Genomic DNA, 57,671 nt, shown 5'->3' on the forward strand with positions numbered 1-57,671 from the left:
CCTCTTGCCGGCCTGCCGCGTTCCCTCGATGTCGTTCAGTGCCTCGTCGTCGTTGTCGTACTCGTTGTCCTTGAGGTACTGCAACGTGTCAGTGGCGTAGGCCGTGTCGATCGACGAGCCCACGGCTTCCATGACCAGGGGAACCGCGGTGACAGCGACAAGGCCTGCGGCCGGCCCGAGCACCACGGCAGATCCGACGCCCACAACGGCCGCCACACCCGAGCTGACCCCCGTCTTGCGCCACTCGGCCTGCTGCTCCAGTTCGAGATTGCGCTGGTCCTCGTCGTCCTTGAAGTCCTGAGCGATCTGGTTGATGCGCGATTCGTCGAGGATCCCGTGCATCTTGGTGGCATTGTGCGCGAACTCGAGCCCTTCGGCTCGGTCTCCGCTCATCGCCTTGAGCCCACTCGCTTCGAAGACCTGCTGCGCTGCGGACATGCTCCTGTAGGCGCCCTCGTCCCCGGCCACGGCCGTCATGAATCGCAGACTCTCGACCTGGCCGAAATCCGTGTGATCCTTTCCGTCACTGCTCAGCCGGAACAACTTGTCGCGATCCGTGTTCTCACCGCTGCCGCCGATCCGTAGGTGGAGTAGTTGAGGTCGTCGATATAGGCCGCGCCCATGTTGCCGAGGCTGTCGATCATCGATTCGTGACGCTTCCTCAGCTCCGAGTCCGTCCCGTAGGCTCGAGCACCGAAACACTCCCTTACACCTGAGGCAAAGGAAGCCCGTCCCATGCTGCGCATCGCCGTCCCCAACAAGGGTTCTCTCTCCGGACCTGCGATGGCAATGCTCCATGAGGCGGGCTACCGGCAGCGCAAGGAGTCCAAGGAACTCGTCGTCGTCGACCCGGACAACGAGGTGGAGTTCTTCTACCTCCGCCCGAAGGACATCGCGATCTACGTGGCGTCCGGCCGGCTCGACATCGGCATCACCGGCCGCGACCTGCTCCTGGACTCCGGCGCCAACGCCGAGAGATCCTGCCGCTGAACTTCGGCCGGTCCACCTTCCGTTACGCCACCCGCCCGGGCACCGCGAACGGCCCCGAGGACTTCCAGGGGATGACGATCGCCACCTCCTACGAGGGCATCGTCGCCAAGCACCTCGCCGAGCAGGGCGTCGACGCCTCCGTCGTGCACCTCGACGGCGCCGTCGAGACCGCGATCCAGCTGGGCGTCGCCCAGATCATCGCGGACGTCGTCGAGACCGGCACCAGCCTGCGCAACGCGGGCCTGGAGGTCATCGGCGAGCCGATCCTCACCTCCGAGGCCACCGTCATCCGCCGCACCGGCGCACCGACCGACGACCCGAAGGTCCAGCAGTTCCTGCGCCGCCTCCAGGGCGTCCTGGTCGCCCGCTCGTACGTGATGATGGACTACGACTGCCGCGCCGAGCACCTGGAGCAGGCCGTCGCCCTCACCCCCGGCCTGGAGTCGCCCACCGTCTCGCCGCTGCACAACGAGGGCTGGGTCGCGGTCCGCGCCATGGTCCCCGCCAAGGAGGCGCAGAAGGTCATGGACGACCTGTACGAGCTGGGCGCCCGTGCCATCCTCACCACGGCCATCCACGCCTGCCGCCTCTGACCCCGACCGCCGGCGGGCGTCCGACAGGGGTGCCCGCAGGAACCGCGCAAGGAACCCGCATGTCCGAGTCCACCGCATCCGCCCTCCCGGTCACCTTCCGGCCCGCCCGCACCCGGATCGTGCTGCTGACCGTCGGGGTGGCGATGTTCGTCGTCATCACCACCGTCGGGATGATGCTGGAGAAGCTCGGACCGGGGGAGCGGGCCAGCTTCGTCTTCACCGCCGCGCTCTTCCTGGGCGTCCTGGTGCTGCTGAGCCGCCCCAAGGTCGTCGCCGACGCGCAGGGCGTCACGGTCGTCAACATCACCCGGACGCGCCGACTCGCGTGGGCCGAGATCCTCAAGGTCAACCTGCGCCCCGGCGACCCCTGGGTCTTCCTCGACCTGAGCGACGGCACCAGCATGCCCGCCCTCGGCATCCAGCCCGGGATCGCCAAGGAGTCGGCGATCCGCGACGCCCGCGCGCTGCGCGCCCTCGCCGACAGCCACGGGAGCGGCAGCGAGACGTCCTGACACCCGGTCGCGTCCCCCATACGGGGCCGACCCCCTGCCCCCGGCGGCACGGGCGTGACTACTCTTGAGGCGGCGGTGCCGAGCGGCACCGCCGCCTCGCACGTGCAGGGCCGCCCGCCGGCGGCCCGCGGGGCAGCCCTTCGACCCGAGGAGTGACTCCCTCCGGCAATGGACGGATCGTCCGGTAGTACCTGCGCCGCCCCCTCACCCGAGGCGGCGGCATGATCGTCTCGCTCCTGCTGCTCGCCGCAGCCTTCCTGCTGATCCTCGCCAACGGCTTCTTCGTGGCGGCCGAGTTCGGCCTCGTCACCGTGGAACGTCCCGAGGCCGAACGGGCCGCGGCCGAAGGCGACCGGCGGGCCCGCACCGTCGTCAAGGCGCTGCGCGAGCTGTCCTTCCAGCTCTCCGGCACCCAGCTCGGCATCACCATCACCTCGCTCGTCACCGGCATGCTCGCCGAGCCCGCGCTCGCCCGGCTGCTCGACGGGCCGCTCAGCGCGACCGGGCTCCCCGCGGGGGCCGTCTCCGGCATCGCGGTGGTCGTCGGCATGCTGCTGGCCTCCGCCGTCCAGATGGTGGTCGGCGAGCTCGTCCCCAAGAACTGGGCGGTCTCCCGGCCGCTCCAGGTGGCCCGCTTCGTCGCCGGACCGCAGCACGTCTTCTCCTCGCTGTTCCGGCCGGTGATCGCCCTGCTCAACCGGGTCGCCAACCGGCTGGTCCGGCTGTTCGGCGTGGAACCCACCGACGAGCTCGACTCGGTCCGCACCCCCGGGGAGCTGGTCTCCCTCGCCCGGCACTCGGCCCTGGCCGGCGCCCTCGAACAGGACACCGCCGACCTCTTCGTGCGGACCCTGTCGCTCGGCGGGCTCACCGCCGAACAGGTGATGACCCCGCGGGTGAAGATGAGCGCCCTGCAGTCGGACGCCACCGCGGCCGACGTCCTCAACCTCACCCGGGCCACCGGCCTGTCCCGCTTCCCCGTCTACCGCGAGCGGATCGACGAGATCGTCGGCATGGTCCACCTCAAGGACGCCCTCGCCGTCGTCCCGCACGAGCGGCACCGGGTCCCCGTGGGCCGGATCGCCGTCCCGCCGCTGCTCGTCCCCGAGTCGCTGCCCGCCCAGGCGCTCCTGGAGCGGCTGCGCCGCGAGCAGCCGATCGCGGTCGTCGTCGACGAGTACGGCGGCACCGCCGGGGTGGTCACCCTGGAGGACATCGTCGAGGAGCTCGTCGGCGAGGTGCGCGACGAGCACGACACCGCCGCCGACGAACGGCCCGAACTGGCCGCCGTCCCCTCGGAGGACGGCCAGCCGGCCTGGGAGGCCGACGGCTCCTGCCGGGTGCACACCCTGCACCGGATAGGACTCGACGTGCCCGACGGGCCGTACGAGACGGTCGCCGGGCTCGTCGCCGATCTCCTCGGGCGGATCCCCGCCCCGGGCGACCGGGCCGAACTCCCCGGCTGGCGGCTCTCGGTGCGCCAGGTGGACCGCTACCGCGCCGAACGGGTGCGCATCACGCGCACCGCCCCGGTGCCCGTCGGCGCGGAGGCGTCCCGATGAGCCTGCTCCCGCTGCTGTTCGCCGTGCTCCTCGTCCTGGCCAACGGCTTCTTCGTCGGTGCCGAGTTCGCCCTCGTCTCCGTGCGCCGCAGCCAGATCGAGCCGCTCGGCGGCTCCCGAGCCCGCCAGGTCCTGTACGGCCTGGAGAACCTGCCGCAGATGATGGCCGCCGCCCAGTTCGGCATCACCGTCTGCTCGCTCACCCTGGGCGCGGTCGCCGAGCCGACCGTGGCCCGGCTGCTCGAACCGGTCTTCCACGCGGTGGGCGTGCCGGAGGGCCTGATCCACCCCCTCGGGTACGTGTTCGCGCTCGCCGCGGTGGTCTTCCTCCACCTCGTCATCGGCGAGATGGTCCCGAAGAACCTGGCGATGGCCGATCCCGAGCGGACCGCGCTGTGGCTGGGCCCCGGGCTGGTCGGCTTCGCCCGGCTCTGCCGCCCGGTGACCAGCGCCCTCGGCGCCTGCGCCCGGCTCGTCCTCAAGGCCTTCCACGTGGAGCCGAAGGACGAGGTGGAGGCGGTCTTCACCCGGGCGCAGCTCGGCCGGCTGGTCGAGGACGCCGGCCAGGCCGGGCTGCTCGACCCGGCCGAGCAGGAGCGCCTGGAGGACGCCCTGGAGCTGGGCACCCGCCCCGTCACCGACGTCCTGATCCCCTCGGCCTCGCTGGTGACGGTCTCCCCGTCGGTGACCCCGCGCGAGATCGAGGAGCTGACCGTCCGCACCGGCTACTCCCGCTTCCCGGTGTCCGGGGGCCGGGGCACCTTCATGGGCTTCGTGCACGTGAAGGACGTCCTGGACCTGGAGGACCGGGAACGCGCGGTGCCGCAGCAGGTCTGGCGGCCGATGGCCACGCTGCGGGCCGAGCTCCCGCTGGACGACGCGCTCACCGTGATGCGCCGGGCCGCCACGCACCTGGCGCAGGTGGCGGACGCCTCCGGCCGGGTGCTGGGGCTCGTCGCGCTGGAGGACGTCCTGGAGATGCTGGTGGGCGAGGTCCGGGACCCGGCCCACCGGGTGGCCCCGGCGCCCCGGCCGGAGCGCCGGCCCGAGGCGCTCGTGGGGGCGGTGCCCGGACGGACCGCCCGGGCCTGATCCGGAGGGCCGGGCCTGATCCCGGAGGGCCGGGCCTAGATCCCCGGAGGCTCCTGCGGGCCGCGGTCGACCGGACCGCGGCCCGACAGGACCTCGCCGTAGGCCTGCATCAGGTCCGGGAGGCGCAGGGTGGCCAGGTCCTCGCGGGTCGGCGTGGCCGGATAGCCGGAGAGCCGCAGGTCCCGGTAGGCGCAGGACTTCTCGTACAGGGTGCGCAGGAAGCGTCCGTTGCCGAGCTCGTCGATCCAGCCCTGGTCGACGACGTGCGCGCTGATCGAGCGGAGCTCGTCCAGGGCCTCGTCGTCCCAGCCGTCCCCGTTGGCGGCGGCCAGGACCTCGCCGATGGCGGTGAGCTCCAGCGGGCGGTACGAGGGGAAGTCCACCCGGGTGGTGAACCGCGAGGACAGCCCGGGGTTGGCGGCGAGCAGCCGGTCCATGCCCTCGGGGTAGCCGGCGAGGATCACCACGAGGTGGTCGCGGTTGTCCTCGGCGCGCTTGAGGAGCACCTGGAGGGCCTCGTCGCCGTAGGCGTCGCCCTTGCTGTAGCCGGAGTTGGAGAGCGAGTAGGCCTCGTCCACGAAGAGCACCCCGCCGACCGCCGAGTCGATCAGCTCGTTGGCCTTGACCGCGGTCTGCCCCAGGAACTCGCCGACCAGGTCGGCCCGTTGGGCCTCCACGAGGTGGTCGCCGCCGAGCAGCCCGAGTGCGTAGAAGACCCGGCCGAGGATGCGGGCGACGGTGGTCTTCCCGGTGCCGGAGGGGCCGGAGAAGACGAAGTGACGTTTCGGGGGCTGGACCGGCAGGCCCTGGCCGGCCCGCAGCCGGGCCATCTCCAGCTGTGCCGAGAGGGCCTTCACCTGGCGCTTGACGGGTTCCATCCCGACCATGCGCTCCAGCTCGGACAGGGCCTCGGCGAGCAGCGCCGGGTCGGTGGGGCTGGCCGGGAAGCGGGGCGGCACGGGCTGCGGCGGGACGGCCGCCTTCTGTCGGACGAAGTCCGGCGGCTCCGGGGGCGCGGGCGGCGCGGGCGGCGGCACGGCACCCGGTTTGAGCAGCAGACCGTCCCCGCCCAGGGTCTCCGGATCCGCCTGTACGGAGTCCACGGCGTCCATCGCGTCCTGGCCGAGTCCGCCCAGCGCGACCGGGGCGAGCCCGGCCGGGTCGTCCGGCCCGTCGAAGCCGTCGTACTCGGCGATGGCCGTGAGACGCGCGGCCGTGTCCATGAAGGCGGGGTCGATCCGGTGCACCGCGCGGTACAGCGGCAGCGCGGCGGCGGTCCGGCCGGTGCCCTCGTGGGCCCGGGCCAGCCAGTAGCGCAGCTCCTTGCGCTGCGGCTGCTCGCTGCGGCAGCGCATGAGGGCCGCCGACAGCAGCGGTTCGGCCTGCCCGTACATCTCCATCCGCACCCGGGCCATGCCTCCGAACAGCCCCGCCTCGATGCCGAGCAGCGGGTCGTCGACCAGCGGCTCGGTGTGCCGCACCAGCTGCTCCCAGTCCTTGACCAGGTACGAGCGGCAGGCGTGCAGGAAGCGGACCTGCGGGTCGGTGTCGACCGGCGGCAGCCCGGCGAGCGCCCGGTCGAGCTCGGGCACGTGCCGGCCGTCGAGCCAGTGCGAGGCGTGCGCGAGCAGCAGGTCCCGCGGGCTCTCCAGCACCGGCTGCACCCACCAGCCCAGCCAGTACCAGGAGTTGAGGGTCCTGCGGTGCCGCGTCCGCTGCTCGCCGAACCGCTCGCGGTTGCGGTACATCCGCAGCAGGGCGGTGGTGGTGTCGACCCGCAGCGCGTGCAGGCCGAGCCAGCCGTCGGCCATGCCGGGATCGATGCGCACCGCCGTACGGAACTCCTCCTCGGCCTGCGGATAGGCGCCCATCGTGTAGGCGTCGACGCCGCGCAGCCAGGCGAGCTCGGCGGGGGCGTGCGCGCCCTGTGTGCCGAAGTCCATCGGGTCCCCCACAACCGTCATCACGTGGACGGGAATTGACCGCACCGAGGGGCATCGTACCTGCGCAGGGGGTGCGTGATGGGGGAGAAGGAGCCGATCCACCGGGATCCGACGCGATCCGTCGGCAGCTCAGCGGTGGTGACCCAGGGTAAGGGGAAGGGCAGAACGAAGCCCCCGATCACGGGGGAACAACCGGGGGCTTCGCGTCTGCGGCGACTTCGGAAAGCCGCACATTCAGAACGTAAGACCTGTACGCCCCTTGGGTCAAGCGGAGTTGGGGCACTTGCGGAAGTGGACTTCCGCCCACTCAGTTCGCAGCCAAGGGGTCATCACGGTGGGTGATGATCTGGTTCGGACTCGCTGTCACAGAGGGCCCTGCGAGCCACTCGTAACCCTCCTCGCGCTCCCGCACCAGGGTGTCGGCGAAGGGCCGGGAGGGGTCCTCGGCGAAGTGGCGAGTCTCCGCCACGGTCCAGCCGTCCCAGAAGGCGGAGAGCCCCGGACCGTCGCGGTGCCGGCCGCGCACCCAGGAGTCCTCGGGGCCGCGCTCCATCCACAGCAGCCGCGCCAGGAACGGCCGCAGCGCCCGCCGCCCGGCCCCCACGCCCTCCACGAGCACCACCGGCTCCGGCGCCAGGGCGCGGGCCGGACCGAAGGCGCGCAGATGCCAGTCGTACGGGCGGTAGCGCGCCTCCTCTCCGCGGGCGAGCGGCTCGACCACCTCGGCGAGCATCCGGCCGGTCCACTCGAAGAGCTCCTCGTGGGTGGCGAGGTCGTCGAGGTGGAGCACGGGCGCGGAGCCCAGCGCCGCCGAGAGGCGGGCGGCCAGCGTGGACTTGCCGGAGCCGGCGTGCCCGTCCACCGCGACGAGCCGCACCGGTCCGCACGAGGGCGGCAGCCGGCGCAGCGCGGCGGCCGCGTGGTCGAGGTCGGTCATGGCCCCAGGGTAGGCGAGCCCGCAGGTCAGCGCGGCGAGGGGCGCCAGTGGTAGAGACCAATATTGCTCGGGCGGCACGCGTCGAATCGCTGGCCGAAGACGGACGCGAGCCGGGATAGTGGGCCCGCAGCCCCGTTCGTCCGCCTCGTTCTCGACTGGGGGACCCGCCCATGCCGTCCGTGCCACCGACTCCGTCCGTGCCGCCCCTGCCGCCCGTGCCCTCCGGATCCGCATCCGCCCCCACCCCGCGCAGGGCGGTCCTCGCCGCGGCCCTCGCGGCCGCCGCCGGCACGGCCGCGGCCGGTGCCGCGCCCGCCTCCGCGGCTCCCGCCACCGCCGCCCGGGCCGCCGGGCCCGCGTCGGGCGCCGACGACCGCGCCGACGCCCGGGGGCACGCCCCCGCGCCCGGACTCGTCGACAACCGCTTCTGGAACACGTACACCGACTGGCGCTGCGGCACCCTGGACGGCACCCGGGCCGTGTCCGGGCGCCGCCCCGGCCTGGTCATCGGTACCCCGGTGGGCCGCACCGACTACACCGACCCGCACACCGGCCGGACGAGCACCTGGGAACACGCGAGCTGGACCTCGCCCACCCACACCTCCACCGTGCCCGCCACCGAGGTCATCGCCTCCTGGAACGCCGACACCCCGGCCGGCACCTGGCTCCAGGTCGAGCTGCGCGGCACGTACGGCGACGGCACGGAGACGCCGTGGTTCGTGATGGGCCGCTGGGCGTCCGGGGACGCCGACGTCCGGCGCACCTCCGTCGACGGCCAGACCGACGGCAAGGCCTCCGTCTGGACCGACACCTTCTCCGTGGACGACCCGGCGAGCGGCCTCCGGCTCGTCTCGTACCGCCTGCGCCTCACCCTCTACCGGGCGCCCGGGACGAGCCTGACGCCCACGGTCCGGCGGCTCGGCGCGATGGCCTCGGACATCCCCGACCGCTTCACCGTGCCCGCCTCGGTGCCCGGCCTCGACCACGAGCTGACCGTCCCGCGCTACTCGCAGAACGTCCACGTCGGCCAGTACCCCGAGTACGACAACGGCGGCGAGGCCTGGTGCAGCCCCACCTCCTCGCAGATGATCGTCGAGTACTGGGGGCGCGGGCCCGCCCCCGAGGACCTCGCCTGGGTGAACCCGGACTACGCCGACCCCCAGGTCTGCCACGCCGCCCGCTTCACCTACGACTACCAGTACGAGGGCTGCGGCAACTGGCCCTTCAACGCCGCCTACGCCGCCGGCTACCGCGACATGAACGCGGTGGTGACCCGGCTGCGCTCGCTCACCGACCTGGAGACCCTGATCCGCGCGGGCATCCCGGCCATCACGTCCCAGTCCTTCCGCAAGGAGGAGCTCACCGGCGCCGGCTACGGCACCTCGGGCCACCTGATGACCGTGATCGGCTTCACCGCCGACGGCGACGTGATCGCCAACGACCCCGCGTCCCCGGACAACGAGGCCGTCCGGCGGGTCTACCCGCGGCGCGAGTGGGAGAACATCTGGCTGCGGACCAAGCGGTACGACGCGAACGGGAAGGTCAGAAGCGGTACCGGCGGGGTCTGCTACCTGTACTGGCCGGACCGGACGACGACGGCCCAGCGGCGCGCGCTGCGGGAGCTGGGACTGGTCTGAGAGGGCGAGGGGCCGCGGTCGTGCCGAGGCCCCGACGGCCCCGCTCCCGGCCCCTCCGCGCCCGCCGGAGGCCCGTTTCCGGATCGTGACCTCGCGGCCCGCTCTTGTCCAGAAAGCCTGTACGAACGAACCGGCTTGCGACTTACCGTTCGGTAGGAAGGGGGCGGGGGCCGTCGTACGACCCGTGCTCCGGGGACGTCCGGCGGTTCGGGGGGCTTTCGATGACTGTCCAGCGCGTGGTCCGCAGAAGGGCGGGGGTGACCGTCCTCCTGGCCGTGGTGCTCACCATGACCGGGCTGAGCTCGCCCGGACAACTGCGCGGCGCCGCGGCGTCGGTGCCGGACGCCGGGTCGGCGGTCACCGGGCCCGAGGGGCCTGAGGGCACATCGTTCAACCCGAACCAGATCAAGGACATCAAGGCGGCCGACCCCGGCTCCGGGGTGAACCTCATCGAGGCGCCGTCGGCCGCCCACAACGGCGACGCGCGGCTGTCGTACCCGCTGGAGGTGCCGAAGGGCCGCGCCGGCCTGGAGCCCAGTCTGGCCGTGACCTACAACTCCTCGGGGTCCGACGGGTGGCTCGGCGTCGGCTGGGACCTCGCCACCCCGGTGGTCTCCGTCGACACGCGGTGGGGCGTGCCGCGCTACGACGAGGGGCTGGAAACCGAGACCTACCTGCTCGACGGAGAGCAGCTGAACCCGGTGGCCCACCGGGGCGAGTTGAAGGCGCGCACGGCGGAGAAGGTGTTCCGCTCCCGGGTGGAGGGACGGTTCGAGCGGATCGTGCGCCACGGAGACAGCCCGTCGAACTACTGGTGGGAGGTCACCGACAAGCAGGGTGTCCGCACCGTCTTCGGCGGCACCGCCGACAGCACACTGGCCGACGGCAAGGGCCGCGTCGCCATCTGGGCGGCGCGGGAGAAACGCGACGGTCATGACAACGTCATGCGCTACCGCTACGCCAAGGTGGCCGACGGCGGCACCACGGGCGCCACGGTGGCCGGCAGTGAGCTGTACCCGCAGAAGATCACCTACACCGGCCGCGGCGACACCGACGGCAGGTACTCGGTGACGTTCGTCCGGGACCGCGAGCGCGGCGAGCCACGCAGGCCGGACGTGCGGATCGACGCCAAGTACGGGTTCAAGAAGGTCACCGCCGACCTGCTGCGGCGCGTCGAGGTCAAGCTGGACGAGCAGCTGATCCGCGCCTACGAGCTGAACTACCGGACCGGGGCGTTCGCCAAGACGCTGCTCCAGTCGGTGTCGCAGTTCGGCGAGGACAACCGGCTGTTCAACACGCACACGTTCGACTACTTCGACGACGTGCGCGACGCGTCGGGAAATTACAACGCCTTCGCCACCGCCGCGGGTTGGTCGGTGCCGGACGACGACCTCGGGGTGAACATCCGCGAGGGCGAGGCCAGCGCGATCTCGGCGAACACCTCGGCCGGTTTCGGCGCCCACCTGTTCGCCGGCTACAACATCCAGGGGCTCACGACCAAGGAGGGCTCCGTCGGGCTGAAGGTCGGGTTCAACGCCGGCCAGTCCGACGGCCTGTCGGCGCTGGCCGACGTGAACGGCGACAACCTGCCGGACAAGGTGTTCCGGAAGAACAACGAGGTCTTCTACCGGCCCAACCTCGCCAAGCCGGGCGGTGAGCCGAAGTTCGGCGACACGCCCGTCAAGCTCACCGGCCTGCCTGGGATCTCGACCGAGCGCACGCTGTCCGGCACCATCGGCGTCGAGTCGTACGTCCTCACCACCTCGGCCCAGCTGGACTTCGTGGGCACGACGACCACCTCGGACCGGTTCTTCAGCGACGTCAACGGCGACGGCATCACCGACCTGGTGAACAACGGCGGCGTGCTGTTCGGTTACCTGGACGAGAAGGGGCAGCCCGCCTACAGCGCGGACTCCACCCGCACCCCGGTCCCGGTCGGGGGTGGCGCGGTGACCGGTCAGATCGTGGGCGACCAGACCGCGCAGTTCAACCAGCAGGTGGACAACTCGCCGCTCCTCGACACCGTGCGCCGCTGGGTCGCGCCGTACGACGGCAACGTCCGCGTGGACGGCCGCGTACAGCTGACCCAGGACCCCTCGCCCGCGCGGGCGGCCTACACCAAGGCCGACGGCGTGCGGGTCACCGTCCAGCACAAGGACACCGAACTCTGGGCCCAGCGGATCGGCCCCGACGACCACACCGAGTTCACCCCGGGCAACGTGGCCTCGGTCCCGGTGAAGAAGGGTGACGCGCTCTACTTCCGCACCCAGTCCATCCTGGACGGCAAGTACGACACCGTGGCCTGGGACCCGCAGGTCACCTACACCGACCTGCCGGCCGGCACGGACGCGAACGGGCTGGCGAGCACCGTCTTCCGCGCGTCCGCCGACTTCACCTACGGCGGCAGGCCCTCCCTGGTGACCGTACCGGTGACCGGCACGCTGCGGCTTACCGGTGACGTGGTCAAGTCCAAGGCAACCTCGGACGACGTGACCGTCGTGATCGAGAAGGGCAACGGCGTCCACACCCCCACGGAGGTGTACCGCAAGGTCCTGCCCGCCGCGTCGACCGGCACCACGGCGATAGACCTCAGCATCCCGGTCAGCACGTTCGAGAAGATGTCGTGGAAGCTGAAGACCGACTCCCCGATCGACACCTCCGCGGTGAGCTGGGCCCCTAAGGCGCACTACACGGCCGCGCAGGGGGTCGAGTCGGTCGTCGACGCCGCCGGTCGGCCCACGCTGGTGATCGAGCCGCCGTATGACCTGAGCATGTTCCCCGCGGACACCCTCACCGCGCCGCAGCAGTCCTACAAGGCCACCAAGACGGGCCAGTTGAAGGTGCGGCCGAAGATCTCCCTCAACTTCGGGCTCAACGGTGACGCCAAGATCGCGTTCACCGTGAAGAAGCGCGGCGGGCAGCTGCTCGGCAAGCGGATTTTCCAGGCCAAGGACACCTACTTCGGCAGCACGAACCTCGACCTGACGGTACCGGTCACCGCCGGGGACGAGCTCTACATCGACTACTCCACGACGGACACCGGACTGCTCGGCACGCTCGTCGACCAGTCCGCTTCGGTCACCTACGACGTGACCTCGGGCTGGCCGACGTTCACCCCGGCGCCCAGCGCCATGCACGGCTCCGTCGGGCAGGGCGCCTTCGCCCAGCCCTACCGCGGCTGGGGCGTGATCGGCTACCAGGGCAACCGGGAGCGTGCCACCCAGCCGCTCAAGCAGGCCGAACTCACGCTGGACCAGAGCTTCAAGGACGCACTGCCCAAGGAGCCCAAGGAAGCGGACGTCGCCCCCTTCGCCGCGAACCCCCGGCTCACCATGCCGCGGCTCGCGGTGTTCGCCCCCGTTCCCGCCAAGGGCGGCTGGGCCGCCCAGGACCAGTCCTCCTGGATCACCGCCGCGATGGCGACCAGCTCCCGCCTCGGCGCGGACACCATCGACATCGTCACCGACGCCGACGTGGCAGGCGACCGCACGGTGATGCGCCGCGGAGTCACCGGCCAGGTGTCGGCCACCCTCGCGGCGGGCCCGTTCGGCGGCACCGTGGTCGGCGGCATCACGGCCGGCTCGGTCGACTACCTCGACCTCAACGGCGACGGCTACCCCGACGTCGTGGGCGCCAAGGAGATCCAGTACTCCGACATGAACGGCGCGCTCGGCGCCACGCGCGGCACCCTCGGCGGCAACGTCCGCGAGGCGGACAACGTCTCCGGCAACGTGTCGCTCTCCGCGGGCAGCGAGACCGCCACCGTCGCCAGCGCCCTCGGCATGGCCGCGCCCGACGCGGGCACCAGCGCCAACACCGCCACCACCGGCTCGGTCCAGCCGTCGCTCGGGATCGGCGGCAGCCTCGGCGGCGGCGAGTCCGACGTCCGCGTCGAGCTGATGGACATCAACGGGGACGGGCTGCCGGACAAGGTGTTCGCCAACGGCGACGTCCAGCTGAACCTCGGCTACTCCTTCGCCGCCCGCGAACCCTGGCCGGCCGGACCGATCAACGACGCGTCCACCCGCAACGCCGGCGTCAACCTCGGCTTCAACGTCGACCGCTACGGCTTCGCGGGCGGCGTCTCCGCCGAACTGGGAACCTCGTACACCAACGCGAGCATGATGGACGTCAACGGCGACGGCCTCACCGACCGCGTGTTCACCGACGGGGCCAACCCGATCAAGGTCGCGATCAACACCGGCACCGGCTTCACGGCGCCCACCCCGTTCCGCGGCGGCTTCCCCGAGATCGCCGTCGACAAGAACGCCAGTCTCAGCGGCGGGGTCTACTTCACCGTCGGCCTGCCCACCCCCGTCGGCGTCTTCGTCTTCAACCCCGGCGCCAACGTGTCCACCGGCATCAGCCGGGCCGAGACCGGGCTGCGCGACGTCAACGGCGACGGCCTCGCCGACCACGTCAGGTCGACCCGCGACGACGAGCTCCTCGTCGCCGCCAACAAGACCGGGCGCACCAACCTCCTCCGCACGGTGTCCCGCCCGATGGGTGCGCGGATCGACCTGGACTACACCCGCACAGGCAACACAGCCGAGATGCAGGAGAGCCGGTGGGTCCTGTCCCGCACCGCGGTGTTCGACGGGCTCGCGGGTGACGGCGCCGACACGCGCCTGACCACCTTCCGCTACGAGCAGGGCCGTTACGACCGGCTGGAGCGCGAGTTCCTCGGCTTCGGCCGCGTGGTGACCGAGGACCGCGACCCCGGGGCGGGCGACGCCGTCCGCCGCACGGTGACCGAGGAGTACCGCACCGACGGATACGCGGGCCGCGGCCTGCTCACCCGCTCGCTGACCGAGGACGGCGCCGGCCACCCGTACCGCGAGACCCTGAACACGTACCGGCTGCTCGACACCGACACGGACGGGGAGGCCGACCCGAAGAGCCGGACCGCCACCGTCTTCCCGCAGCTCGTCCGTATCGAGGAGAGACACTTCGAAGGTGGGGCCGGCGGGGGGAAGTCCACCTTCACCGAGCTCTCCTACGACGCCTACGGCAACGTCGTCCGCACCTTCGACGCGGGCGACGAGGGCACTGCGGACGACGTGGAGACCGTCTACGCCTACACCGGCTCGGACCCGCGGTGCCGTGACCGGCACCTCGTCGGCATCGCCGACGCGATCCGGCAGAAGGCCGCGGCCGGCGGCGCGCTGCTGCGCCACCGCGAGTCCACCGTGGACTGCGCGACCGGTGCCGTGCGCCAGTCGCGCGAGTACCTCGACGACGACACGGCGGCCGTCTCCGACCTCGCGTACCACCCGGACGGGAACCTGAAGTCGGTGACCGGCCCGGCCAACGCCCGCGGGCAGCGCTACACGCTGGAGTACGGCTACGACACGACCGTCGGCGTCCACATCGAGTCCGTCGAGGACAGCTTCGGCTACCGCTCTACCACGGCGTACAACCTCAAGTACGGCCTGCCGGAGCGGAACACCGACCAGAACGGGCAGCCGCTCCGGATGGCCTACGACAGCGTGGGTCGGCTCGAGCGGGTGACAGGGCCCTACGAGAAGGACGGCGACCGGGCCACGATTACCTTCGGCTACCACCCCGAGGCGACCGTCCCGTACGCCACGACCCAGCACCTCGACCGCGCCGCCTCGGGAGTGCGCGACGACACCATCGACACCGTCACCTTCAGCGACGGCCTCAAGCGCGTCCTGCAGACCAAGAAGGACGCCTCGGTGTCCGCCTCGCCGGGGGCCGCCCCCGCGCAGGTCATGACGGTCTCGGGCCGGCTCAGGTTCGACCACCTGGGCCGTGCCGTGGAGAAGTACTACCCGGTGACCGAGCCGAAGGGGGCAGCGAACACCGCGTTCAACGCCTCCTTCGATTCCGTGGCGCCCACCAAGGACACCTTCGACGTCCTGGACCGGTCGGTCAGGACCGTGCAACCGGACGGCGTCGCCACCAGCACCCGCTACGGCTTCGGCGGGGATCGGGCGGGCACGCCCCGCTTCGAGCGCACGGTGACCGACGGCAACGGCAAGGAGCGCCGCACCTACACCGACGTCCGGGGTGCGGTCACCGCGGTGAAGGAATTCAGCGGCTCCTCGGAGATCTGGACCAGCTACGCGTACGACCCCACGGGCCAGGTCACGACGATCACCGACGACAAGAACAACGTCACCCGCGCCGGCTACGACGGGCTGGGGCGCCGCGTCTCCTTCGAGAGCCCGGACGCCGGGCGCTCCGAGACCCGCTACGACCTCGCCGGGAACGTCACGTCGAAGACCACCGCGAACCTGCGGGCCGTGGGCGGGGCCGTCGAGTACGACTACGAGTACTCGCGGCTCAAGGCCGTCCGCTACCCGACGTTCCCGGCGAACGACGTCTCCTACGTGTACGGGGCCCCCGGCGCTCCGCACAACGCTGCCTCGCGCATCACCGAGGTCCACGACGCGGCGGGAACGGTGAAGCGCGCCTACGGGGCGCTGGGCGAGGTGGTCGAGGAGACCCGCACGATCACCGCGGTCCGCGACGCCCCCCGCACCTACACCACGGCGTGGCGCTACGACGCCTTCAACCGCGTGCTGGAGATGACCTATCCCGACGGCGAGGTCCTCACCTACGACTACGACTCGGGCGGCCAGGTCGCCCGGGCCACCGGGTCCAAGAACGGCACCGGCTATACCTACCTGGACCGGCTCGACTACGACAAGTTCGGCCAGAAGATCCTCCAGCAGACCGGCAACGGGGTGCGCACCACCTACACCTACGACGCGGAGGACCGCCGGCTCGCGGCGCTGAGGTCCGTGGCGCCGGGCGGGACCGCTTTCCAGAACCTGGGCTACACGTACGACAGGATCGGCAACGTCACCTCGCTGGTGAACGACGCGCCGCGGGGCGGGGACATCGGCGGCCCGAGCACCCAGACCTACGGGTACGACGACCAGTACCGGCTCACCTCCGCGTCCGGCCGGTACACGGACAAGAACGACGCGGTCAACACGTACACCCTGAGCCTGGCCTACGACTCGCTCCACAACACCACGAGCAAGACGCAGACCCACGAGGTCACCGGCGGCACCCCGGCCTTCCCGGCCGGAGGCGGTGGGGCCGGGCCGATCGAACCCGTCGAGGACCCGTCCAACACGGGCGACGTCCAGGACCGGACCACCTACGCCTACGCGTACACCTACGACGGCGCCCGACCGCATGCCCCGAGCAAGGTCGGTCCGGTCACCCATGCCTACGACGCCAACGGCAACCTGACCGGCACGGTCAACACGGCCGGCGCCGGCAAGCGTCGGCAGTACGTGTGGGACGAGGAGAACCGCCTGGTCTGCACCCAGGACACGGCGACCGGCACCCTCGCGCAGGACCCGAGCGGCTGCGCCGGCGCCACCGTCTCCTACGTCTACGACGACAAGGGCGACCGCCTCGTCAAGCGGAGCGAGGAGGGGCTCTCCCTCTACCCGAACCGCTACTACAGCGAGCGCGACACCACCGGCTACAAGCACGTCTTCGTCGGCGACGGACGCGTAGCCACCAAGGCCGTCGAGACCACCGGCCCCGAGGAGGCCCAGCAGTTCTTCCACGCCGACCACATCGGCTCCTCCGGCTACGTAACCGACCAGCGGGGCGTGGTCACCGAGCACCTGGAGTACTTCCCGTACGGGGAGACCTGGGTGGAGGAGCGGACCGGACAGGCGGACACGCCCTACCAGTTCACCGGCAAGGAGCTCGACGCCGAGACCGGGCTGTACTACTACGGAGCCCGCTACTACAACCCGCGGACCCAGCTGTGGGCGAGCACCGACCCGGCGCTGCCCGACTACCTCGACGGCGACATGGCGGGCGGCATCGCCGAGCCGCGCAACCTCGCCGCCTACACGTACGCCCACGGCAACCCGGTCAAGCTGGCCGACCCGACCGGCAAGTGGCCGAAGATGCCGTCCTGGAAGACGATCGGCCACACGACGCTCGACGTCGTCGGCATGGTGCCGGTCGTCGGCGAGGCGGCGGACCTGGCGAACGCCGGCTGGTACGCCGTCGAGGGCGACTACGTCAACGCGGGCCTCTCGGCGGCCTCAGCGATCCCCGGCGCGGGATACGCGGCGAACGCGGCCAAGTACAGCAACAAGGCGATCGACATGGCCCAGGCGGCCAAGACCGCCAACAACGCGGCCGACGCGTCGAAGACGGCCAAGGCGGCCGACACCCCGCCCGTGCCGAAGGCGGCGGACAGCCCTCCCGCCCCGAAACCGGCCGACAGCGGGGCGGGGGGCTGCGGCACCGGCAACAGCTTCACCCCGGACACCGAGGTCGTGATGGCCGACGGCACCCGGAAACCGATAGCCCAGGTGCGCGTCGGCGACGAGGTCACCGCGACCGACCCGGTGACCGGGGAGAGCGGACCGCGCACGGTCACGGCGCTCATTACCGGTGAGGGCGAGAAGCACCTGGTGGAGATCACCGTCACCCACCCCGACGGCGCCCCGGGCAAGGTCGTCGCGACGGCCGGCCACCCCTTCTGGGCGCCCGAACTGGGCAAGTGGGTCTACGCCAAGGAGATCCTCCCCGGGACCCTGCTGCGGACCGGCAACGGCTCCTCCACCCAGGTGACCGCCGTCCGCGCGTGGACCCAGCAGAAGCGGGTCCACAACCTCACGGTGGAGGATCTGCATACGTACTATGTGCGGGCGGGCGAGGCTTCGGTACTCGTTCACAATGCAACGCCTGGTCAGAAGTGCGATCTGACGCTCGGGGCCGGTCCGCACGCCCGAGAGGGTGTAGCCCTGGAGAACGGTGACATCGAGGCGCCTGGCGTGCGAGAAATGATCAACGAATCAGGGAACGCGCACGGCTGCCACACGTGCGGCACCAAAGTGCCTGGTACCAAGGCTGGTGATTGGATTCCCGATCACCAGCCACCGACCAGTCTCATCGATCTCGGAACTCCTCAGACGGCTTATCCGCACTGCCTGGAATGTGCCAGGATTCAGGGCGGGGTCGTTTCGCAACTGTCACAAGGAAAGAGCAACAAGGGATGGTAGCCGATAACCCCGTCGTCTCATTCCTGGCGAAGATCGAGCACGGATGCCTGATCTTGCGGGATGCGGGAAGTGACGACGACGTCAGCGACTGGGATCCGACGTCGAGCCACTGGTACAGCGCAGGCAGTTCGCTCATCTTCGGGGTGCAAGCCGCTGTCGACGGTCCTGTCGCGTGCGAGGTGTGGAAGTCGACTCCGCCTGTCTCGCTGCCTGTGAATCTCTTCGAGACCTCGCTCCTGTGCCCGTCGGGGTGGCTCGTCCTGCAAGACCCGAACGACCATGCTCGCCTGCGGTTCACGGGATTCCGTGGCTCTGTGGTCTGTTCGGTTGTCGTGGACGATCCGCAATTTCCTTCGAGGGTCCAGATCTTGCTGAGGAAAGAAGAGTAGTCGCCTGATTTCCGGCGAGTCGATGGGGCGGGCGCGGGCAGGTGCACCCGCCCTCGGCGGCTGCTGTCGTCGGCCGCGCACCCGCCGGACCCCTGCCGTCCCGCGACCGGCGACGTGGTCTCCGGCACATGCGCGGCCCGCCGGGCCGCCTAGCCGAACGCCCGGATGCCGTGCCCCGCAAGGCCCTCGGCGTCCTCGGCGGCGGGCGCTCCGGACCGGGTGGCCGCCGGGCACGGTGACGTACGTCTCTACCCCCGGCCGCCGCCCGCTGGCAAGGTGGTCCGCATGAGCGCGACCTCCCACGCCGCCGCCCGCCTCCGCGCGCGCACCGGCGGACCCAAGGAAGACGGCCCCGAGATCCTGGAGCACCTGCTCGGCTGGACCCTGGTGGTCGTCCTCGCCCTGTTCGTCACCCAGGCCGGCCTGATGTGAACCGGCCCAGGCCGATCGCGACCGCCAGGGCCCCCAGGACCACGCCCGCCGGATAGCCGCCCAGCCAGGTCGCCGCGACCGACAGCGCCGCCAGTACGGCGGTGTGCCGGGCCGTCCTGGCCGGGGTGGGCGGCCACCGCCACAGCAGCACCCCGGCCGCGAGCAGTGTGAGGCCGGCGCCCGCGCCCGTGAGCCCGGTGAGGCCCAGGGCCGCCAGGGCGGCCGGCGGCCCGGGCTGGACGAGCAGCAGGACGCCGCCGCAGACGACGAGCGGCAGCACGAGCCGGAGCGGTGCGGTGGTGCGCATCGCCGCCCTCCCTCCCGTACGCGGGTGAGCTGCGGAGCGTAGGCAGGGACGGTACGGGAGTCAACGCCCGCGACCGCGTGAACCGGGCCCGCTCCGCGGGCATACTCCTCCCGCCGCGCCCGCTCCCCGCGCGCCCCGCCCCGCGCGGGGGCAGCATCGGCAGTGACGAACGCCCGAGAGGGAGGAGCGCGCCGCCATGCCCGACCACGCCCCGCAGTCCGTGGAACGCCGGCTGCCCACCGAGGAGGCCCGGGAGCTGATCGCCCTGGTCCGGGAGATCGCCGAGCGGGAGATCACGCCCCGTGCCGCCGAGGAGGAGGCGGCGGGCCGCTTCCCGCGCGAGCTCTTCTCGCTGCTCTCCGCCTCCGGCCTGCTCGGCCTCCCGTACGACTCCGCGTACGGCGGCGGGGACCAGCCGTACACCGTCTACCTCCAGGTCCTGGAGGAGCTCGCCGCCGCCCGGCTCACCGTGGCCCTCGGGGTCAGCGTGCACAGCCTGTCCTGCCACGCCCTCGCGGCCTTCGGCACCGAGGAGCAGCGCGCCGCCCGGCTGCCCGCGATGCTCGGCGGGGGACTGCTCGGTGCCTACTGCCTCTCCGAGCCGGCCTCCGGCTCGGACGCGGCCGCCCTGCGCACCCGGGCGGTCAGGGACGGGGAGGAGTGGGTGATCGACGGCACCAAGGCGTGGATCACCCACGGCGGGATCGCCGACTTCTACACGGTCCTCGCCCGCACCGGCGGGGAGGGGCCGAAGGGCATCACCGCGTTCCTGGTGCCGGGGGACGCCGCGGGGCTGAGCGCCGCCGCGCCGGAGCGGAAGATGGGGATGAAGGGCTCGCCCACCGCGCAGGTGCACCTCGACGGCGTCCGCGTCCCCGACGCAGGCCGGATCGGCGCCGAGGGGGAGGGCTTCACGATCGCGCTGGCCGCGCTGGACTCCGGGCGCCTCGGCATCGCGGCCTGCGCGGTGGGCCTGGCCCAGGCGGCGCTGGACGCGGCCGTCGCGTACGCGCGCGAGCGACGCCAGTTCGGGCACCCGATCGCCGACTTCCAGGGGCTGCGTTTCCTGCTCGCGGACATGGCGACCCGGATCGAGGCGGGCCGCGCCCTCTATCTGGAGGCGGCGCGGCTGCGCGACGAGGGCCGGCCCTTCTCGCAGCGGGCGGCGATGGCGAAGCTGTTCTGCTCGGACGCGGCGATGCGGGTCACGACGGACGCGGTGCAGGTGCTCGGCGGCTACGGCTACACCGCGGACTTCCCCGTCGAGCGGTTCATGCGCGAGGCGAAGGTGCTCCAGATCGTCGAGGGCACCAACCAGATCCAGCGCCTGGTCATCGCGCGTCACCTTGCCGGACCAGAGTCCCGCTGACGCGCACCGTGCGGTCCGCCCAGACCGGTCCCGCGGCGAGCCGGGTCCACTCCTGGTCGCGGTGGCCCGGGAGGGTCCGGCCGTGGCTGGCCCAGAGGTCGAGCACCGCCTGGTAGATGGGCGGGTCCGCGGGGTGCGGCGGAGGCACCGGGTGCGGCACGGGCACGGGCGCGGTCGACGGTGCCGGAGCCGGGTGTGGAACCGGGTGCGGAACCGCGTGCTGAACCGATTCTTCAAAGTGCGGCTCGGACTGGCGGTGCCGGCCGTATCCGCTGGGTGTCGTATACAGCGTGGTCATGCCGGGACCAACGCCCCGGCCGTGCCGGCGGTCACCGCCGGGTCGTGGCGAGCGGGAGTTCGAAAGGTCCCCGGGCGTCTCGGCGGTGCACGGCTCTGGTCCCCGGCGCGGTTTCTGACGTACCGTCAATTCCCGCTCGCCGCCCAGGAGGTAACACGTGTCAGACGACCGGCCCGTCGCGCTCGACGAGTACCCCGTGCACCAGGCGCCGCTCTCCATGAAGCACCACGTCAGCGGTGACCGGAACGTCTACGACCGGTGCATCTTCCACGTCTTCGACCACGAGGGCCGCGCCCTGCTCATCGCCGGCCTCGGCGTCTACCCCAACACCGGGGTCGTCGACGCCTACGCGACCCTGCGCACCGGCGACCGGCTGCACGCGGTCCGCGCCTCCGACGCCCTCGGCGACGACCGGATGGACCTCTCCGTCGGCCCGCTCCGGATCACCGTCGACGCACCGCTGCGCCGGCTGACCCTGCACTGCGCGCCCGACCCGGACGACCCCGAGGGGCTCTCCTTCGACCTCACCTGGACCGGGGACTTCCCCGCCGTCTGGGAGCCCCACCACACCCAGCGCCGCGGCGACCGGCTCACCCTGGAGGGCCGCCGCTTCGTGCAGGCGGGCCACGCCACCGGCACCATCCGCGCGGGCGGCGAGGAGTTCGCCGTCACCGCGGGGGAGTGGACCGGCACCCGGGACCGCAGCTGGGGCGTGCGTCCGCTGCCCGGCGAGGAGCCCGGCCGCGCCGACGAGTTCCGCCCCGAAGGGTTCCACTGGCTCTGGATACCCATGCGCTTCGAGGACCGCTTCCTCATGGTCATCGCCCAGGAGGACGCCGACGGCTACCGCACCCTGAACGAGGCCCTGCTGGTGCGGAACGGGCGGCGTGACACCCAGCTCGGCTGGCCGCGCACCGAGATCACCTACCGCCCCGGCACCCGCGACCCCGAGCGGGCCGTCGTCCACCTCGCCGACCCGGCCGGCAAGCCGCTGGAGATCGGCGTCGAGATCCTCGCCTCCTCCCCGCTCGCCGTCGGCGCCGGGTACCCGCCCGCCACCGACTGGCAGCACGGCAGCTGGCAGGGCCGGAACTGGACGGACCGGCGCGTCTACGACCTCTCCGACCCGACGGCCCACCCCATGGCCGCGTACGGGGTCACCGACCACGCCGCCCGCTTCACCCTCGACGGGCACACCGGGTACGGCATCTTCGAGCACGGCTCCTTCGGCCGCCACGACCCGAGCGGCTTCGCCGACTTCACCGCCACCGCCCGCTGAGCCCCGAGGAGTGCCATGGCCACCGCGCCCCGCCCCCGCACCACCACCCGGGACCCCGAGGAGCTGGGCCGGCGGCTGACCGCCTGGCTCGACGGGCGGCTCCCCGGCGCCCGCGTCCACGAGCTGGCCGTGCCCGGCTCCAACGGCATGTCCAGCGAGACCCTGCTCTTCGACCTCGACCACCCCGACGCCCCGGTCCGCCGCTGCGCCCTCCGGCTCGCCGCCGACCCGGCCGCGTACACCGTCTTCCCCGTCTACGACATGGCCCGCCAGCACCGGGTGATGAGCCTCGTCGGCGAGCACACCGACGTCCCCGTGCCGAAGGTGCTCTGGCTGGAGGAGGACCCCGGCCCGCTGGGCGCGCCCTTCTTCGTCATGGCCCGCGCCGAGGGCCGCGTCCCGCCGGACGTCATGCCCTACACGTACGAGGGGAACTGGCTGCACGCGGCCGACGACGCCGAACGGGAGCTCCTGGAGGCGGAGTCGGTCGCCGTCATCGCCCGGCTGCACGAGCAGTTCCCCGCCGAGGAGGCCGCGTTCCTGCTCCCGGACGGCGCCGGCAGCCCGCTGCGCCGCCATGTCGACGCCCAGCGGGCCTACTACGCCTGGGTGGTGGAGGGGCTCGCCCCCTCGCCGCTGATCGAGTCGGCCTTCGACTGGCTGGAGGCGCACTGGCCCGCCGACGAGGGCCCGGCCGTCCTCAACTGGGGCGACGCCCGCATCGGCAACATCGTCTACGACGGCTTCAGGCCCGCCGCCGTGCTCGACTGGGAGATGGCGGCGTGCGCCCCGCGCGAGGTCGACCTGGGCTGGACGGTCTACCTGCACCGCTTCTTCCAGGACCTGACGGTGAGCTTCGGCCAGCCGGGACTCCCCGGCTTCCTGCGCCGCGAGGACATCGAACGGCGCTATGCGCGGCTCACCGGGCACACCCCGCGCGACATGGAGTTCCACACCCTCTACGCGGCGCTGCGGCACGCGATCGTCATGCTCAGGATCGCGTACCGGCAGGCGCACTTCGGCGAGGTGGAGCTGCCCGCGGACGCCAAGGGCGCGCGGAACGCGGACAGCCTGATCCTGCACCACGCCACGCTCGCGGCGATGGTGCAGGGACGCTACTGGTGAGGCTCAGGCGGCGCGGCGCAGCTGCGAGGGCTTGATCGGACGCGAGCCCGGTCCGCCGACGTGCGAGAAGGGCTGCGTCCGCCAGTCGAGACCCTGGGGGAGCGTCAGGAGCAGGGCGGTGTCCTGCTCCTGCACCTCCAGCGTCTCGTCCGCGGGACGGGCGTCGGCGGCGGGCAGGCCCGTGCCGGAGCAGACCGTGAGCACGAAGGGGTTCCACGGCGTCGGGCACAGCGCGTGCTCCGGCAGGACGTCCTCGTCGGCGAGCAGCGCGATGGGCTGGACGCAGTCCGGGCAGATCACCCGGTACATCTCAAAGGTGTCGTACGTGTCGAGCTCGTCGGACGTGTCGACGGACGTGTCGACGGAATCAACAGGCTCCTGCATGGAGATCTCCCCCTCGGACGGGTCGGCCGGATCTGAGTGGCCTCGACCACAGCAACCAATTCCCATACGGTCCGCCGCATAACCGTGAGGTCACGCCCGAGCCCCGCCAAAACCTGTGGCGTTCGTCACATGCCCGTCGCAGGTGCCCCGTGGATGCCCATAGTCAGGCATAAGGGCAGGCCCCCGCTGTGCCCCGGCCCCTTCGGGGCAATAGGGTCACCGCATGGAGGAGCTGGATCGTCAGATCGTCGAGTTGCTCGTCAAGGACGGGCGCATGAGCTACACCGACCTGGGCAAGGCCACGGGCCTGTCCACCTCGGCCGTACATCAGCGCGTCCGCCGCCTCGAGCAGCGCGGAGTCATCCGGGGCTATGCCGCGGTCGTCGACCCGGAGGCCGTCGGCCTGCCGCTGACCGCCTTCATCTCGGTGAAACCCTTCGACCCCAGCGCCCCCGACGACACCCCCGACCGGCTCGCCGACATCCCCGAGATCGAGGCCTGCCACAGCGTCGCGGGGGAGGAGAACTACATCCTCAAGGTCCGCGTCGCCACCCCGCTGGAGCTGGAGCACCTGCTCGGCCGGATCCGCTCCCAGGCGCACGTCTCCAGCCGCACCACCGTCGTCCTCTCCACCCCGTACGAGTCCCGCCCGCCGCGCGTCTGAGCCCGGCCGCCGGGCGTCCCCGGCGCGGTCCGGCGGGCGGCGGCCGGATTCCGGCCCCCGCCGGACCCGAACCCGCTGGTAACGACGGCGTCCGCGACGGCCTAGCCTGGTCGCATGAGTGCGTACGAACACCGCACCGTGCTGCTGCGCGGTGGAGAAGTCCACAGCCCCGCCGACCCCTTCGCCACCGCCATGGTGGTGGAGCGCGGGCACATCGCCTGGGTGGGCTCGGAAGGCGCCGCCGACGCCTTCGCCTCCGGCGTGGACGAGGTGATCGACCTCGAAGGCGCGCTGGTCACCCCGGCGTTCGTCGACGCGCACGTGCACACCACGGCCACCGGTCTCGCCCTCACCGGCCTCGACCTGTCCGCCGCCGCCTCGCTCGCCGAGGCGGCGGAGCGGATCCGCGCCTACGCCGAGGCCCGGCCCGGCGACCGCATCCTCATCGGCCACGGCTGGGACGCCGCCCGCTGGCCGGAGCGCCGCCCGCTCACCCGCGACGAGCTGGACGCGCTCACCGGCGGCCGCCCGCTGTACCTGACCCGGATCGACGTGCACTCGGCGGTCGTCACCACCGCCCTGCTCGACCTGGTGCCCGGCATCCGCGGGCTGACCGGCTTCCACGACGGGCAGCCGCTCACCGGCGACGCCCACCACGCCGTCCGCGCCGCCGCCTACGCCGCCCTCTCCCCGCTGCAGCGGACCGAGGCCCAGCGCGCCGCCCGCCGGCACGCGGCCTCGCTCGGCATCGGCACCCTGCACGAGTGCGGCGGCCCCGAGATCTCCTCCGAGGACGACTTCACCGGCCTGATGGACCTCGCCCGCAGCGAGCCCGGCCCCCGGATCGTCGGCTACTGGGCCGACCTCGACATCGAGCGGGCCCGCGCCCTCGGCGCCCTCGGCGCGGCCGGCGACCTCTTCGCCGACGGCTCCCTCGGCTCGCACACCGCCTGCCTCCACCAGCCCTACGCCGACCGGTCCGGCGCCGGGGTCGCGCACCTGGACGCGGACACCGTCGCCGCCCACGTGGTGGCCTGCACCGAGGCCGGGCTCCAGGCCGGGTTCCACGCCATCGGCGACGCCGCCGTCGACGCGGTCGTCGAGGGCGTCCGGGCCGCCTCCGAGAAGCTCGGCCTCGCCCGGATCCGCTCCGCCCGGCACCGCGTCGAGCACGCCGAGATGCTCACCCCCGAGTCCGTCGCGGCCTTCGCCGAGCTGGGCCTGACCGCCTCCGTGCAGCCGGCCTTCGACGCGTACTGGGGCGGCGACGAGGGCATGTACGCCGACCGCCTCGGCGTGGAGCGGGCCCGCACCCTCAACCCGTACGCCGCCCTGCTGCGCGCGGGCGTGCCGCTGGCCTTCGGCTCGGACAGCCCGGTCACCCCGCTCGACCCGTGGGGGACCGTCCGCGCGGCCGCCTTCCACCGGACCCCCGAGCACCGGATCTCGGTCCGGGCCGCCTTCACGGCGCACACCCGGGGCGGCTGGCGCGCGGTCGGCCGGGACGACGCCGGCACGCTGGTGCCCGGCGCGCCCGCCGACTACGCGATCTGGCGGACCGGCGAGCTGGTGGTGCAGGCGCCGGACGACCGGGTGGCCCGCTGGTCGACCGATCCGCGCTCCGGGACGCCCGGTCTGCCCGACCTGTCCCCCGGCCGCGAGCTTCCCGTCTGCCTGCGGACCGTCGTGTTCGGACAAACGGTGTTCGTACGACCGAACGAGTGACGTAGGGACATTTCGAGCCGTCGCTCGAAAGCGGCCGGCTTCGCCCTCGACCTGCGGATCTTCGCGGCCCACCTGCGTGAACGGTTCATCGCCGCAGGTCAAACGGGTGTTGACAGCCGACGGTCACGGGCCGGTAGGTTCGGCACGTCCACCAAGGACGTCCGACCGGTTTCAAACCTCCACGCAGGCACCGAACGCCGCCCGCGCCTCGGGGGCGAGGGAAGGTTTTTCCGGCGGAGGGTGCGACCCGGGTGGGGCCCCGGCGTTCAGTAGACAACGGCCTCGGTCGACCCGCAGCCAGCGGGTCCCGGGTCGGCCCGAAGGACGCCGGGCCCCGATCCCGTCCCCGGTGCGCGGGGCTCGCTATGGTGGTGTCTCGCGTATGTATCCGAAGGGGCAGTAGTGAACGACGGTGGCCAGAGGCGTTACGGCCCGCTCGGCAAGGCCTTGGTGATCATTCCGACCTACAACGAGGCGGAGAACATCAAGCCGATCGTCGCGCGGGTGCGGGAGTCCGTACCCGAGGCGCACGTCCTCGTCGCCGACGACAACAGCCCCGACGGCACGGGCAAGTTCGCCGACGAGATCGCCTCCGAGGACGATCACGTCCACGTCCTGCACCGCAAGGGCAAGGAGGGGCTCGGCGCGGCCTACCTCGCGGGCTTCCGCTGGGGCATCGAGCACGGCTACGACGTCCTCGTCGAGATGGACGCCGACGGCTCCCACCAGCCCGAGGAGCTGCCCCGGCTGCTCACCGCCCTCAAGGGCGCGGACCTGGTGCTCGGCTCCCGCTGGGTGCCCGGCGGCCGGATCGTGAACTGGCCGAAGTCCCGCGAGTTCATCTCCCGCGGCGGCAGCCTCTACTCGCGCGTCATGCTCGACGTGCCGATCCGCGACGTCACCGGCGGCTACCGGGCCTTCCGCAAGGAGACCCTGGAGGGCCTCGGCCTCGACGACGTCGCCTCGGCCGGCTACTGCTTCCAGGTCGACCTGGCCCGCCGCGCGGTCGCCGCCGGCTTCCACGTCGTGGAGGTCCCCATCACCTTCGTCGAGCGCGAGGTCGGCGACTCCAAGATGAGCCGGAACATCGTCGTCGAGGCGCTGTGGCGGGTCACCGGCTGGGGTCTGAGCGCCCGCGCGCAGAAGGTCGGCAAGCTGCTCGGCCGCGGCTCCGCGAGCTGATCTCTCCTTTACGACGTTCCTGCGGGCCGCCAGGCACACTGGGGAGCATGACGACCGGCGCAACGCCTCCCCTCGCCCCCAAGCGCTCCCGAGCGCGTACGTTCCTCCCCCTGGCCGTCGCCGCCTGGCTGGTCCTGGAGATCTGGCTGCTGACGCTGGTCGCGAACGCGGCCGGCGGCCTCACCGTCCTCCTCCTGCTCGTCGGCGGCGCCGTGCTCGGCGCCACCGTGATCAAGCGCGCCGGCCGGCGCGCCTTCGCCAACCTCACCGGCACCTTCCAGAAGGCCCAGGAAGCGGCCCGCACGGGTGCGGTGCCCACGGAGGCCGACCGGATCGGCGCCGAGGACCGCAACGGCTTCCTGATGCTCGGCGGCCTGCTCCTGATGATCCCCGGGCTGCTCTCCGACGCCGTCGGACTGCTGCTGCTGATCCCGCCGGTGCGCTCGGCGCTGGGGCGGTACGCGGAGAAGGCCGTGGAGCGCCGGATGAGCGCCGCTCCGCAGGGAAGCCTCCAGGACGCCTTCCAGCAGGCCCGCATCCACCGGCCAGACGGAAAGGTCGTCCAGGGTCAGGTCATCCGCGAGGACGCGCCCCAGGGGCCGCGCGAGCCCCAGGCGCCCCGTCCGCCGCTGATGCCGTGACGCGAGCGGCGAGACGCCGCTGACGCGAACAAGCCGTGAGGCCGGTCCCGTACGGGACCGGCCTCACGGCTTGTTCGCTGCTGGTGCGGGACCGCCGGGCTCGGGTAGGGGAACGCCGAGGGGCCCGGTACACGATGCGTGTACCGGGCCCCTCGGCGTATCTCTCGGGCCGTGCGGCCCTCAGGCCGTGCGGCCGTCCGTCAGGCGGACTTGCGGCTGTCGCGCGGATGCACGGCGATGTTCATGGCGCCGGACCGAAGAACCGCCAGCCGCTCGGCCAGCACCTCCTCGAGCTCCTCGCGGGTGCGCCGCTCCATGAGCATGTCCCAGTGCGTACGCGCCGGCTTGCCCTTCTTTTCCTCGGGGCCGTCCCCGTCAACCAGGAGTGCCTGGATCCCGCAGACCTTGCACTCCCACTCCGGCGGAATCTCCGCCTCGACCGAGAAGGGCATCTCGAAACGATGCCCCTTCTCGCATGCGTACTCCACCGCCTGGCGCGGGGCCAGATCGATGCCGCGGTCGGTCTCGTAGCTGGTCACCACGAGGCGCGTGCCGCGAAGAGCTCGCTCACTCATGAATCGTGCCTCCCGGGCTTGTCGCCCACAGGACAGGTGTCGCTGTCGTCGTCATCCGGTCAACGTCCGGTCGGCGGTAAAGATTCCCGTTCCGGGTCATGCGTCGCCCGTCGTGCCGCCCCTTGTTCTACCCACCAGTGCCCGTTTTGTCACATCTGGCAGGAGATGTCACTCAACGTCTTCACCAAGTCAGCACGCAGTAACGGTCCGCCTGGCAGGCCAAAGGCGTACACTACCGGCCTTTCACTTCCGCGTCTAAATCCGGTCCGGAACGGGGTTGCCCGCGGCGGCCACGGCCTGCCGAACCGGGACCCTCGCGAGGAGCACGAAGCCGACGGCGAAGAAGATCACCAGGGAGATGATGGCATCCCGGTAGCTTCCGGTCACCTGATACGCGAGACCGAACACCAATGGCCCCAGCCAGCTCAGTCCGCGGTCGCTCATCTCGTACGCCGAGAAGTACTCCGCCTCCTTGCCGCGCGGCACCAGATGGGAGAAGAGCGAGCGGGAGAGCGCCTGGCTGCCGCCCAGGACCAGGCCGATCGCCGCCGCCAGACAGTAGAAGAACACCGGCGCGTCGGCCGGCAGGAAGTACCCCGCCGCCAGGATGCCGGTCCACACGGCCAGCGACGCGAGGATCGTCCGCTTCGCCCCGTACGAACGGGCCATCCGGCCCATCCCGAGCGCCCCCGCGACGGCCAGCACCTGCACCAGCAGCACCGCCGTGATCAGCGTCGTCTGGTCGAGGCCCAGCTCCTCCGAGCCGTACACCGAGGCCTGCGAGATCACGGTCTGCACGCCGTCGTTGTAGATCAGGTACGCGAGCAGGAAGGAGAGCGTCAGCGGATGGCGGCGCATGTCCCGCAGGGTGGCCCGCAACTGCTTCCAGCCGCTGCCGACGGCGCCCTCCGCCCCGTGGCCGGCCGGGGCGGCCAGGTCGGTACGGCGGTCGCGCAGGCGCCGCAGCGGCACCAGCGTGAAGGCGCCCCACCACAGCCCCGCCGAGGCGAGGCAGATCCGCACCGCGTCGCCCTCGGAGAGGCCGAAGGAGTCGTGGCCGGTGTAGACGACCAGGTTCAGCACGAGGACCAGCGCCCCCGAGGTGTAGCCGAAGGCCCAGCCGCGCGAGGAGACCGTGTCCCGCTCCTCGGGCTCGGCGATCTGCGGCAGATACGCGTTGTAGAGCACCATCGACACCGACAGCGAGGCGTTCGCCACGATCAGCAGGAACGCGCCCAGCAGGTAGCGCTCGCCCTCCAGGAAGAACATCCCGGTGGTGGCCGTGGCCCCCACGTACGCCGCCGCCGCGAGCAGCGGCTTCTTCCGGCCCGTGCGGTCCGCCATCGCGCCCACCAGGGGCATCGCGAGCACCGCGACGACGATCGAGGCGGACACGGCGTACGCGAAGAGGGAGCCGGCCCGCACGGGTATGCCCAGCGGGTGCACGAACCCCTCCGGGTCCGCCGCCGCCTTGGCCACCGAGGTCAGGTACGGCCCCAGGAACACCGTCAGCACGCTGGTCGAGTAGACCGAGCAGGCGAAGTCGTAGAAGTACCAGCCGCGCTGCTCGCGCCTGCGCTCGGCAGGGCTCGCCGGACCCTCCGGGCCGGCCGGGCTGTCCGGACCGGCCGGATCGGCGCCGTGGCCGTCCGGGCGGCCGGTGTTGTCGACGTCGGTCAAGGCCGCGCCCCCTCGTTCGTCCCCGAGTTCCCCGTGGTGGTACGCGCGCTCAGACCCACAGTCCGCGGTCGGTCAGGACACCGCGCAGCGTCTCCAGATGATCGGTCATGATGCCATCCACGCCAAGGTCCAGGAGGGCGTGCATCCGCTCGGGTTCGTTGATCGTCCACACGTGCACCTGGATCCCCCGGGCGTGCGCCTCGCGCACGAAGCGCCGGTCCACCACCGGGACGCCCGCCTGCCGCTCCGGCACCTGGGCCGCGACGGCGCCCGCGCGCAGCGCCGCCGGGATGCCCAGGGAGCGCAGCCGGAGGCCGAGGATCCCCTTCACCCCGTACGAGGTGGCCAGCCGCGGACCGGCGAGCCGCTGGGCCCGGGCGACCCGGCCCTCGGTGAACGAGCCCACGCAGATCCGGTCCCAGGCGCCGGTCCTGGAGATCAGGTCCACCAGCGGCCCCAGGGCGGACTCGGACTTCAGGTCCACGTTCCAGCGCGCTTCGGGGAACTCCTCCAGGAGCTCCTCGAAGAGCGGCAGCGGCTCCTTGCCGGCGACCCGGGCCTCCCGGACCGCCGCCCAGGGCAGGTCCCGGATCCGGCCGCCGGTGTTCGTCACCCGGTCCAGGGTCGGGTCGTGGAAGGCGACCAGGACGCCGTCCGCCGTCGTGTGCACATCGGTCTCGAAGTAGCGGTATCCGGCCGCGGTCGCGCGCCGGAACGCCTCCGCGGTGTTCTCCAGGCCGTCCGCCGTGCCGCCGCGGTGGGCGAAGGGGAGGGGGGCCGGGTGGTCGAGGTAGGGGTGGCGTACGCGAGTCACCGCCGCAGTATGGCGGGTCAGGGTGTCGGGGCGGCGACGGACGTGGGTGCGACATCCGGCACACCGGGGCCGGCGTCCGCCTCGGGGGTCGCCTCCGGGGTCGCCTCGGGGATCGCGAACAGCGGCAGGAAGAACTGCGCCAGCGGGCCGATGCACAGGGCGTAGAGGACCGTGCCGACGCCCACCGAACCGCCGAGGACGAAGCCGGTGGCGACCACGGCTATCTCGATCGCCGTGCGGACCAGCCGGATCGACCGTCCGGTCAGCCGGTGCAGGCCGGTCATCAGGCCGTCGCGCGGACCGGGGCCGAGCCGCGCCGCGATGTAGAGGCCGGTCGCCGCGCCGTTGAGCACGATGCCGAGCACCATGAGGGCGATCCCGGCGGGCAGGCCGTCCACGTCGGGCACGAGGGCGAGCGTGCCGTCCATGGCGAGGCCGACGACGAAGACGTTGGAGACGGTGCCGAGGCCCGGCTTCTGCCGGATCGGGATCCACAGCAGCAGGACGACCGCCCCGACCGCGATGGACACGACCCCGATGGTCAGACCCGTCCTCTCGGCGAGACCCTGGTGGAGGACGCCCCAGGGCTCCAGGCCGAGCCCGCCCCGCACCAGCAGCGCCGAGCTGATCCCGTAGAGCGCGAGACCGGCGTAGAGCTGCGCGAGGCGGCGGGTCAGATGCCGGCCGCGGAGGCCGGAGGCGATGGACACAGGACTGCCCCCTGAGTGGTGACCTGGGTGGTCATGGTGGACTGGCTCATGACACTCTGTGGCGGGGGAAGACGTGCCAACCATGGCCAATTCGCGGAAGGTGGACTGATTTCCATGGCCCAGTGGACTTCAGCGGTGGGGCCTGCCCAGCTGGCCCGGCAGCTCCAGGCCCAGCAGGCCCGGCCCGCCGTGCCCGGCGCCCGCAAGCCGCCCGCCTACCGCGCCCTCGCCGACGGCATCCGGCTCCTGGTCCTGGAGGGCCGCGTCCCCGGTCGCCGCCCGGCTGCCCGCCGAGCGGGAGCTGGCCCTCGCCCTGACCGTCAGCCGCACCACCGTCGCCGCCGCCTACGAGGCGCTGCGCACCGAGGGCTTCCTGGAGTCGCGGCGCGGCGCCGGCAGCTGGACCGCGGTCCCGGCCGGCAACCCGCTGCCGGCCCGCGGGCTCGAACCGCTGCCCCCGGAGTCGCTCGGTTCCATGATCGACCTGGGCTGCGCGGCACTGCCCGCGCCCGAGCCCTGGCTCACCCGGGGCATCCAGGGCGCCCTGGAGGAGCTGCCGCCGTACGCGCACACCCACGGCGACTACCCGGCCGGACTGCCCGCCCTGCGCCAGATGCTCGCCGACCGGTACACCGAGCGGGGCATCCCGACCATGCCCGAACAGATCATGGTCACCACCGGTGCCATGGGCGCCATCGACGCCATCTGCCACCTCTTCGCGGGCCGCGGCGAGCGGATCGCGGTGGAGTCCCCCCTCCTACGCCAACATCCTCCAGCTGATGCGGGAGGCCGGCGCCCGGCTGGTCCCCGTCGCCATGGCCGAGGGGCTCGCCGGCTGGGACCTGGGCCGCTGGCGCCAGGTGCTGCGGGACGCGGCGCCCCGGCTCGCGTACGTCGTCGCCGACTTCCACAACCCCACCGGAGCCCTCGCCGACGAGGACCAGCGCCGCCAGCTCGTGGAGGCGGCCCGCTCGGCCGGCACGGTGCTCGTGGTCGACGAGACCATGACCGAGCTCTTCCTGGACGACGACGTGGCGATGCCGCGGCGGGTCTGCGCCTTCGACCCGGCCGGGGCCACGGTGCTGACCGTCGGCTCGGCGAGCAAGGCGTTCTGGGCGGGCATGCGGATCGGCTGGGTGCGCGCCGCGCCGGACGTGATCCGCTCCCTGGTCGCCGCCCGCGCCTACGCGGACCTCGGCACCCCGGTCCTGGAGCAGCTCGGCGTCAACTGGCTGATGCGCACCGGCGGCTGGGAGGAGGCCGTCGGCCTGCGCAGGGCCCAGGCCAGGGAGAACCGCGACGCCCTGGTGACGGCCGTGCGCAGGGAGCTGCCGGACTGGGAGTTCGAGGTGCCCCGCGGCGGCCTGACGCTGTGGGTGCGCACCGGCGGTCTGTCGGGCTCGCGCCTCGCGGAGGTCGGCGAGCGGGTGGGCGTCCGGGTGCCGTCCGGGCCGCGCTTCGGGGTGGACGGCGCCTTCGAGGGGTACGTACGGCTCCCGTTCACGGTCGGCGGCCCGGTCGCCGACGAGGCCGCCGCCCGCCTGGCCGCCGCCGCCCGCCTGGTGGAGTCCGGCGCCGGGGCCGGCGTCGAGGCGCCGAGGTCCTTCGTGGCCTGAGCCGGGCCCGTACGCGGGAGGGCGGCCGCACCTTCACCGGTGCGGCCGCCCTCTTTCGCGTACGGGATGCGGGGCTCAGCCCTCCGCGGGCACCGGGGCGGACAGCGCCGCGGTGCCGGGCTCCTTGCGGAGGGTCGGCGCCGTGTCGGCGTCGACGTCGGGGTCGGGCGCGGAACCGGGGGCCGGGGCGATCGTCGCCATGGTGGCCGTCTGCCGCTCGGGCAGCAGCTCCAGGACCGCCTGGCGGTGCGCCTCGCTCGTGGCGTCGTCGAAGGGGTCCGGCGTGGCCGGCACCTGGAGGCGCAGCACCGGCGCGGTGCCGAGACGGGCGTAGCCGCGGCCGGGCGGGACGTCGGGGACCGGCGTGGTGTGCGGCGGGCCGCCCAGGACCGAGGCGATCTGCTCCGGGGAGGCCGGGCCGAGCACGACCCGGGCCCGGGTGTGGCCGCGTACCGTCTCGCCGAGGACGTCCAGGCTGTCGAACTGCTCGGCCACCACGACGGTGACCTGCGCCGCGCGGCCGTGCCGCAGCGGAACCTGGAGCAGGTCCTGCGGGTCGGGGCGGCCGTCGGCGGCGGCCAGGTGGCCCAGCACGCTCGGCCGGTCGAGCAGGATCCACAGCGGGCGACGGGTGTCCTCGGGCGCCGGGTGGCCCGCCTGGCGGGCCCGGTTCGCGGCGATCAGCCGCCGCTCGGTCTCGTGCGCCGCCCACTCCAGGCTCGCCAGGGCGCCGGAGAGCCCGCACTCGACGGCGAGCACCCCGGCCCGGCCTACGAGACAGGCGAACTCGCCGGTGCCGCCGCCCTCGACGATCAGCACGTCGCCGTGGGGGAGGGCCTGGAGCGCGATCGAGCGCAGCAGCGAGGTGGTGCCGCTGCCGGGCTGTCCGACGGCCAGCAGGTGCGGCTCGGTGGAGCGGGGGCCGGTGCGCCAGACGACGGCCGGGGCGTCCTCGGTGCCGTCGGCGGCCCGCACCGGCACGGTCCGCTGCACGGCGTCGGCGTCGGTGAAGCCGAGCACCGTCTCGCCGGGCACGGTGACGAAGTGCTGGGCGGCGATGGTGGTGGGGAGCGCGTCGAGCACGTGCATCGTCAGCCGGTTGCCCTCCTCGTCCCAGTCGAAGAGGTACTCGCGGCCGCGTCCCGACTTGGCGTGCAGCAGCTGCTCGATGCGGGCGCGGGCGGCGGGCTCGCCGTCGGTGAAGTACGGGGGGTAGGCGATGCGCAGCCGGGTGGGCCGGCCGTCCTCGTCGAAGGCGTAGTCCGAGAAGGCGCCGCTCCAGTCCCCGCCGTGGGCGAAGAGGGGTTCGGGGTCGTCCGGGAGCGAGAGGTAGGGCACCAGGGCCTCGTAGAGGCCCTTGAGCCGGGCGACCTCGGCGTCGTCGGGCCCGGTCTTGACGACCGGGCGCTCCCGCCCCTGCCAGGCGGCCGCGCCCATCACCCCGACGAGGGCGAACAGCGGGCCGTACGGCATGAAGGCGACGACCAGGACGCAGGCCGCGACCAGGAACAGCGTAGGACCGCGCCGCTCCTTGGGGGTCGCGGCCCACTTGGCGCGCGCGGTCGCGGCCAGCTTCCGCAGACCACGCGAGATGGTGATCAGCGGATGGAGCACGTCGGTGGCGCTGTCGGCGGCCGTGCGCGCGATCTCTCGGCTGCGAGCGATCTGGGCGCTGCCGCTGCTCAGAATGCGGGGGAGTGGTCGCCGGGCCACGTCGTACTCCTGGAGTGGTGGAAGGGGCGGAGGGGCGTCAGAACTTGATCCCGCCCAGAAGGCTGGCGAGGCTCTGTCCGCCCGCGGTGATGCTCGGGGCGATGGCGGTGCCCGCGAGGTAGAACCCGAAGAGGGCGCTGACGAGGGCGTGCGACGCCTTCATGCCGTCCTTCTTGAAGAACAGGAAGCAGATGATGCCGAGCAGGACGACGCCCGAAATGGACAGGATCATGAGGTGTTCTCCTGGTTGAGGGGACAGTCACCATCAGTCCTTCCAGGTTCACAGCAAGTATCTATATGACTAAAGGTGCATATGGGTGAATTGCTGACGTTTTCACTTGACCGGCGTAGAACCGGCCCTTCTTCGGGTGGCGAAAAGTCCGGAGCGCGCTAAAAGGGAGCGCGTTGCGAGTGATCTTTGCCTCGGTGGGGCGCGGTCATGTCCCCGACCGGGCAGTACCCTGTCGATTCACTCGTACGGCCTCACGCGCCGTGCGCAGGCCGAGCACGAGAGGTAGGCGTCACCATGAGCGAGAGCCAGGCCCCGGACCCCGAGGTCGTCGAGCTGGCTTCCAAGGTCTTCGACCTGGCCCGCACCGGCGACGCGGCGGCCCTCGCCGCCTACGTCGACGCGGGGGTCCCGGCGAACCTCACCAACGAGAAGGGCGACTCGCTCGTCATGCTCGCCGCCTACCACGGGCACGCCGACGCGGTCGCCGTCCTCCTGGAGCGCGGTGCCGACGCCGACCGCGCCAACGACCGCGGCCAGACCCCGCTCGCCGGTGCCGTCTTCAAGGGCGAGGACGGCGTCGTGCGCGCCCTGCTGGCCGGCGGGGCGAATCCGCAGGCCGGGACTCCGTCCGCCGTGGACACCGCGCGCATGTTCGGCAAGGCCGAACTCCTGGAGCTGTTCGGAGCCGGGTGAACATCGGCTGAACCCCAGGTGAGAGCAGCGTCGTAAATGTGGTCGCGGTGGCGAAATGGGTGGGTCATCATGACGTCGGGCCCGCAGGGGGCCACCGACGAGAGGCAGAGGAAGATGGTCACTGGCAAGCGCAGGACGACGGGCGGCCCGACATGTTGCCGCACGGCCTAGGCGATCAGCCTGACCCGGTTCATCCCGGATTCCCCCCGGTCGTGTCGACAGCTTGATGTGAGGCGTCTTCCATGTTCGATCCAGTCATAGCGCCGAGCGGCACCCTGCTCGGCCTGTTGCAGAGGGGCCGCGGCGACGGCACCCTGCACGCGCTCGCAGCGCCACGTGCCGAGGCCCTCGCGGCCCTCAACGGCTGTGTTCTCGACGACCCCCGCCACGACTGGCAGGTCGAGAACCGCTCCCTCTACTACGCACGTCTCTACCTGGACCTCCACGGAGGTCTGGAGGAGATCGAGGCGCACCTCTTCGGTGCCGAGGACCACCTCGACACCGAGGAGGGCAGGACCGGGCTCGCGCTCGCCGTCCTCGGGCACCTCGCCTCCTACGGACGCCGGGACGCCCTGGTGCTCCTGCGGCGCTACGCCGCCACGGGCACCAACTGGGCCTGGGCCCTGGACGAGCTCGCGCTGCGCGACGACGACGCCGGGCTGCGCTCCCTCGCCGTGCCCGTGCTCGCCCGCTTCCCGGCCGACGCCGAGGGCGAGGCCGAGCTCGCGGCGGCCGTCCGCGACGCCTTCGAACCGCGGCCCTGGCGGCTGTGGGCCGAGGACCCGCGCGCCTCCGTCGGCGCCCGGATCAAGGCCGCCGGCGAACAGGGCTCCTTCGACCGCTGGCAGCGCCAGCTCCGCCCCACCGGGCCCCGGCCCGGCTGGAGCGTCCAGGCCGTCCTCGACTGGGCCCAGGAGGGCCTGGAGCGCGGCGCCGAGCTGCACGGGCCGGCCGCCCGCTGCCTGGTCGCCGTCGCCGCCCCCGAGGACCGCGAGCTGATCCTCGCCACCGCCCGCAGCGGCCCCGACGGCGCCCGCTGCGCCGCGCTGCACTACCTCGCCGAGTCGCAGGACCCCGCCGTCCTCGACCTCGTCGAGCGCGCCGCCGGCGAGGCCTCCCGCACCGTCGCCGACGCGGCCGTCGCCGCCTTCGAGCGGATGTGCGACGAAGCAGCCGTGGACCGGGCCCGCGGCTGGATCCACCGCCCCGACGCGCTCGGCACGGCCGCGGCCGGCATGCTCGCCTTCCGCGGCGGCACCCAGGACTCCCCCCTCGTCCTCGGCGCCCTCCGCGAGACCGTCCGTGCCCAGGGCCCCGACGCGGCCGCCCTCTATCCGCTCGTCGACGGCGCCGGCCGCCTCGGCATCGGCTGCGCCGCCCCCGTGCTGCGCCACATCTACCGCGAGACGGCCTCCTCCCAACTGCGCGGCCGCACCGCCCGCGCCCTGGCCGCCACCGATCCCACCTTCGCCAACGGCTTCGCCGTCGAATGCCTGTGGGACTGCGAGGAGACCACCCGCGAGCTCGCCGCGCTGCACGCCGAGACGGGCGACGTACGCGTCGCCGAGCGGCTGCGCCGGCTCGCCGCCGATCCCGCGGAGGAGGCCGAGGTCCAGACGGCCGTCCGCAACCGGATAGGGCCGGATCTCGACCTCCAGGTCTGAGCTCCGCACCCCGGGGGTGGCCGCATCCGGCCACCCCCGTCCCCGTGAGGCCCCCCGGGGCAAACGCTCATGGGACGTTCCCCGCCCGTCCAGATCCACTTTGACGGGGACACGCCGAGCGCGACGACAACACCCGTATGCGTGTCGTCATCGTCACCGAGTCCTTCCCGCCCGACGTCAACGGGGTGGCGCACTGCGCCCAGCAGACCGCCCTCCACCTGGCCCGCCGCGGCCACGCCCCCCTCGTCGTCGCCCCCGCCCTCCCCGGCGCCCTCGCGGCCACGGGCCCGGACGACGGCGCGCCCTGCCCCGTGGTCCGCGTCCCCTCCCTGCCGCTGCCCGGCTACCCCCAGGTACGGGTCGCCCTGCCCAGCCGCCGGGTCGCCGCCGCCCTCGCCGCGCACCGGGCCGAGATCGTGCACCTGGCCGGCCCCTTCGTCCTCGGCGCGCGCGGCATGACGGCCGCCGCCCGGCTCGGGCTCCCCGCGGTCGCCGTCTACCAGACCGACCTCGCCGGATATGCCCGTACGTACGTGGGCGCGGGCGAGTCCGCCGCCTGGCGCAGGCTCCGCGCGGTGCACGGCGCCGCCGACCGCACCCTCGCGCCCTCCACCGCCGCCGTACGGGACCTGGAGGCGCACGGCATCGGCCGGATCCGGCTGTGGCGGCGCGGGGTCGACACGGAGCGGTTCCGGCCCGGGCTGCGCGACGAGGCGCTGCGCCGCGCGCTCGCGCCCGGCGGCGAGACCCTCGTCGGGTACGTGGGGCGCCTCGCCCCCGAGAAGCGCGTCGACCTCCTCGCCGGGGTCTGCGCGCTGCCCGGCGTCCGGCTCGTGGTCGTCGGCGACGGGCCCAGCGAGCCGGCGCTGCGGGCCGCGCTGCCCGGAGCCGTCTTCCTCGGCCGCCGCACCGGCGACGACCTGGCCCGGATCTTCGCCTCGCTCGACGTGTTCGCGCACACCGGCCCGTACGAGACCTTCTGCCAGACCGTCCAGGAGGCCATGGCCTCGGGCGTCCCGGTCGTCGCCCCCGCCGTGGGCGGCCCCCTCGACCTGGTGGACCACCGCCGCACCGGCTTCCTCGTCCCGCCCGACGACCCCGACGCGGTGCGCGAGGCCGTCGCCGCGCTCGCCGCCGCACCCGCCCTGCGCAGCGTCTACGGCAGAGCCGGGCGGGCCGCCGTCGAACGGCGCACCTGGGAGGCGGTCGGCGACGAACTGATCGGCCACTACCGGGAGGTGCTGCGCGAGCGGACGGCGGTGGCCGCGTGAGCGGGACGGCGCGCGGCGCCCGCGCGGCGGCGGACGGCGGGACCGGGGGTGGAACGCGGGTGGTGGCCGACGGCGGGAGCGGGCCCGGAGCGCGGGGGGTGGCCGACGGCGGGAGCGGGGGTGGAGCGCGGGTGGTGGCCGACGGCGGGAGCGGGGGCGGAGCGCGGGTGGTGGCCGACGGCGGGGCCGCGACGGGTGTCGGCGCCGTGGACGGCGCGGGCTGCTCCGCCGTGCGGGGCGACCCGGGACGGGCGCTGCGGATCGTCCGGCTCGCCAACTTCGTCACCCCGGCCTCCGGCGGCCTGCGGACCGCACTCGACCGGCTCGGCCGCGGCTACGCCGCCGCCGGGCACGAACCCGTCCTCGTGGTCCCCGGCGAGGCGGCGAGCGACCGGGAGACCGCCCAGGGCCGGGTCATCACCCTGCCCGGGCCCGTGGTCCCGGGCACCGGCGGCTACCGGGTGCTCGCCGACCGGCCCCGGCTGCGCCGGCTCCTCGACGGGCTCGCCCCCGACCGCCTGGAGGTCTCCGACCGGACCACCCTGCGCTGGACGGGGGAGTGGGCGCGCCGGGCCAGGGTGCCGTCCGTCATGGTCTCCCACGAGACCGCCGACGGGGTGCTGCGCACCTGGGGCGTCCCCGAGGCGGCCGCCGTCCGCGCGGCCGACCGGCTCAACCGCCGCACCGCCTGGGCCTACTCCCGGATCGTGTGCACCACCGAGTGGGCCGAGCGGGAGTTCGTCCGGATCGGGGCCCGCAACGTCGTCCGCGCCCCGCTCGGCGTCGACCTGGACCGCTGCCGGCCCGGCCGCCGCAGCGCCGTCCTGCGGGCCCGGTACGCGGGCGGCGAGCGGGTGCTGCTGGTGATGTGCTCCCGGCTCTCCGTCGAGAAGCGGCCCGGCACGGCCCTGGACGCCCTCGCCGCACTGCGTGCCCTGGGCGTGCCCGCCGTCCTCGTCGTCGCGGGGGACGGGCCCCTGCGGGCCGCCCTGGAGCGCCGCGCCCGGGAACGGCGCCTCCCGGCGCGGTTCCTCGGCCACGTCGCCGACCGCGAGGCCCTCGCCGACCTCCAGGCGGCGGCGGACGTGTGCCTGGCCCCCGGCCCGGCCGAGACCTTCGGGCTCTCGGCCCTGGAGGCCCTCGCCTGCGGCACCCCCGTCGTCTGCAGCGCCTCCTCCGCCCTGCCCGAGGTCGTCGCCGACGCGGGTGCCTGCGCCGCCGACGAGCCCGCCGCCTTCGCCCGCGCGGTGCGCACGGTCCTGGCCCTCCCCGAGGGGACGCGGCGGGCGACGGCCCGCGCCCGCGCGGAGCTCTTCTCCTGGGACCGCGCGACCGCCGCCTTCCTGGCCGCCCACGACGCCGCCGCCGTCCGCCGGGAGACGCCGAGATGACCACGCTCGCGGGCCCGGACGCCGGAGCGGCCCAGGACCCCGGAGGCGGGCCCCGGGTGGGCGGGGCTGACGGGACGGTTCCCCGCGCGGGCGCGGCCGACCGGACCGTTCCCCGGGTGGGTGGGGCCGACGGAACGGCCCCCCGCGCGGGCGGGGTCCAGGTGTCCGGCGCCGGGCGGGGGCCGGTCCGGTTCGTCGTCCTCGGGGACTCGCTCAGCGAGGGCGTCGGCGACCGGGTCGGCGGGCGCTGGCGGGGCTGGGCCGCGCTGCTCGCCGAGGGACTGCGGGCCGACACCGGGACGGCCGCCTTCACGAACCTGGCGGAGAGCGGGGCGCAGAGCCGCGAGGTCGCCGAACGGCAGCTGCCCGCGGCGCTCGCCCTGGAGCCGCAGCTCGCCTCCGTCGTCGTCGGCGTCAACGACACCCTGCGCCGCACCTTCGACATCGAGCGCCTCGCCCGCCGCCTCGACCGGGTCTGCGCCGACCTGACCGCCGCCGGCGCCGTCCTGCTCACCGCCTGCCTCCCGGACCCCGGGCGCATGCTCGGCCTGCCCGCGCCGCTCGCCCGCCCGCTGGCCCGGCGGCAGCGGTCCGTGAACGCCGTCGTCCACGCGCTCTCCGCCCGCTACGGCGCCGTCCACCTGCACCTGGACGCACCCGCCTGGACCACGGACCGCTCCCTGTGGAGCGCCGACCGGCTGCACCCGGGGGAGCGCGGTCACCGCGCCATCGCCGCCGCCTTCCACCGGCTGCTGCGCGACCGGGGCCTCGCCGACGGGACGCCGCCGTCGCCCGAGCCGGAGCAGCCGCCGCCCGGCCGCGCGGACGCGGCGCTCTGGTTCGCCACCGCCGGGACCGCCTGGGTCCTGCGCCGCTGCCACGACCTGCTGCCCCAGCTGCTCCTGCTCGCCGCCGCCGAACTGGGACACGCGGCCACCGGGACCCGCGCCCGGCTCGACGCCCGCGCGGCGCTCGCCCTCTCCGCGGCCCTGTCCGCGGCTCCGCCGGGCGAGGACCGGCACGAGGCCGCGTCCGAGGCCCTGTCCGCGGCTCCGTCCGAGGCCCCCGCCACCGCGTCGGGCGCCCCCGGGGGCACTCACCCGGCCACAATGGGGCCATGACCGGAGGCTGGGAGTTCTGGATCGACCGGGGCGGCACCTTCACCGACGTCGTGGGCCGGCGTCCGGACGGCCGGATCGTCACCCGCAAGCTCCTCTCGCACGACCCGGCCCGCAGCCACGACGCCGCCGTCGCGGGCATCCGGCTCCTCCTCGGCCTGGGCCCCGAGGAGCCCGTCCCCGCCGACCGGATCGACGTCGTCAAGATGGGCACCACCGTCGCCACCAACGCCCTCCTGGAGCGCCGCGGCGAACCCACCGTCCTCCTGATCACGGCCGGCTTCCGCGACGCCCTGCGCATCGCCTACCAGGACCGCCCCCGCCTCTTCGACCGCCACATCGTGCTGCCCGAGGCGGTCTACGCGCGCGTGATCGAGGTCCCCGAACGCGTCGACGCCCGGGGCGGGGTGGTCCGTCCGCTCGACGAGGACGCCGTCCGCGCGGAGCTCGCCGCCGCCCATGGCGAGGGACTGCGCTCCGCCGCCGTCGTCCTCCTCCACGGCTACCGGTACACCGCACACGAGACCCGCGTCGCCGCCCTCGCCCGTGCCGCCGGGTTCACCCAGGTCAGCAGCTCCCACGAGGTCAGTCCCCTCATCAAACTCGTGCCCCGCGGGGACACCACCGTCGTCGACGCCTACCTCTCGCCGATCCTGCGCCGGTACGTCGACGAGGTCGCCCGCGAACTCGCCGGGATCCGCGTCATGTTCATGCAGTCCAACGGGGGCCTGCGCGAGGCCGCCCACTTCCGCGGCAAGGACGCCGTCCTGTCCGGCCCGGCCGGCGGCGTCGTCGGCATGGCCCGCACCTCGGCGCAGGCCGGACTCGACCGGGTCATCGGCTTCGACATGGGCGGCACCTCCACCGATGTGTCGCACTACGCCGGCGAGTTCGAGCGCGAGCTGGGCACCCAGGTCGCGGGCGTCCGGATGCGCGCCCCGATGATGAGCATCCACACCGTCGCCGCGGGCGGCGGTTCCGTCCTCCACTACGACGGGCGCCGCTACCGCGTCGGACCCGACTCGGCGGGCGCCGTCCCCGGTCCCGCCTGCTACCGGCGCGGCGGCCCGCTGACCGTCACGGACGCCAACGTGATGCTCGGACGGATCCAGCCGGACCACTTCCCGGCCGTGTTCGGCGAGAGCGGCGACCAGCCGCTCGACACAGAGGTCGTCCGCGCTCGGTTCACGGCCCTCGCCGCCGAGGTGGGCGGCGGCCGCACCCCCGAGCAGGTGGCCGCCGGCTTCCTGGAGATCGCCGTCCTCGGCATGGCCGACGCCGTCAAGAAGATCTCCGTCCAGCGCGGCCACGACGTCACCCGCTACGCCCTCACCTCCTTCGGCGGCGCCGGGGGCCAGCACGCCTGTGCCGTCGCCGACGCGCTGGGCGTCGACACCGTCCTCGTACCGCCCCTGGCCGGCGTCCTCTCCGCGTACGGCATCGGCCTCGCCGACGCCACCGCCATGCGCGAACAGTCCGTCGAGGCCGAGCTGGACGCCCCCGGCACCCTCGACCGCGTCACGGGGCTCTGCGCCGCCCTCGCCGACCGCACCCGCGCCGAACTGCGCGCCGACGGGCTGCCCGACGCCGCCGTCACGACCCGGGCGCGCGTCCTGCTGCGCTACGCGGGCACCGACGCGAGCCTCCCGGTGCCGCTCGCCTCCCCGGAAGCGATGAGAACCGAGTTCGCAGCCGTCCATCGCGCGCGCTACGCCTTCACCATGGACAAGCCGGTCGTCGTCGAGGCCGTCTCCGTGGAGGCCGTCGGCACCGCCGGCCCCCACGGCCCCGTCGTCGTCCCCGAAGGAGCACGGCGGGGGCGGCTCACCCCACGGGCCACCGTCACCACCCACGACGGGGCCGAGCCCGTCCGCACCCCGCTGCACCGCCGCGAGGACCTGCGCCCCGGCGACACCGTCACCGGTCCCGCGATCCTCGCCGAGGCAGACGCCACCACCGTCGTGGACGCCGGCTGGCGGGCCACCGCCGCCGACGGCGGGCACCTCCTCCTGCACCGGGTCACCCCGCGCCCCGCGCGGGTGGCGGTCGGCACCGACGTCGACCCCGTCCTCCTGGAGGTGTTCAACAACCACTTCATGGCCATCGCCGAGCAGATGGGCGTCCGCTTGGAGAACACCGCCCACTCCGTCAACATCAAGGAACGGCTCGACTTCTCCTGCGCCCTCTTCGACCCCGAGGGCAACCTCATCGCCAACGCCCCGCACATCCCGGTCCACCTCGGCTCCATGGGCGAGTCCATCAAGGAGGTCCTGCGCCGCAACCGGGGCTCCCTGCGCCCCGGCGACGTGTACGCGATCAACGACCCGTACCACGGGGGCACCCACCTGCCCGACGTCACGGTCGTCACCCCCGTCTTCGACGACGGCGGCACCGCGCTGCGCTTCCTGGTCGCCTCCCGCGGCCACCACGCCGAGATCGGCGGCATCACCCCCGGCTCCATGCCCGCCTTCAGCCGCACCGTCGACGAGGAGGGCGTCCTCTTCGACAACTGGCTGCTCGTGCGCGACGGGAGACTGCGCGAGGCCGAGACCCGGGCGCTGCTCACCGGCGCCCGCCACCCCTCGCGCGACCCCGACACCAACCTCGCCGACCTGCGCGCCCAGATCGCCGCCAACGAGAAGGGCATCGAGGAACTTCGCGCGACCGTCGCCGAGTTCGGCCTCGACGTCGTCCACGCCTACATGCGGCACGTCCGCGCCAACGCCGAGGAGTCCGTCCGCCGGATCGTCGCCGGTCTGGACGACGGGCGCTGCCGCTACGAGACCGACTCCGGAGCCGTCGTCCAGGTCGCCGTCCGTGTCGACCGGGAACAGCGCCGCGCCGTGATCGACTTCACCGGCACCTCGCCCCAGCTGCCGGGCAACGCCAACGCCCCCACCTCCGTGGTCATGGCCGCCGTCCTCTACGTGTTCCGCACGCTCGTCGACGACGACATCCCGCTCAACAGCGGCTGCCTGGAACCGCTCGACGTCCGCGTCCCGTCCGGCTCCATGCTCGCCCCCGTCCACCCCGCCGCCACCGTCGCCGGGAACGTCGAGACCTCCCAGGCCGTCACCGGCGCCCTGTACGCGGCGCTGGGCGTGCAGGCGGAGGGCTCCGGCACCATGAACAACGTCACCTTCGGCAACGCGCGCGTGCAGTACTACGAGACGGTCGCCAGCGGCTCCGGCGCCGGCGAGGACTTCGACGGGGCCGACGCCGTGCAGACCCACATGACGAACTCCCGGCTGACCGACCCCGAGATCCTGGAGTGGCGCCATCCGGTCCGGGTCGAGGCCTTCGCCGTCCGCGAGGGCAGCGGCGGCCGCGGCCGCCGGCACGGCGGCGACGGAGTGGAGCGCCGCATCCGCTTCCTGGAGCCCATGACGGTCGCCCTGCTCACCGGACACCGGCGCGTCCCGCCCTACGGCATGGCGGGCGGCGAACCCGGCGCCCTCGGCGCCAACACCGTCGAACGCGCCGACGGCACCGTGGACCGCCTCGACGGCGTCGACTCCACCGAGGTCGGCCCCGGCGACGTCCTCGTCGTCCGCACCCCCGGAGGCGGCGGTTACGGCCCGCCGCCCCTGTGAACACGGTTTTCAGCGGTTCTCATCGATACGGCACGAAACGCACCACCATGCCCGGCACGGCCTGCGCCGCCGACGCCAGATCCGCCTCCCGGACCACGGCCACCACCGGATAGCCCCCCGTCGTCGGATGGTCGGCCAGGAACACCACCGGGCGCCCGTCCGGCGGCACCTGCACCGCGCCCAGCACCATGCCCTCGCTGGGCAGCTCCCGCACGACCGCCCGCTCCAGGGAGGGGCCCTCCGTCCGCAGCCCGATCCGGTTGCTCGCCGAGGACACCCGCCACACCCCCGTGGCGAGCGTCCGCAGCGCGTCCGGAGTGAACCAGTCGTCGCGCGGACCCGGCCGGACCCGCAGGACCAGTTCGTCCGGCGGGCCCGGCCAGGGGGGAGCGTCGACCGACCCCCGTACGGCCGCGGCCGCTCCCAGCGGCAGCACCTCCCCGTCCGTCAGCGGCGCCGGGCCCAGCCCGGACAGCAGATCGGTGGAGCGGCTGCCGAGCACCGGGTCGACGGCGACACCGCCGCCGAACCCCACGTACGAGCGCAGCCCGCGCACGGCCGCGCCCACCTCCAGGAGGCTCCCGGGTCCGACCCGTACGGCACTGCCCCAGGCGGCGGGACGGCCGTCGACGGTCACCGGGCACGGCGCCCCGCCCACGACGACCGTCACCGCGCACCGCGGCCGCACCGCGCACCCGGTGAGCGTGGTCTCCAGGACGGCCGCGCCCTCCTCGTTGCCGAGCAGCCGGTTGACGAGCCGGACCGCCCCCGGGTCGAGCGCCCCCGAACGGGGCACGCCCAGGTGCGCGTACCCCGTCCGGCCCAGGTCCTGCACGGTGGTCAGCGCCCCGGCCCGTACGACGGCCACGGCACGATCGCTCATCGGCCCGCCACCGTGAAACGCACCCGGGCACCGGGGGAGAGCAGCGCCGCCGGCTCGCGGGCCGTGTCCCACAGCACCGCGTCGGTCGTGCCGATCAGCTGCCAGCCGCCCGGCGAGGAACGCGGGTACACCCCCGTGTACGGCCCCGCCAGCGCCACCGACCCGGCCGGGACGGCGGTCCGCGGAGTGGCCCGGCGCGGCACCTCGTACCGCGGCCCCAGCCCCGTCAGATAGCCGAAGCCCGGCGCGAACCCGCAGAAGGCGACCCGGAACACGGTCTCCGCGTGGATCCGCACCGCCGCCTCCACCGACACCCCCCACAGGGCGGCCACCTCCGGCAGGTCCGGCCCGTCGTAACGGACCGGCACCGTCACCGCCGCCCCGTCGGGCGCGCACCGCGCGGGCACGTCCCAGCCGCGCAGCTCGGCCGCGAGCCGGTCCGGCGCCGTCACCCCTTCGAGGAGCACGGTCCGCGCCGCCGGCACGATCTCCCGCACGGAGGGCAGCGCGCCCTCCGCCCGCCGCCGCAGCAGTTCGGCGTGGAAGGCCTCGGTCGCCTCCCCGCTCACCAGCTCGACGAGCAGGCCCCGGTCGCCGACCCGGTACACCTTGCGCGCCCTCATGCGAAGGCCTCCACCCGGACGCCCGAGGCCTCCAGGCCGTCCCGCACCCGCCGGGCGAGCCCCACCGCGCCGGGCGTGTCGCCGTGCAGGCACAGGGAGCGCGCCCGGACCGGGACCGACTCCCCGCAGTGCGCGGTGACCATCCCGAACCGGGCCATGGACACCGCCCGTTCGACGACCTCGCCCGGGTCGGTCACCACGGCACCCTCCTGCCCCCGTGGCAGCAGGGTGCCGTCGGCCCGGTAGGCGCGGTCGCCGAAGGCCTCGCCGACGACGGGCAGCCCGGCCTTCCGCGCGGCCTCGTGCAGCCGCGAGCCGGGCAGCCCGAGCACCGGCAGCTCAGCCGAGGCCAGCAGAACCCCCTCGACGACCGCCGCGGCCTGCTCCTCGTCCCGGACGACCCGGTTGTAGAGCGCGCCGTGCGGCTTGACGTACGCCACGCGGGAGCCGGCCGCCCGCGCGAACACCTCCAGGGCGCCGATCTGGTAGGCGACCTCGGCCGCCAGCTCCGCCGGCGGCACGTCCATGGAGCGGCGGCCGAAGCCGGCGAGGTCCCGGTAGGAGACCTGGGCCCCGATCCGTACGCCTCTCGCCGCCGCCAGCTCGCAGACGCGCCGCATGGTCGCCGCGTCCCCGGCGTGGAAGCCGCAGGCGACGTTGGCGCTGGTGACCACCGAGAGCAACTGCTCGTCGTCGGTCAGCGTCCAGCGGCCGAAGCCCTCGCCGAGGTCGGCGTTGAGGTCGATCGAGACCCTGGTCATGGTGGGTTTCCTTCCTTTCGTGCGCAGAAGAGCTCGGGAACGCGCGCGTTCCCCGTTCAGTCCCCGACGCGGTACTCCGAGTCCCGTACGTCGGTCACGAGCATCCGGCCCGGCGCGTGGGTGATCGCGAACGGCGGCCGCGAGGCCATCACCGCCGCCTGCGGGGTGACCCCGCAGGCCCAGAAGACCGGCACGTCCCCCGGCTCGGCGACCACCGGGTCCCCGAAGTCGGGCCGGGACAGGTCCCGGATGCCGAGCCCGGCCGGGTCGCCCTCGTGCACCGGGGCGCCGTGCACGGCGGGCAGCAGTCCGCTGATCCGCCGCGCGGTGGACACCAGGGCCGCCGGGACCGGGCGCATCGACACGACCATCGGCCCGTGCAGCCGGCCGGCGGGCCGGCAGGCGCGGCGGGTGACGTACATCGACACGTTCCGGCCCTGCTCGACATGGCGCAGCGGCACCCCCGCCTCCGCCAGCGCGCCCTCGAAGGTGAAGCTGCACCCGATGAGGAACGACACCAGGTCGCCGCGCCAGTAGGGGGTGACGTCCGTGGGCTCGTCCACCAGCCGCCCGTGTTCCCACACCCGGTAGCGCGGGATGTCGGTGCGCAGGTCGGCGTCCGGGGCGAGCGCGGTGCGCCAGGAACCGGGGTCGGTGACGTCCAGGACCGGGCAGGGCCGCGGATTGCGGGTGCAGAAGAGCAGCACGTCGTAGGCCCAGTCCGCGGGCACCGAGACGAGGTTGGCCTGGGTGTGGCCCGGCGCCCAGCCGGCCGTGGGGCCGGTGGCCCCGGCCCGGGCCCGCGCGCGGGCGGCACGCGGGTCCAGGGGTTCGCCGGGCCCGCCGGGCCCGCCGGGCCCGCCGGGCCCGTGGGGTCCGCCGGGCCCGTGGGGTCCGAGGGGCTCCTGGGGGCCGAGGGGCTCGCGGGGCCCACCGGCTTCGGTGACGGCGTCGCCGGTCATACGAGCTCCCTCCCCCGGGTCTCCGGCAGGCCGAGCAGGGCCAGCACCGCGAGGCCGTAGCCCACCGCGCCGAAGACCAGCGCCCCGCCCACGCCCCAGCCCTCGGCGAGGAAGCCGACGAGCGCGGGGAACACCGCGCCGACCGCGCGCCCGGTGTTGTACGTGAAGCCCTGCCCCGTGCCGCGCACGGCGGTCGGGTAGAGCTCGGCGAGGAAGGAGCCGAAGCCGCTGAAGATGGCCGACATGCAGAAGCCGAGCGGGAAACCGAGCACCAGGAGGAGCGTGTTCGCCCCGTCGGGGATGCGCGTGTAGGCGAGGACGGCCAGCGCGGACAGCACCGCGAAGAGCGCGATGTTCTTCTTCCGGCCGAGCCGGTCGGTGAGGTACCCGCCGGTGAGGTACCCGGTGAAGGCCCCGGAGATGAGGAAGGCCAGATAGCCGCCGGTGCCGACGACGGTGAGCCCGCGCTCGGTCTTCAGGAAGGTCGGCACCCAGGTGGCGAGCGTGTAGTAGCCGCCCTGGACGCCCGTCGAGAGGAGCACCGCGAAGAGCGTGGTGCCGAGCAGCGGGCGCTTGAAGACGGCGGTGAAGGAGCCGCGGTCGGCGCTCGCGCGGCGGGCCTCGGCCGCTTGCGGCGCGTCCTCGACGTGGCGCCGTACGTAGACGACGAGGAGGGCGGGCAGGGCGCCGGTCCAGAACATGACCCGCCAGGCGGTGTCGGCGTCGACGAACCGGAAGACCAGCGTGTAGACGACGACGGCGAGCGCCCAGCCGGCCGCCCACGCGCTCTGGACGCCGCCAAGGGTACGGCCGCGGTGCCGCGAGGAGGCGTACTCGGCGACCAGGATGGCGCCCACCGCCCACTCGCCGCCGAAGCCGAGGCCCTGGAGGGCGCGGAAGACCATCAGGGTCTCGTAGTTGGGCGCGAAGCCGCACAGGACGGTGAAGAGCGCGTAGGTGATCACCGTGACGAGGAGCGCGCGCACCCGGCCGATCCGGTCGGCGAGGACGCCGGCCAGGGCGCCGCCGACGGCGGAGACCACCAGCGTGACCGTGGTGAGGAGACCGGTCTGCCCCTTGTCCAGGCCGAAGTAGGCGGCGATGGCCACCATCGACAGGGGCAGTGTGAAGAAATCGTACGAATCGAGGGCGTATCCGCCGAAGGCGCCGCCGAACGCGCGCCTGCCGCGCGGTCCGAGGGCGCGCAGCCAGGCGAACGCGCCCGTGTCGTCGGGCCGTTCGCCCCGGGAGGGCTGCCGGGTCTGGGTCGTGCTCATCTGCACCTCGCAGAAAGGATGAGGAGAGTGCGGGAGAGACGTGCTGACGAACCGTGCTGACGTGCCGTGCGGTGTTGTTCAATGTAGGGATCGTTCAACGATCCGACAAGAGTCGTGTCGTCACGTCCTCCTGTCCTCGCCGTTCTTGTTTCCGGTGCCCGACGTGCGGTTGACTCGGCGCCGAACGACGGAGGGAACGGAACGCGCATGGAACCGAAGGACCCGATCGGCGAGCTGGCGGACGACCGCGCCCTCCTGGGGCGCACGAGCACGGCGGAGCGGGTCGCCGACATCCTGCGCACCCGGATCGCCGAAGGCTTCTTCCCGCCCGGCACCCGCCTCTCCGAGGACAGCATCGGCGGCGCCCTCGGCGTGTCCCGCAACACACTGCGCGAGGCCTTCCGGCTGCTCACCCACGAGCGGCTGCTCGTCCACCGGCTCAACCGGGGCGTCTTCGTCCGGGTCCTCGCCGTCGACGACGTCGCCGACATCTACCGCACCCGGCGGCTCGTCGAGTGCGCCGTCGTCCACGCCCTGGGGGAGCCGCCGTTCGCCGTCGACGGCCTCGCCGCCGCCGTCGCCGAGGGGGAGGGGGCCGCCCGTGCGGGGGACTGGAAGGGCGTCTCCACGGCCAACATCCACTTCCACCGCGAACTCGTCGCGCTCGCCGGCAGCGCCCGCACCGACGAGCTGATGCGCGGCGTCCTCGCCGAACTCCGGCTCGCCTTCCACTTCGTGGACGACCCGCGCGGACTCCACGAGCCCTATCTCGTGCGAAACCGGGAGATTCTGGACGCCCTGCGGTCCGGCGACCGGGACCGGGCCGAGCAGCTCCTCGCCCGCTACCTCGACGACTCCCGCACCCGGATCACCGACGTGTACGCGAAGGCGGTCGACGACCCGGAGCCCTGAGCGGCCGGGCCGGGCGGGGCCGGGACGGGCGAGAGGCGCGGCCGGGACGGGTGGCGGGCAGGTGCCGGGCGGCGGCGGCCGGCGGCGGTCGGCGGCGGTCGTATAAGCGCCGTTTCGACCGTTGTCAGTTCGAGGACCTACTCTGTGCACCGTGACTTCGCCTGCCTCGACGGACCTCGCTCCGCCCCAGCTCAGCGCGGGGCCGCGCCCCGCGCAGGGCCCGGCCGCCGACGAAGGGCTCGCGCGGCGGCTCCGCGCGCTCGCGTGCACCGCCCCGCTGCACGACCTGGACGTGCGCAAGGCGAACCTGGCCGGCGAGTACTCGGTCTACGCGATGGCCGAGGTCGCCCTCGCCGCGATCGACCTGGTCACGCTCAACATGGACTTCGACACCGGCGCCGACCACGAGCAGGTGGTCGCCCGGCTGCTGCCCCGCGTCGCCGCCCAGGCCGCCGAGCGCCCCGCCGCCGAGCACGAGCGGGTGGCCCGCTGGGTCCTCGAGAACCTGATCAACGTCGGCAGCGTCGACCGCGGCTTCCGCGCCGTCTACGGCACCTTCGGCGCCGACGGCGTCTACACCCGCCGCGACTACGACTTCAAGCTCATCGAAGAGGTCCCCGGCTACGGCGGCGGAGTCTGCCTGCGCACCACCGACGAGGCCGTCAACGTGCTCGTCGGCGCCCTCGACACCGACGTCACCAGCGCCCAGATCGCCGCCGAGGTGAAGCTGGAGGTCCTCATCAGCCGGGGCCGCCTCGCCGACGCCCAGCTCGCCGCCGAACAGGCCCGCTACCGCACCGTGCAGTACGCGGAGACCCTCCGCAGGACCCTGGAGGCCACCCGGCGCAACGTCCGCGCGGTCGACTGGCTCAACGCCGTGCCCGACATGATCGCCGAAGCGCTCGACCACGTGGCCGACCGCTACCGCCACGAGAACGCGATCCTCACCAACATCCGCAAGGCCCGCGACGAGGCCGAGGACCAGGAGCACAAGCGCCGCGCCGCCGAGCTCGTCGACATCGTCAAGGACTGCATCCGGCGCCACACCCAGCTCCAGTCCCGGCTCCTGGAGGCCGGCCCGCTCTTCCGCGCCGAGCAGGACCGCCAGGCCTTCGCCGCCCCCACCGCCTACACCGGCCTCGACCTGTACGGGCAGCTGGTCGCCCCGCTCCTCCCGCTCCCCGTCGAGCAGGCCACCCGGGTCACCGACGCCTTCTTCGCGCACGGCACCGGACTGCGCACCCCCGCCTCCGTCCGCGTCGCCGACCTCGTCGAGCTGCTCCTCACCCCGCCCGTGGAGCGCCAGCACCTGGGCGCGGAGATGCCCGAGCCGGACCTCATCGCCACCCCCGACGACAGCCGCTTCAGCGAGGAGCAGCTGGCCGCCGCCATGGAGCTCCTCGACCTGGAGCACGACGCCCCGCGCCGCCTCTCCGGCCTGCTCGCCGACGCCCGGCGCCAGGACGCCGACCTTCCCTACCTGGTCGCCCTCCTCGCCGTCCACGCCGCGAGCCCCCCGGTCGGCACCGCCTACCGCCAGGGCGAGGAGCGCCTGCTGTTCGCCGTCGACGACGGCACCCCCCCTCGACGACCCCGAGTTCGGCGGCGCCGACCTCATCGTCGGCACGGCCCTCCTCGACGCCGTCGGCATGGCCGCGGACCGCACGGAGGCCACGTGACCGCGCCCCAGCCGCCCGAGGACCCGGGGACCACCGGGGCCCCGGGCACCGAAGGCTCCGGCCAGGCCACCCCGGCCCCCGCCGCGGGCACCACCGCTCCGGCCCCCGTCACCGGTGCCGCCGAAGGCGCCGCCCCGGCCCCCGCCGCCGACCGCGCCCCCGGCCCCCGCGTGGCCGCCGTGCCGCTCGCCCGGCCCGGCGCCGACCGGCCCCTCGGCGACGTCCCCACGGACGGCCCCCGGGTGCGCCCCGTGCCCGCCCGGACGGCCCCCGAGCCCGTCCGCCGCCCCTTCGTGCGCGCCGTACCCCTGCCGCGCAAGCGCCGGCCGGACGACGCGCCCGCGGGCGGAGCCGCCCCCGGGACGCCGGCCGCCCCCGCGCCCGTCGCCGTCACGCCCGTACGCCTGCCCCTGCCCGAACCCGCCCCGGCGGCGGAGCCGGAGCGGACCCCGCAGGCCCCGGCGGCCCCGGCCGTCGCCCCCGTCCCGCCCGGGCACCCCGCCCCTTCGCACCCCCGCCGTACCGAGGAGCCCCAGCCGTGAGCGAACACCACGTCGAGCACACCGACGCGTGGAGCGAGCCGGAGGCCCCGCAGACCGCCGCCGCGCCCTCGGCCGTCACCCCGGCGGACGCCGCCGACGCGGCCCGGCTCGTCTCCTTCGGGCTCCAGCCCAAGCTGCTGCCCGCGCGCGACGCCGAGTACGCCGAGCTGCTGCGCCGCTACCGCGAGGACCCCGCCTTCGCGCGGCTCGCCGACGCCGTCGCCACCGGCCTCGGCCTCGTCGTCCTGGAGGTCTCCCCGCGCGCCGGCATGGCCGTCACCGCGGGCGAGGACTCCGTCTTCGCCGTCCGCATGGGCGACTACGCCCGCCGCGCCTCCACCGACTCCGCCGACCGCTTCCTGCACGGCCTCGCGCACCTCGCCGTCGCCACGATGGCCTTCCCCCGCCCCGAGGACCTCGCCGACGACGGCTACATCGGCCGCCTCACCGTCAACGGCGTCGACGCCTTCGTGCGCCAGGCCTGCCGCCGCCTCGAGGAGCGCGCCGAGGAGCAGGGCGAGAACACCGACCCCGCCTCCGACGCCCCCGGCCTGGAGGCCGCCTGGCGGATCTACGCCCGGCGCAGCGCCACCGGCGCCACCAAGGACGCCCGCCGCCTCGCCGGCTCCACCACCGGCATCGTCGGCAAGGCCGTCGCCTTCCTCACCGACTCCGGCTTCCTCCAGCGGACCGGCGACGAGTCCGGCGGCTCCTACCGCACCACCGCCCGCTACCAGCTCCAGGTCCGCGACATGGCCGGAAGCGCCGCCATGGCCGAACTCCTCGACCTCGGCGTCGTCCCCGTCAGCGACGGCTCCGCGACCCTCCTGCCGCCGCCCGAGGGCGACGACCTGGAGCTCGCCGCCGACGCCGGCCTGCCCTTCCACGGCTGACCGCCGCCCGCACGTCACCGCCCATCCCGCGTACGAGAAGCACGAGAGTCCGCCGCATGTACGAGCTGTCCCGGGTCCGCCTCTACTCCATCGGACCGGCCGGTGCCCGCTACGCCGACACCGTCCTGGACCTGCGCGGAGTCGGTGCGCCGGTGCCCCACCCCGCCCCCACCCAGGCGGAGTTCTTCGAGGAGGAGCCGGTCGGCCCGCCGCGCCGCCCCGCCCCCGCGGGCGTGCTCTTCCTGGAGAACGGCGGCGGCAAGTCCGTCCTCCTCAAGCTGATCTTCTCGGTCATGCTCCCCGGCCACCGCAACACCCTCGGCGGCGCGAGCTCCGGCGTGCTGCGCAAGTTCCTCCTCGCGGACGACTGCGGGCACGTCGCCCTGGAGTGGCAGCACACCCTCACCGGCGAGCTGGTCGTCGTCGGCAAGGCCAGCGAGTGGCGCGGCCGCCAGGTCTCCAACGACCCGCGCAAGTTCGCCGAGGCCTGGTACTCCTTCCGGCCCGGCCCCGGGCTCAGCCTCGACAACCTCCCCGTCGCCGAGGCCACCTCCGTGCGCCCGCCCGTCGAGGGTGCCTCCGGCGCCTCCGGCCGCCGCCGCACCATGAAGGGCTTCCGCGACGCGATCACCGAGGCGGGCAAGGCCTACCCGCACCTGGAGGTCTACTGGGAGGAGATCCACGACCGCTGGAACGAGCACCTCGGCGACCTCGGACTCGACCCCGAACTCTTCCGCTACCAGCGGGAGATGAACGCCGACGAGGGCGAGGCCGCCGGCCTCTTCGCGGTCAAGAAGGACTCCGACTTCACCGACCTGCTGCTCCGGGCCGTCACCGACACCCGCGACACCGACGGTCTCGCCGACCTCGTCGGCGGCTTCGGCAACAAGCTCGGCCGCCGCGCCGAACTCACCGCCGAGCGCGACTTCACCGCCGGCTCCGTCGACCTGCTCACCCGCATCGTCGAGGCCGCCGACACCCGCGCCCGCGCGCGCGACGTGCACGCCGGGGCCGAGCGCCGCACCCGCACCCTGGCCCGCCGGCTCTCCGCCCGCGCCGCCCTGGAGCGCGGCCGGGTCGCCGAGCTCGCCCAGCAGGTCACCTCCGCCGCCCACGCCGTCTCCGAGGCCGAGGAGGCCCGCGGCCGCAGCGCCCTCATCGCCGCCGAACTCGCCTACCGGCACGCCTCGCTGGCCCTGACCGCCGCCGAGAAGGGCGCCGCCGCCCAGCGCCGCGAGCTCACCGACGCCCGCACCCTGCACTCCGCCTGGCAGGCCGCCGAGTCCGTGCTCCGGCACCGCGCCGCGAGCGACCGCTCCACCCGGGTCGCCGCCGCCATCCGCGAGGCCGAGCGCGACGCCGCCCCGGCGCTCGCCGCCCGCGCCAAGGCCGCCGCCGATCTCGTCCGCGCCCTCGCCTCGGCCGCCGAGGAGGGCGAGCGGCAGGCCGCCGAGGAGGAGGAGCGCTCGGCCGCCCTCCAGGAGGCCGGCGAGACCGCCCACCGCGACGCCACCGCCGCCGCCACCGAGGCCCAGCGCGCCCGCAGCGAGGCCGGACACCTGCGCCAGCGCCTCGCCGAGGTCGAGCAGGAGACCGCCGAGGCGGTCCGGGCCGGCTGGCTCGACGACTCCGCCCCCGACGCCGACCCGGCCCGCGCCGCCCTCGCGGCGAGCGACGCCGAGAAGACCACGGTCGCCGCCTGGGACGTGGCCCGGGACGCCGCCCGCGCCGCCGCAGAGCGGGCCCGCGAGACCGCCGCCGCCGAGTCCCGCGCCGAACTCGCCGCCGCCCGCGCCTCCGACGCGGCCGAGGCCGCCGAGAACGCCTACGACGCGGAGCGCCGCGCCGCCGAGTCCCTCGCCGCCGACCCCCGCCTCGCCGAACTGCTCTCCCTGCCGAGCACGGGCCAGGGCTCCGGGCAGGGCACCGGCTCCCCGCTGCCCGGCCAGCGCGCGGGCGACGGCCCCGGCCCCGACGCGAGCGCCCCCGGCGCCGCCTTCGGCCTCGGCGCGGCGCCCGACGGCGACGGGCTCACCGTCACCGACTTCGACCGGTACGCCGACGAACTGCGCGCCCTGCTCGACCGGTCCATCGCCTCGGCCGAGCGCCAGCTCTTCGACCTGCGCACGGCCGCCGCCGACGACAACCGCATCCTCGGCGCCCTCGGCGACGGCGGACTGCTGCCGCCCGGCCCCGACGTCCTCGCCACCGTCGAGTACCTCGGCGAGCACGGCATCCCCGCCCTGCCCGGCTGGCGCTACCTCGCCCAGGCCGTCGACCCGGCCGACCACGCCGCCGTCCTCGCCGCCCGCCCCGAGCTGGTCGACGGCGTCGTGATCACCGACCCCGTCTCGTACGGCCGCGCCCGCGAGGTGCTGAGCGGCGCCGCCCTGCTGCCCCGCTCCACGGTCGCGGTCGGCACCGCCGCCGCCCTGCTCGCGCCCGTGCCGGCGCCCGCGTCCGGCCAGGACGCCGACGTCTTCCTCGTACCGCCGAACCCGGCCATGCACGACGAGCACGCCGCCGACGAGGAGCGCCAGGCGCTGCGCGGCCGCGCCACCGCCCGCGACGAGGAGATCCGCTCGCTGGCCGCCCGGCTCACCGGCGACCGCTCCCTGGCCGCCCGGATCGGCTCCTGGCGCGCCGACTGCCCGCCCGGCATGCTCGCCGAGCTGGCCGCCGTCGCCGCCTCCGCCGGCACCGCCGCCGAGACCGCGGCCGCCGCCCTGGCCGAGGCCCGTGCGGTACGGGCGGAGGCCGACGAGGCCGCCGCCGACGCCGCCCGGGTCCGCGACGAGCGCCAGGAGGCCGCCCAGCGCGCCCGCCGTGCCGCCGACGCGCTCGCCGGCCTCGCCTACCGGCTGCGCGAGCGCTCCGCCTGGCAGGCCAAGCTGCGCGAACTCGCGGACGACGCGGCCGAGTCCGAGGCCCGCGCCCAGACCTGTCTGGAGCGCGCCCGCGCCGCCGACGAGGACCGCCGCGCCGCCCAGCGCACCGCCGACGACGCCCACCGCACCGCCCGCGCCCTGCGGGCCGAGCGCGCCGAGATCGCCGGCGCCCCCGAGACCCTGCCGGAGGAGGACACCGCCGCGCCGCGCGCCGCGCTCCCCACCCTCCGCGAGGCGTACCGGGCCGCCTCCCAGGTGTACGAGAAGGTCGGCGTCGGCGCCGACCTGCGCGCCGAACAGGCCCGCGCCGAGAGCGACGAGTCCGCCGCCCTCGCCGAGCTCGACCGCCTCACCAACAAGGTCCGCACCCGCGCCGAGCAGCTGCTGGAGTCGACCGACGGCGCCGACGGACCGTCCCGCCAGGCCGCCGCCGCCCGCGCCGAGGCACTGGTGCAGAAGCTGGAGTCGCGCGCCTCCGAGGCCAGCGAGAAGCTGGGCCGGCTCCGCGGCGAGTCCGAGCGCCTCGCCCCCGAGGACGGCGAGGCGCACACCGAGCTGCCCGAGGAGCTGATCCCGGCCGACGCGGAGCGGGCACAGGGCCTGCTGCGCACCGCCACCACCGAACTCGCGGCCCGCACCGACGCCCTGGAGGCGGCCCGCGCCGCCCACACCGGTCTGCTCCAGGCCCACCGGTCGGCCGAGGACGCCACCGGCGGCTTCGACGAGACCGCGGCGCTCCTGCGCGACCTGCTGCGCGACCACGCGGAGGAGGAGCAGGAGGAGCCCGAGCCGTACCCGGGCCCGCTGGCCGAGGCCCGCGAGTCGGCGGCGGAGGCCCGCCGTTCGCTGCGCGGCTGCGCCGCCGACCTGTCGGCCGCCGACGCGGCCGTCCGCGAGGCCGGCGACATCCTCGTCCGGCACGCCAACGCGACCCGTTACGAGCAGGTCCGCACCCCGGCCCGGCAGCAGATCCGCGAACTGCCCGCCGCCGCGCTGCCGGAGCACGCCGCGAAGTGGGCCGAGGCGTTCGCGCCCCGGCTGCGGGTGCTGACCGACGAGCTGGAGCAGCTGGAGCGCAACCGCGACTCGATCGTGGACCGGCTGCGC

38 protein-coding genes and 4 pseudogenes (1 of these 42 running past the window's edge) are annotated in these 57,671 nt (G+C 74.1%); 26 read left to right on the plus strand and 16 right to left on the minus strand.

What is annotated here, in order from left to right; genetic code table 11:
* Positions 1 to 438, minus strand: a pseudogene (locus ABD981_RS32880) (hypothetical protein); the annotation flags it as partial.
* Positions 439 to 735: 297 nt separating this feature from the next.
* Between ABD981_RS32880 and hisG the strand changes: the two are divergent.
* From hisG to ABD981_RS32900, 4 genes and pseudogenes are all read left to right on the plus strand, one after another.
* Positions 736 to 1,583 (plus strand): annotated as a pseudogene (gene hisG / locus ABD981_RS32885) (ATP phosphoribosyltransferase).
* A gap of 59 nt (positions 1,584 to 1,642) precedes the next feature.
* Positions 1,643 to 2,095 (plus strand): PH domain-containing protein, encoded by a 453-nt coding sequence (locus ABD981_RS32890; protein ID WP_046907433.1) that lies wholly within the window; start codon positions 1,643 to 1,645, stop codon positions 2,093 to 2,095.
* A 221-nt stretch (positions 2,096 to 2,316) separates the two neighbouring features.
* Entirely contained in the window at positions 2,317 to 3,657 is a 1,341-nt protein-coding gene (locus ABD981_RS32895; RefSeq protein ID WP_046907432.1) for a hemolysin family protein, read from the plus strand.
* On the plus strand, positions 3,654 to 4,748 hold the full coding sequence (locus tag ABD981_RS32900) for a hemolysin family protein (protein WP_046907431.1): 1,095 nt from the start codon (positions 3,654 to 3,656) through the stop codon (positions 4,746 to 4,748). Before ABD981_RS32895 ends, ABD981_RS32900 begins: the two co-directional genes overlap by 4 nt.
* A 35-nt stretch (positions 4,749 to 4,783) precedes the next feature.
* Here the strand turns inward: ABD981_RS32900 and ABD981_RS32905 are convergent, their stop codons facing one another.
* Entirely contained in the window at positions 4,784 to 6,691 is a 1,908-nt protein-coding gene (locus ABD981_RS32905; protein ID WP_046907430.1) for an AAA family ATPase, read from the minus strand.
* Positions 6,692 to 6,998: 307 nt separating this feature from the next.
* Complete coding sequence (locus tag ABD981_RS32910) at positions 6,999 to 7,628, minus strand: uridine kinase family protein (protein ID WP_046907429.1); 630 nt, start codon at positions 7,626 to 7,628, stop codon at positions 6,999 to 7,001.
* A gap of 215 nt (positions 7,629 to 7,843) precedes the next feature.
* On the opposite strand from ABD981_RS32910, the gene ABD981_RS32915 reads away from it, so the two are divergent.
* From ABD981_RS32915 to ABD981_RS32925, 3 genes are all read left to right on the plus strand, one after another.
* Positions 7,844 to 9,265: a peptidase C39 family protein gene (locus ABD981_RS32915; RefSeq protein ID WP_046907523.1), complete on the plus strand. Its 1,422-nt coding sequence runs from the start codon at positions 7,844 to 7,846 to the stop codon at positions 9,263 to 9,265.
* 221 nt (positions 9,266 to 9,486) lie between these two features.
* Positions 9,487 to 18,279: a SpvB/TcaC N-terminal domain-containing protein gene (locus tag ABD981_RS32920; protein ID WP_123954408.1), complete on the plus strand. Its 8,793-nt coding sequence runs from the start codon at positions 9,487 to 9,489 to the stop codon at positions 18,277 to 18,279.
* A 674-nt stretch (positions 18,280 to 18,953) separates the two neighbouring features.
* Entirely contained in the window at positions 18,954 to 19,100 is a 147-nt protein-coding gene (locus ABD981_RS32925; protein ID WP_123954407.1) for an SCO1431 family membrane protein, read from the plus strand.
* Here the strand turns inward: ABD981_RS32925 and ABD981_RS32930 are convergent.
* Positions 19,078 to 19,407, minus strand: coding sequence for a hypothetical protein (locus tag ABD981_RS32930; RefSeq protein WP_123954406.1), 330 nt, complete (start codon positions 19,405 to 19,407; stop codon positions 19,078 to 19,080). The genes ABD981_RS32925 and ABD981_RS32930 overlap by 23 nt on opposite strands.
* Before the next feature lie 196 nt (positions 19,408 to 19,603).
* Between ABD981_RS32930 and ABD981_RS32935 the strand changes: the two genes are divergently transcribed.
* The 3 genes from ABD981_RS32935 to ABD981_RS32945 all read left to right on the plus strand — a co-directional run bounded on the left by ABD981_RS32935 (position 19,604) and on the right by ABD981_RS32945 (position 23,478).
* The gene (locus tag ABD981_RS32935) at positions 19,604 to 20,776 is read left to right on the plus strand and encodes an acyl-CoA dehydrogenase family protein (protein WP_046907426.1); all 1,173 of its coding nucleotides are present in this window, start codon (positions 19,604 to 19,606) and stop codon (positions 20,774 to 20,776) included.
* 455 nt (positions 20,777 to 21,231) lie between these two features.
* On the plus strand, positions 21,232 to 22,353 hold the full coding sequence (locus tag ABD981_RS32940; protein ID WP_046907424.1) for an Rv3169 family protein: 1,122 nt from the start codon (positions 21,232 to 21,234) through the stop codon (positions 22,351 to 22,353).
* Between the two features lie 15 nt (positions 22,354 to 22,368).
* Positions 22,369 to 23,478 carry a phosphotransferase family protein gene (locus ABD981_RS32945; RefSeq protein WP_046907423.1) on the plus strand — a complete coding sequence of 370 codons (1,110 nt, stop codon included), beginning with the start codon at positions 22,369 to 22,371 and terminating at the stop codon, positions 23,476 to 23,478.
* 3 nt (positions 23,479 to 23,481) lie between these two features.
* Here ABD981_RS32945 and ABD981_RS32950 read toward each other — a convergent pair whose 3' ends face one another.
* Entirely contained in the window at positions 23,482 to 23,862 is a 381-nt protein-coding gene (locus ABD981_RS32950; RefSeq protein WP_046907422.1) for a hypothetical protein, read from the minus strand.
* Between the two features lie 223 nt (positions 23,863 to 24,085).
* Here ABD981_RS32950 and ABD981_RS32955 point away from each other — a divergent pair, with 223 nt between their 5' ends.
* The 4 genes from ABD981_RS32955 (at position 24,086) to fxsA (ending at position 28,074) form a co-directional block, all read left to right on the plus strand.
* Positions 24,086 to 24,526 carry an Lrp/AsnC family transcriptional regulator gene (locus ABD981_RS32955; protein ID WP_046907421.1) on the plus strand — a complete coding sequence of 147 codons (441 nt, stop codon included), beginning with the start codon at positions 24,086 to 24,088 and terminating at the stop codon, positions 24,524 to 24,526.
* 114 nt (positions 24,527 to 24,640) lie between these two features.
* Complete coding sequence (locus tag ABD981_RS32960) at positions 24,641 to 26,251, plus strand: amidohydrolase (protein ID WP_046907420.1); 1,611 nt, start codon at positions 24,641 to 24,643, stop codon at positions 26,249 to 26,251.
* A gap of 402 nt (positions 26,252 to 26,653) precedes the next feature.
* The gene (locus tag ABD981_RS32965; RefSeq protein WP_046907419.1) at positions 26,654 to 27,433 is read left to right on the plus strand and encodes a polyprenol monophosphomannose synthase; all 780 of its coding nucleotides are present in this window, start codon (positions 26,654 to 26,656) and stop codon (positions 27,431 to 27,433) included.
* 47 nt (positions 27,434 to 27,480) lie between these two features.
* A complete protein-coding gene (fxsA, locus tag ABD981_RS32970; protein ID WP_046907418.1) occupies positions 27,481 to 28,074 on the plus strand; it encodes an FxsA family membrane protein in 594 nt (197 codons plus the stop codon).
* 200 nt (positions 28,075 to 28,274) lie between these two features.
* Here fxsA and ABD981_RS32975 read toward each other — a convergent pair whose 3' ends face one another.
* The 4 genes from ABD981_RS32975 to yczE all read right to left on the minus strand — a co-directional run bounded on the left by ABD981_RS32975 (position 28,275) and on the right by yczE (position 31,853).
* Positions 28,275 to 28,649 carry an RNA polymerase-binding protein RbpA gene (locus tag ABD981_RS32975; RefSeq protein WP_015032218.1) on the minus strand — a complete coding sequence of 125 codons (375 nt, stop codon included), beginning with the start codon at positions 28,647 to 28,649 and terminating at the stop codon, positions 28,275 to 28,277.
* 255 nt (positions 28,650 to 28,904) lie between these two features.
* Positions 28,905 to 30,329, minus strand: a complete 1,425-nt coding sequence (locus tag ABD981_RS32980) for an MFS transporter (protein ID WP_046907417.1) — start codon at positions 30,327 to 30,329, stop codon at positions 28,905 to 28,907.
* A gap of 49 nt (positions 30,330 to 30,378) precedes the next feature.
* Positions 30,379 to 31,143 carry a glycerophosphodiester phosphodiesterase family protein gene (locus ABD981_RS32985; protein ID WP_046907416.1) on the minus strand — a complete coding sequence of 255 codons (765 nt, stop codon included), beginning with the start codon at positions 31,141 to 31,143 and terminating at the stop codon, positions 30,379 to 30,381.
* A gap of 17 nt (positions 31,144 to 31,160) precedes the next feature.
* Positions 31,161 to 31,853: a membrane protein YczE gene (gene yczE / locus ABD981_RS32990; protein ID WP_046907415.1), complete on the minus strand. Its 693-nt coding sequence runs from the start codon at positions 31,851 to 31,853 to the stop codon at positions 31,161 to 31,163.
* Between the two features lie 114 nt (positions 31,854 to 31,967).
* On the opposite strand from yczE, the pseudogene ABD981_RS32995 reads away from it, so the two are divergent.
* Positions 31,968 to 33,469: pseudogene (locus tag ABD981_RS32995) on the plus strand (SCO1417 family PLP biosynthesis transcription factor).
* 75 nt (positions 33,470 to 33,544) lie between these two features.
* Here the strand turns inward: ABD981_RS32995 and ABD981_RS33000 are convergent.
* Together ABD981_RS33000 and ABD981_RS33005 are read right to left on the minus strand one after the other, a co-directional pair.
* The gene (locus ABD981_RS33000) at positions 33,545 to 35,182 is read right to left on the minus strand and encodes a membrane protein (RefSeq protein WP_046907413.1); all 1,638 of its coding nucleotides are present in this window, start codon (positions 35,180 to 35,182) and stop codon (positions 33,545 to 33,547) included.
* A 37-nt stretch (positions 35,183 to 35,219) separates the two neighbouring features.
* Positions 35,220 to 35,414 carry a hypothetical protein gene (locus ABD981_RS33005; RefSeq protein ID WP_046907412.1) on the minus strand — a complete coding sequence of 65 codons (195 nt, stop codon included), beginning with the start codon at positions 35,412 to 35,414 and terminating at the stop codon, positions 35,220 to 35,222.
* A gap of 294 nt (positions 35,415 to 35,708) precedes the next feature.
* Between ABD981_RS33005 and ABD981_RS33010 the strand changes: the two genes are divergently transcribed.
* From ABD981_RS33010 to ABD981_RS33035, 6 genes are all read left to right on the plus strand, one after another.
* On the plus strand, positions 35,709 to 36,107 hold the full coding sequence (locus ABD981_RS33010) for an ankyrin repeat domain-containing protein (protein ID WP_046907411.1): 399 nt from the start codon (positions 35,709 to 35,711) through the stop codon (positions 36,105 to 36,107).
* Between the two features lie 242 nt (positions 36,108 to 36,349).
* Complete coding sequence (locus tag ABD981_RS33015) at positions 36,350 to 37,771, plus strand: hypothetical protein (RefSeq protein ID WP_046907410.1); 1,422 nt, start codon at positions 36,350 to 36,352, stop codon at positions 37,769 to 37,771.
* 137 nt (positions 37,772 to 37,908) lie between these two features.
* A complete protein-coding gene (locus ABD981_RS33020) occupies positions 37,909 to 39,042 on the plus strand; it encodes a glycosyltransferase family 4 protein (protein ID WP_046907409.1) in 1,134 nt (377 codons plus the stop codon).
* 230 nt (positions 39,043 to 39,272) lie between these two features.
* A complete protein-coding gene (locus ABD981_RS33025) occupies positions 39,273 to 40,433 on the plus strand; it encodes a glycosyltransferase (RefSeq protein WP_205628153.1) in 1,161 nt (386 codons plus the stop codon).
* Positions 40,430 to 41,554, plus strand: a complete 1,125-nt coding sequence (locus ABD981_RS33030; protein ID WP_123954405.1) for an SGNH/GDSL hydrolase family protein — start codon at positions 40,430 to 40,432, stop codon at positions 41,552 to 41,554. Before ABD981_RS33025 ends, ABD981_RS33030 begins: the two co-directional genes overlap by 4 nt.
* Positions 41,551 to 45,144 carry a hydantoinase B/oxoprolinase family protein gene (locus tag ABD981_RS33035; protein ID WP_046907408.1) on the plus strand — a complete coding sequence of 1,198 codons (3,594 nt, stop codon included), beginning with the start codon at positions 41,551 to 41,553 and terminating at the stop codon, positions 45,142 to 45,144. Before ABD981_RS33030 ends, ABD981_RS33035 begins: the two co-directional genes overlap by 4 nt.
* 19 nt (positions 45,145 to 45,163) lie before the next feature.
* Here ABD981_RS33035 and ABD981_RS33040 read toward each other — a convergent pair whose 3' ends face one another.
* The 5 genes from ABD981_RS33040 to ABD981_RS33060 are packed head-to-tail and all read right to left on the minus strand — an operon-like array spanning position 45,164 to position 49,650.
* A complete protein-coding gene (locus tag ABD981_RS33040; protein WP_046907407.1) occupies positions 45,164 to 46,027 on the minus strand; it encodes a 5-oxoprolinase subunit C family protein in 864 nt (287 codons plus the stop codon).
* Entirely contained in the window at positions 46,024 to 46,650 is a 627-nt protein-coding gene (locus ABD981_RS33045; RefSeq protein ID WP_046907406.1) for a 5-oxoprolinase subunit B family protein, read from the minus strand. Before ABD981_RS33045 ends, ABD981_RS33040 begins: the two co-directional genes overlap by 4 nt.
* On the minus strand, positions 46,647 to 47,411 hold the full coding sequence (locus ABD981_RS33050) for a LamB/YcsF family protein (RefSeq protein WP_046907405.1): 765 nt from the start codon (positions 47,409 to 47,411) through the stop codon (positions 46,647 to 46,649). The genes ABD981_RS33045 and ABD981_RS33050 overlap by 4 nt, the downstream gene beginning before the upstream one ends.
* Before the next feature lie 56 nt (positions 47,412 to 47,467).
* Positions 47,468 to 48,373 carry a putative hydro-lyase gene (locus ABD981_RS33055; protein WP_205628152.1) on the minus strand — a complete coding sequence of 302 codons (906 nt, stop codon included), beginning with the start codon at positions 48,371 to 48,373 and terminating at the stop codon, positions 47,468 to 47,470.
* Positions 48,370 to 49,650, minus strand: coding sequence for an MFS transporter (locus tag ABD981_RS33060; RefSeq protein ID WP_046907404.1), 1,281 nt, complete (start codon positions 49,648 to 49,650; stop codon positions 48,370 to 48,372). Before ABD981_RS33060 ends, ABD981_RS33055 begins: the two co-directional genes overlap by 4 nt.
* A 207-nt stretch (positions 49,651 to 49,857) precedes the next feature.
* Between ABD981_RS33060 and ABD981_RS33065 the strand changes: the two genes are divergently transcribed.
* The 5 genes and pseudogenes from ABD981_RS33065 to ABD981_RS33085 all read left to right on the plus strand — a co-directional run.
* Positions 49,858 to 50,562: a GntR family transcriptional regulator gene (locus ABD981_RS33065; RefSeq protein ID WP_046907403.1), complete on the plus strand. Its 705-nt coding sequence runs from the start codon at positions 49,858 to 49,860 to the stop codon at positions 50,560 to 50,562.
* A gap of 151 nt (positions 50,563 to 50,713) precedes the next feature.
* Positions 50,714 to 52,241: pseudogene (locus ABD981_RS33070) on the plus strand (hypothetical protein).
* Complete coding sequence (locus ABD981_RS33075; RefSeq protein WP_345530478.1) at positions 52,238 to 52,783, plus strand: hypothetical protein; 546 nt, start codon at positions 52,238 to 52,240, stop codon at positions 52,781 to 52,783. The pseudogene ABD981_RS33070 and the gene ABD981_RS33075 overlap by 4 nt, the downstream one beginning before the upstream one ends.
* Positions 52,780 to 53,676, plus strand: coding sequence for a hypothetical protein (locus ABD981_RS33080; protein WP_046911965.1), 897 nt, complete (start codon positions 52,780 to 52,782; stop codon positions 53,674 to 53,676). Before ABD981_RS33075 ends, ABD981_RS33080 begins: the two co-directional genes overlap by 4 nt.
* A gap of 56 nt (positions 53,677 to 53,732) precedes the next feature.
* Positions 53,733 to 57,671, plus strand: partial view of a hypothetical protein gene (locus tag ABD981_RS33085; protein ID WP_046911964.1) — the 5' portion only. 822 nt of this gene lie beyond the right edge of the window; 3,939 of the gene's 4,761 nt are visible here — the first part of the coding sequence; the start codon lies at positions 53,733 to 53,735; its stop codon lies beyond the right edge, outside the window.

It is taken from the genome of Streptomyces showdoensis, assembly GCF_039535475.1.
GTDB lineage: Bacteria > Actinomycetota > Actinomycetes > Streptomycetales > Streptomycetaceae > Streptomyces > Streptomyces showdoensis.

Coding starts and splice junctions, on each gene's coding strand:
- ABD981_RS32890 (WP_046907433.1), top strand. CDS start 1,643: ATGTCCGAGTCCACCGCATCCGCCCTCCCGGTCACCTTCCGGCCCGCC.
- ABD981_RS32895 (WP_046907432.1), top strand. CDS start 2,317: ATGATCGTCTCGCTCCTGCTGCTCGCCGCAGCCTTCCTGCTGATCCTC.
- ABD981_RS32900 (WP_046907431.1), top strand. CDS start 3,654: ATGAGCCTGCTCCCGCTGCTGTTCGCCGTGCTCCTCGTCCTGGCCAAC.
- ABD981_RS32905 (WP_046907430.1), bottom strand. CDS start 6,691: ATGGACTTCGGCACACAGGGCGCGCACGCCCCCGCCGAGCTCGCCTGG.
- ABD981_RS32910 (WP_046907429.1), bottom strand. CDS start 7,628: ATGACCGACCTCGACCACGCGGCCGCCGCGCTGCGCCGGCTGCCGCCC.
- ABD981_RS32920 (WP_123954408.1), top strand. CDS start 9,487: ATGACTGTCCAGCGCGTGGTCCGCAGAAGGGCGGGGGTGACCGTCCTC.
- ABD981_RS32925 (WP_123954407.1), top strand. CDS start 18,954: ATGAGCGCGACCTCCCACGCCGCCGCCCGCCTCCGCGCGCGCACCGGC.
- ABD981_RS32930 (WP_123954406.1), bottom strand. CDS start 19,407: ATGCGCACCACCGCACCGCTCCGGCTCGTGCTGCCGCTCGTCGTCTGC.
- ABD981_RS32935 (WP_046907426.1), top strand. CDS start 19,604: ATGCCCGACCACGCCCCGCAGTCCGTGGAACGCCGGCTGCCCACCGAG.
- ABD981_RS32945 (WP_046907423.1), top strand. CDS start 22,369: ATGGCCACCGCGCCCCGCCCCCGCACCACCACCCGGGACCCCGAGGAG.
- ABD981_RS32950 (WP_046907422.1), bottom strand. CDS start 23,862: ATGCAGGAGCCTGTTGATTCCGTCGACACGTCCGTCGACACGTCCGAC.
- ABD981_RS32955 (WP_046907421.1), top strand. CDS start 24,086: ATGGAGGAGCTGGATCGTCAGATCGTCGAGTTGCTCGTCAAGGACGGG.
- ABD981_RS32960 (WP_046907420.1), top strand. CDS start 24,641: ATGAGTGCGTACGAACACCGCACCGTGCTGCTGCGCGGTGGAGAAGTC.
- fxsA (WP_046907418.1), top strand. CDS start 27,481: ATGACGACCGGCGCAACGCCTCCCCTCGCCCCCAAGCGCTCCCGAGCG.
- ABD981_RS32975 (WP_015032218.1), bottom strand. CDS start 28,649: ATGAGTGAGCGAGCTCTTCGCGGCACGCGCCTCGTGGTGACCAGCTAC.
- ABD981_RS33005 (WP_046907412.1), bottom strand. CDS start 35,414: ATGATCCTGTCCATTTCGGGCGTCGTCCTGCTCGGCATCATCTGCTTC.
- ABD981_RS33010 (WP_046907411.1), top strand. CDS start 35,709: ATGAGCGAGAGCCAGGCCCCGGACCCCGAGGTCGTCGAGCTGGCTTCC.
- ABD981_RS33015 (WP_046907410.1), top strand. CDS start 36,350: ATGTTCGATCCAGTCATAGCGCCGAGCGGCACCCTGCTCGGCCTGTTG.
- ABD981_RS33020 (WP_046907409.1), top strand. CDS start 37,909: ATGCGTGTCGTCATCGTCACCGAGTCCTTCCCGCCCGACGTCAACGGG.
- ABD981_RS33030 (WP_123954405.1), top strand. CDS start 40,430: ATGACCACGCTCGCGGGCCCGGACGCCGGAGCGGCCCAGGACCCCGGA.
- ABD981_RS33035 (WP_046907408.1), top strand. CDS start 41,551: ATGACCGGAGGCTGGGAGTTCTGGATCGACCGGGGCGGCACCTTCACC.
- ABD981_RS33040 (WP_046907407.1), bottom strand. CDS start 46,027: ATGAGCGATCGTGCCGTGGCCGTCGTACGGGCCGGGGCGCTGACCACC.
- ABD981_RS33045 (WP_046907406.1), bottom strand. CDS start 46,650: ATGAGGGCGCGCAAGGTGTACCGGGTCGGCGACCGGGGCCTGCTCGTC.
- ABD981_RS33050 (WP_046907405.1), bottom strand. CDS start 47,411: ATGACCAGGGTCTCGATCGACCTCAACGCCGACCTCGGCGAGGGCTTC.
- ABD981_RS33055 (WP_205628152.1), bottom strand. CDS start 48,373: ATGACCGGCGACGCCGTCACCGAAGCCGGTGGGCCCCGCGAGCCCCTC.
- ABD981_RS33060 (WP_046907404.1), bottom strand. CDS start 49,650: ATGAGCACGACCCAGACCCGGCAGCCCTCCCGGGGCGAACGGCCCGAC.
- ABD981_RS33065 (WP_046907403.1), top strand. CDS start 49,858: ATGGAACCGAAGGACCCGATCGGCGAGCTGGCGGACGACCGCGCCCTC.